A 57,671-nucleotide genomic window follows, 5' to 3' on the forward strand; every position below is an offset into this window, starting at 1 on the left:
TAGCTTAAAATAAGAACCTAAGATGTACGGTGTGTCGTACGGGCGGTTGCCATTGTCTTAGGTTTGCGGTGGGGCTTCACCGTCTTGCAGAAGGAATCCCCGAACGATAGGGAGGGGAGGAAGTCAAAATAGCAATTTTATTTTATCTAGCCTCTGTGTTGGCTTTAATCGTGGCGCGTTTGGCATTGGGCCGACAGCGGCCAGGCAGTCCAATCGGCAGGGGCAAATCAAGGAAACCGCTATGCGCGCAGATATCCATCCAGATTACCACGACGTTTTGTTTCATGACACCAACGCGGATGTCTACTTTTTGACTCGCTCAACCGTTAAGCCAAAAGCAACTCGCGAATACGAAGGCAAAGAATACCCTTACGTCGCGCTTGACGTATCCAGTGCGTCACACCCATTCTACACAGGCGAACAACGCAAAACCCAAAACGAAGGCCGTGTGGCAAGCTTCAACAAACGCTTTGGCGCGTTTGCAAATCGCGGTAAAAAGTAAGCCCATCACTCATCGTTTACAAAAAAAGCCTTTCGCTATGACAAGGCTTTTTTTTGATGAATTTTTGGCTAAATTTTTGTGGATAAAGTAAAAAAGCCCTTTGTTTAAAAGGACTTTTTTAATCCTAAGCACAGCAGGGCTATCAACGCCGCTCGGGCAAGTTGATGTTCATCTCAAGTACTTCCATGTTGGCTTCGGTGTGGTGATTGATATTGACATCATCCACCTGTACGCCTGTGACATAGGTATTGACCACCGCCAAAATCTCGCGCTTCATTTTTTCGATGCGCTCGGGCGTGAGGCGGTTGTGCAGACGGTTTTCGCTGGCAACAATGACCTTAAGCCGTTCTGCCGCCATGTTGGCACTGGTTGATTTTTGCTCACCGCCAAATAGACTGCTCCAAAATCCCTTTTTCATCGTCTAGCCTCCAAACCAGCGCTGCAGGAAGCTTTTTTTCTTGACATCGATATGCCGATACGGGCGTTCTTCACCCAAAAATCGCGCCACCATGTCATCATAACATTGCCCAGCCACAGAGTTTTTGTCCAAAATCACAGGCTCGCCTTGGTTGGATGCTTCAAGGACGCTGTTGCTTTCAGGAATCACCGCAATCAATGGCACTTTTAGAATGTCGTTAGAAATGCTGTTGATGTCCATCATTTCACCGCGTTCAGCGCGTTCGGCATTGTAGCGGTTGATGACAAGATGCTCACGCACTGAGCTGCCTTGCTCAACTTTTTTGGTGCGGCTTTGTAAGATACCAATAATGCGGTCAGAGTCACGTACCGAGGAAATCTCAGGGTTGGTGACAATCAAGGCTTCATCGGCGTGATACATAGCAAGCTGAGCGCCGCGCTCAATGCCTGCTGGTGAGTCGCAGATGATAAAGTCAAATTGCTTGGCCAGCTCTGCCATGACTTCTGCCACGCCTTCATCGGTCAGCGCGTCTTTATCACGCGTTTGGCTGGCAGGCAAAATAAACAGATTGGGCAGGGCTTTGTCTTTGACCAAGGCTTGCGATAGGCGCGCGTTGCCTGAGATGACATCAACAAAATCATACACAATGCGGTTTTCGCAGCCCATAATCAAATCAAGGTTACGCAAGCCCACATCAAAATCAATCACCACGGTTTTATAACCGCGTAACGCCAACCCCGTGGCAAATGACGCGCTGGTTGTGGTTTTGCCCACACCCCCTTTACCAGACGTTACCACAACAATTTTTGCCACTTGGCACACTCCTAACGCTGTATTACTCACTACCGCCAACAAGGCAAGCCATGTCGCCCCGTCTCGGTAAATGGTTGGATGAAAAAAACGGTTAAATTAAATTAGTTTAGCACAAATTTTATGACAAAAATAAGTCTATCTGCCAAAAAGATGTTGTCAATTTGGCTTTACGGATTCATCAAGCTAAACACCAACCCGACAGGTTCTTGGTAGCTGACAATCACCGCTTGGTTGAGGTATTCAGCAGGGATATTTTCTTTTAAGCAGTACGTCCCTGCCACGGACACCAATGACGGGTTAAAGCGCAAGCAAAAAATTTTGGCGTTCATGTCGCCCGTCGCGCCTGCCACCAGTCGCCCTTCACCTTTGCCATAGACATGTAAATTGCAATCGGTGATGGCTTCTGCGCCTGCATTGACGCTTTCGGTTAAGATCAAATCGCCGCCCAAATGCGACAGGCTTTGCCCTGAGCGCAGAATTTGCCGATGCAGCCGCGGTTTGAATGCCGCTTGTGGGGGCAAAACAGGCTCTGTGTCGCCACCTTCGGGCACGGTCGGTTGGCTCATAGATTGGCTGGCCGTCGGGGCGGTGGTGGGCGCGGTAGCCGCTGTGGGTGGTTCGGCAAGCGGCTCGGGCGCGGTGTTGGCAGCAGGGGCAGCGGTCTTGGTCACCGCTTGCCCATCAATGCGTTTGCCATCGGCAGGAAAAATCGCCAAATTTAGCCCACGTGCTTGTTCATCTAACACACCCGTGACGATGCCGATGGGCTGCAAACCCAATTCCCACAAGCCTTGTTGCAACGCCACCAAATTCAGCCTATCTTGGCACGCCAGCACCACGGGCATACCATCTTTGGGCAAACGGGCAAACTTATCGGCAACTTGGGCCAAAATCGCAGGCACGTCATTGCCGCCAATCGATAGGCGCATAAAGTTTAGCATACGCCCCGTTAGGCGCACGCTGGTGGTGGGTGTGTGGGCGGTAGATTCGGGTAGGGGTAAGTCAGCTGACATGGTTGCTCTGGGTATTGCTTCAATATCGGTTAGGTTGGGAATATAAATTATATCTGGTCAAAGACTGTATGACAGGCTATGCAAAAAAGCGATAGCAAAAACGGTAAAAAATCAGTCAATTTATCGCATGGCGGTAGCAAGGTTTATGTTAGCAAGGTTTATGCCAAACGACAACACAGCGCCGCGCTTGGCACACAAAAACTTAGCAGGGTGTGCTATACGGTGTATGACCACCCAACCGTGTATTACCAAACATTATGGGGCAAAATCCGCCAACATCTGCCCAATGCGCGCGTCTTTTTGTTGCCAAACCGTGTCCAACCAAGCAAACATCGCTTGCTTGGTTGCCGCATCGTCATGAAATTTACCTGCAATCAAATGATGCATTAGGTCTGGCGGTAAATCAACAAAGCGCATGTCCACGCCCAAACGCCGAATATTGCCTTGCCACAGATCACGATACAGCGGCACTCCATCGGGATAGACGATGGTGACATCCAAAATTCCGTCTAGCTGCTCACCGAGTGCCGCCAATGCCAACGCCAGACCGCCTGCTTTGGGTTTGAGCAAATGTGCATATGGCGACTGCTGCGCGTCACGTTTTTGTTGGGTAAAGCGCGTCCCTTCAACGAAATTGAGTAAAGTAAACGGCTTGTCGGCAAGCTGCTGGCAGGCGCGTTTGGCTTCTTCGATATCGCGGTTTTTGAGGGCAGGATTTTTGGCAATCGCCTCTTTAGAATAACGCTTCATCATGGGAAAATCCAAAAAATAAAACGCTTGGCCAACAATCGGAATATACAACAGTTCATGCTTGGCAAAAAAGCGCGTCAGCGGCAAGCGGTCTTGCCCGATGTACTGAATCACTGACGTATCTACCCACGATTGGTGGTTGCACAGCAAAATATAGCGTCCGTTTGGCGATAAATTGGCAGGCAAATTGACGCGTAAATCAATACTTGGCAACCAATGGTCAATCAAATAATTGTTGGTGGTAATCCAATGCTCAGCGATATCGAGCACAGTTTTATCCGCGCGTGGGTTGCCCGTTAAGGTTTTAAGCGCGCCAGCTGCCCACAACGGCGCACCAAACAGCAGCGAATTGCCCAAAATCGTGCCTGCGGTCGCGCCAAAAGTTGCTGCCTGCCCAAGTGTGGGCGATTTATCGCGTAACTTGGCTAACTGGCGATACACGGGGTTGGTTTGTGGATGGGTCGGCGTTTTTTGTAAGGCAGATTGGCGGCGTTGTGATGATGGCATGGTTTTTTCCAAGCGTAACCTATCAAAGCTAGCAAAAAATGGTTTTCTAAAAAAATGGTCTTTTAAATAGCATTGCACCTATCATAGCGCAAATGCCCCACAAAACGCATGAAAATTTGGTTAAATCTGACCATCTTGGGTCAGCGTGCAAAATCCGCCCACATTTTGCCGAGCATCTATTTGCCAAACACCTATAATTGCCAAACACCTATAAAAAACTTAAACAACGCACTACAGCTGTTCTACACCAATCTGACAATTTATTACAAACAGGGGAGTAAATTACGGCATAATACATTTAACTTTCGTGTTGTAGGCTTTGGCTAAGCAGACCTAGTTTTATTCACCAAACATGATTTTGCTGAGCCAATTTTGCTAAAAACACCCACTATTACAAGCAGGCAGCTGATACGCCTGCGTTTTAACCGCTATTTTTGGAAAATTGGAGAACACAATGTACAAGCAATTACTAACCGCAGGCCTAGCCTCAGCAATGTTGATGACAGGATGTACCACCGACCCTGCAACAGGGCAACAAACCATGAACAAAACCGCAACGGGTGGTTTGTTGGGTGCAGCAGCTGGCGCGACAATCTCAAAAGCCACAGGCGGCGATAAAACAGGGCGTGATGCGGCGATTGGCGCGGCATTGGGCACAGGTATTGGCTACTACATGGAGCAGCAAGAAGCCAAATTGCGCCAGCAAACCGCAGGTACAGGTATCACCGTAACCCGTGACCCCAATACCAACAACATCAACATGGTGATGCCAGAAGCCATCACCTTCAATAAAGCGCAATCGAACATCATGCCACAGTTTTATAATACACTTGATAAAGTGGCAAGCACGTTGGCAGAATACAACCGCACCACAGTGACCGTAAAAGGTCATGCCTCATCAGAAGGCAACCCAAGCTTTAACCAACAACTGTCGCAAAACCGCGCCAACGCAGTGGCACAATACCTTGCCCAACGCGGTGTTGCCAGCAACCGTATTCAAGCCATCGGTTATGGCATCAGCCAACCCATCGCGGATAACTCAACCGAAGCAGGCCGTATGCAAAACCGCCGCGTAGAAATCACCATCAACGCGCCGCAAAACTAACCGCATCCCCTTGACGGTTCATAAACAGACAAAAACAACGTTATAAAATGCCTCAACCTAGCGTTGGGGTTTTTTCTAGCGTAGAGATTTTTTGTTGCGGTGTGTGGGCGTTGGCGTTCGACCATGCAGGCGTGGCTGCCAGCCCAAACGTTGCAATGCTTGCCTATCGAGTGCCACTTGGCGCAGTTCACCAACGGCCAAACCATCAAGATAAAACCCACTGGACGCGACGCGCACCAAGCGCAGACATGGCAAGCCGACGTGGGCGGTCATACGGCGCACTTGACGGTTTTTGCCCTCAACAATCGTGATAGCCAGCCAACTGGTGACGCGCCGATAAGCGATTTGCGGCGGTGCTTGCCACAGCGTGGTGGCAACATGGGTTGGGTCAAGGCGTTCAACACGCGCAGGCAAGGTCATACCGTCTTTAAGTAGCACACCCCTGCGCAATGCCGCAATTTGGGCATCAGTTGCTTTGCCATCAAGCTGCACCCAGTAGGTTTTGCCGTGCTGTTTGACCCTGCCTTTGGCTTGTAACACAGCAGGCGGCGCGGTCAGCAGCTCATTAAGCTGCCCGTCATCGGTCAGTAGTAGCAAACCCTCAGACGTTGCGTCCAAACGCCCTGCCACACGCAGGCTTTTGTCGTGGATATAATCGGCAAGCGTGGCAAAGTTATTGTTGCTATCCGCGCGAAACTGGCTTAGCACACCGTACGGTTTATTAAAGGCCAGCAGTTTGGGCAAAGGCGGTGACAGCGTGGGTGGTTTAGGCATAATAGCAAGATAACGAAAATTTAGCCCCGTGATTATGCCATTTATTTGCTAAATACTTTATAAGTTTTTATTTTTTAGAAAAATTGTCGCACCAAATCGGCTTGTGTAGAATATTGCCAATTTATTTGCCCGAATTTAGCAGTTTTATTGCATTTTAAGCGTTTTAAACGTTGTCATAATTTTATATCACATTTTTTAGTTCAATCAAGGAGTTAATCCACATGGCATACGATAAGGTCATCGTCCCACGTGACGGCGAAAAAATTACCGTCAATGCTGATTTGTCATTAAACGTACCTGACCGTCCGATTATTCCATTTATCGAAGGCGACGGCATTGGGGTGGATATCACACCTGTAATGATTAAAGTGGTCAATGCAGCGGTAGAAAAAGCCTACAATGGCAAGCGCTCAATCGAGTGGATGGAAACCTACTGCGGTGAAAAAGCTGCCAAAATTTATGATGGCGACTACTTTCCTGCCGAAACCCTAGAAGTGCTCAAAGACTATGTCATCAGCATCAAAGGCCCTTTGACCACGCCTGTGGGCGGCGGTTTTCGCTCATTAAACGTTGCGCTACGCCAAGAGCTTGATTTGTACGTGTGTGTGCGTCCTGTACGTTGGTTTAAAGGTGTGCCAAGCCCTGTGCAGCACCCAGAATTGACCAACATGGTGATCTTCCGCGAAAACTCAGAAGATATTTATGCAGGGATCGAGTGGAAAGCCAACAGCCCAGAGGCCATCAAGGTTATTAAATTCTTGCAAGAAGAAATGGGTGTCAGCAAAATCCGCTTCCCCGACAACTGCGGTATCGGTGTCAAACCTGTCTCAAAAGAGGGTACACAACGCCTTGTGCGCAAAGCAATTCAGTACGCCATTGATAACGATTTGCCCAACGTGACTTTGGTGCACAAAGGCAACATCATGAAATTCACCGAAGGCGCGTTCAAAGAGTGGGGTTATGAGTTGGCAGCAGAGCGTTTTGGCGCAGAGCTGCTAGACGGCGGCCCTTGGATGACGTTGAAGAACCCAAAAACTGGCAAAGACATCGTGATCAAAGACGTGATTGCCGATGCGTTCTTGCAACAAATCTTGATGCGTCCAGCAGACTATTCAGTCATCGCAACGTTGAACTTGAACGGTGATTACATTTCTGACGCGCTGGCAGCAGAAGTGGGTGGTATCGGTATCGCACCAGGTGCTAACATCGGTGGTTCGGTGGCGGTGTATGAAGCGACTCACGGTACCGCACCAAAATATGCTGGTCAAGACAAGGTAAACCCCGGCTCTATCATCTTGTCGGCTGAAATGATGCTGCGTGATATGGGATGGACAGAAGCAGCAGACTTGATCATCAAAGGTATCTCTGGCGCGATTGAAAACAAAACGGTCACCTATGACTTTGAACGCTTGATGCCAGATGCAGTTTTGCTAAGCTGTTCACAATTTGGTCAAGCGATTATCAAGCACATGAATGACTAATAATCGCTGATTTGAATTGATTTTTAAACAAAGCCCTCAATCATAGATTGGGGGTTTTTGCTATTTAAATACAGGCAAAAATAAGCAGTAAAAAATACGGGCAAGATGAACGACCATGTGGAATGTTGAATTTTATACCGATTTTAGTTGGCAGTATAAAGCCGTGTGGCAAACGCCTGACACGCCATTTATGCAGTTAGCGTTTTGGCAAGCCATGACCGATAGCGGCGCGATTGGCGAGCAGGCGGGTTGGTTGCCGCTGTATGCGGCGGCATCGCGGGCAGGGCAGTTGGTTGCGGTGTTGCCTATATTTATCAAAGACCATCACCAAGGCGAGTATGTGTTTGACCATGCGTGGGCAGACGCCTATCTGCGCTATGGGGCGGATTATTATCCGCGATTGGTGAGCAGTGTGCCCTATACGCCTGTGACGGGGCAGCGCGTTTGGTTGGCAGAGGGTGCGGTGTTGGATGAGGCGTTGTGGCAGGTATTGAGCCAAGCGGTTGCGCATTTGGCAGCACAGGTGGCGGCATCAAGTTGGCATGGTTTGTTTGTGCCTGCATCGACGCTTCAGGTGGCGCAAGCTGCCGAGAGCGACAGTATCGCGCGGTTGGGCTGTCAGTTTATGTGGCACAATACCGACGCTGATGGGCAGCCGTTTGCTGATTTTGCAGGGTTTTTGGCGACGCTGACGGCCAAACGCCGCAAGACGATTCGCGTTGAGCGCGACAAGGTTGCCAAACAAGGCTTGTCCTGTCGGCGTAAGTTGGGCGCGGATATCAGCGCGGCAGACTGGCAAGCGTTTTATCAATGCTATGCCATGACGTATTTGGTACGCGGTCGCCAGCCGTATTTGACGTTGGATTTTTTTCAGCAAATTGCCGAGAGCCAAGCTGCGCATTTAATGCTAGCACAAGCTTTAGATGCTTCGGGCGATATCGCGGCAAGCAGTCTGTTTTGGTATGATGCACACACGCTGTATGGGCGTTATTGGGGCAGCCTTGCTGACTATGACAGTCTGCATTTTGAGCTGTGTTATTATCAAGGTATTGAATTTGCCATCGCGCAGGGTTTGACGCGCTTTGACCCCGGTACGCAAGGTGAGCACAAGCTGATACGCGGCTTTGCGCCAACGCTGACGCACTCGTTGCACCATGTTTACGACGCGCGTTTTGCCACGCCGATTCGGCAGTTTTGTGTACAAGAGGCGCAAGCGGTGCAGGCGTATTATGCTGACGCGCTGACTGCCTTGCCATTTAACGCTGATTATCTGGCAAAACGAGGATTGGGCTAAATGTGGCAAGCAGACCCACAAGATCGGTATTGTCGGCAGCAAGCAGGTGTATTGGCAGATTGGTTGGCGGCGGATGGTTCTTTGACCGCGCGGTTAGAGGCGTTGTCGGGCAATCGGCTGTTGGTCATGCCAACGTTTGAGGGGCGGATAACGCTGGATTTGGCGGATAAACGTGCGCTGAATTTGCCATCACGGCCGCAATCGGCGTGGCTACGTGAAGCAACGTTGCTTGGGCAAGTGGGTGATGATGGCACGGCGCAAGCGTGGGTGGCGGCGCGTTCGGTGTTTCCGTTTGCCAGTTTAACCAAAGACGCGCGTAAGCTTACGCGGCTTGGTGGTACGCCCATTGGCTATGTCATGTTTGGGCGCGGCGGCGCGGTGTTGGCAGCGCGTTGGCTGACGCGGACGGCGCAAGGCTGGCAGCGCAGCAGTGTGTATGATTGGCAAGGGCGGCGTGTGCTGATTAGCGAAACATTTTTGCCAGCATTTGTTGATTTTTTGCAGCACCCATCGGGTCTGTCAAATGAGCACCCACCAAGCCCAACCCCCGTATAAAATCCGTCCAATTCGCTGATTTGCGCTAGGCGTGAATCCATGATTCATGCTACACTGTGACGCAAATTTTTTACCGCGCCTATTGTGCCGACTACCGACACAGGTGCTGCTAGCGATTGTTTTGGTTATTGTAAAAAGGGTGCTACCATGTTTAAGGCTATCACGATTCACGAGTTTGACCCCGAGCTTGCTGCGGCAATGGACGCAGAAGCCAAGCGTCAAGAAGACCACATTGAGCTGATTGCGTCAGAAAACTACTGCTCACCTGCGGTGATGGAAGCACAGGGCAGTGCGCTGACCAACAAATACGCCGAAGGCTACCCTGGTAAACGCTACTACGGCGGCTGTGAACACGTTGATGTTGTTGAGCAGTTGGCGATTGACCGGGCCAAAGCATTGTTTGGCGCAGACTATGCCAACGTGCAGCCACACGCAGGCAGCCAAGCCAACAGCGCGGTGTTTTTGGCACTGCTACAAGCAGGTGACACCGTCATGGGCATGAGTCTTGCCGATGGCGGCCACTTGACCCACGGCGCGCATGTGAATTTTTCGGGCATCAACTATCACGCGGTACAATACGGCATTGATAAAACCACAGGCCAAATTGACTACGACGAAGTGGCGCGTTTGGCACAAGAACATAAGCCCAAAATGATTATCGCAGGGTTTTCGGCATACAGCCAAGTGGTTGATTGGCAAAAATTCCGTGACATCGCCGACAGTGTGGGCGCGTATTTGATGGTTGATATGGCGCACGTGGCAGGCTTGGTGGCAGCAGGCGTCTACCCAAGCCCCGTACAAATCGCCGATGTCACCACCACCACCACCCACAAAACCTTGCGCGGCCCACGCTCTGGCTTGATTTTAGCCAAAGCCAACCCCGAGATTGAGAAAAAACTTAACTCAGCGGTGTTCCCCGGTAACCAAGGCGGCCCTTTGATGCACGCCATTGCCGCCAAGGCGGTTTGCTTTAAAGAAGCCATGTCAGATGACTTCAAAGCCTATCAACGCCAAGTGCTGGCCAATGCCAAAGCGATGGCAGAGGTCATCGCACAGCGCGGTTATGACATCGTATCTGGCGGTACTGAAAACCACCTGATGCTCATTAGCCTTATCAAGCAAGACATCACGGGTAAAGACGCGGACAAATGGCTGGGCGATGCCTACATCACCGTCAATAAAAATGCCGTGCCCAATGACCCCAAATCACCGTTTGTGACCTCAGGGATTCGGATTGGTACGCCTGCGGTGACCACGCGTGGCTTTGGTGAAGCCGAGGTGCGCGATTTGGCAAACTGGATTTGTGACGTACTTGACAGCCGCGGCGATGAAGCCACCATCAAGGCTGTGCGCGAAAAAGTCCAAGCCGTGTGTGCCAAATTCCCTGTCTATGAATATGCCAGCGGCTTAAACTAATCTGTTTTGGGTGATATTTGATAAAAAACCACTGTCAATGGACCGTGGTTTTTTTTGTGCCTGCCTAGCCATGCGCCTATCTACAAGGCTTGTGCGCAAACAACCGCCCAATCTGGCAGTTTGGTGCATGGCGGTTTTTGGTTTAAGCTTTGGTGTTGTACTGTTCGTCAAGCTCGCCCAGTAGTTTGACGGTTTTGTTAAGACCATGCATGAGCTGCCCAAGCAGCACCTGTTGTTTGGTGAGCAAAATCACAATCATGGGCTGATGGGCGTTGGGTACAGCGCTGATCATGATTTTGCCGTTTTCGGCATCCAAAATCACCGAGCGACAGCCGATTAGGTGTGCTTCGGTGACCAAGGCTTGCACCAGTGCCAAAATTGAGCTACCGACAGCAGATAATTTACCACCGTCATAGTTTTGTTGGAACAGTGAAATTACCTCAAAGCCGTCGGTAGATGCCAACAACACGCCGTCTAAACCATTGGTGCTGACCAACAAATCTTGTAACGCATCTTTGGCCAAAGACAAAAAACGCTCGTTGGGTTTGACGCGGTTTTCCATATTAAAAATATTATCGCTCATACGCTAGTTTCCATCAATTTTTAAAATTCAAATAACACGATTGCGACTTGGCAAGTCTATGCCATTTCAGATAACTCAAGCGATGCAATGATGGTGTCAACCAACAACAAGACATCTTCACGCTTACGCATATCGACAGGGAAAATAGGTAGATTTTTTTGGTGCTCTGCCAACCAGTCCCGATAAATGGCAAAATCGCGCTCGGGGGCTTTATCAACTTGGCTGACACCCACCACAATGCGTCCGTTATAGATTTTGCTAAATGTGTCAAGGTAGTTTGCCAAATCCGCGATTGGGTCAGCAGCAGAATGATCAATCAATAAAATCACACCCAACGCGCCTTGCGAGAGGATTGGCCAAATGAAGTTAAACCGCTCTTGCCCTGGTGTGCCGTACAGCCCAATGCTTGCGCCGCCATCTAGCATCAGCTCACCGTAATCCATGCCGACAGTGGTCAAGGCTTTGGTATTGGTTTGTAGGTCGGTGTTTTTGGCCTCAGTTGAGACCACAGGGATATCTGATAGGCTGGCGATGGCTTGGGTTTTGCCCGCGCCCATCGGTCCGCTAAATACGATTTTAAGGCGTTGCATGGGAGTTCCTAACAGGTAGATGACGCAGCAAGTGTATGCGCGTTGTGAACGATGTTTGCGCTATGATACCTTAATTCCCAATAAACTGATAAGGATTTGTTGCTAAACGGTGGCAAAATTAACATTGGGCGGCAAATTTTGCCCCCACCGGCGGCTATAGCCCAAGCTTGCGCCGCAAGCGCGACAAAAAGCCGCCCATATTGCCTTTGGGCAAATCCGCCTCAATGCTGCTGGTAGATGGGACAGGCGGTGCGCTTGGCGTTGGGGCAGGCTGGCTTGGCGTTGGGATGGGTGTTGATGCGGCAGGTTTTGTGATAGGGGCGACAGGTGCTAGGGGTGCGGCTAGGTTGGCACTTGGTGCGGTAGGCTCAGCATGGGCAAGGGCGTGACCTGCCAAAGCTTGGTACACGTGGTCTTGCAGCACACCTGCTGCCAACAAAGCTGCCCATGTGTGGCGTGCCGTATCGCTGTCGATATTCGCCCGTTGGGCGGCTTGGACAGGGCTTAGGGCTTGCCGCTCCCAAATCGCTTGTAACAACAGACGGTTGTGGCGGTGTGCATCCGCTTGCGGCTTGACCCAGCTGGTCAGTGTGCTGGCAGGCAAGCTATCTACCACAGGTGCTAATACATCAAAGTGCGTTAATGCCTGTTGCCAAAGCCACTGCACCATATCTTGCGCGTGGGGCTTGACGGCACTGGGCAGTGAGCCGACTGTCGTCAGCTGCCAATCGCTGTTGGCAGCAAACGCCGTATCAGTGGACGGTGTGTAGATTTTTTGGTGTTTGGGTGCTAGATAGACCAGCGTTTGCCCATCAAGGTTTTGGATGGCCCAAATTTTGTCTTGGATTTTGCTGCGGTCATGGACTTGGCAAATCAGCTGGATAAAGGCGCGGCGTTGGCTGGTATTGTGTACCGCTGTAGGCTGTGCGGTGGCTTGGGCGGCAGGGTCAGGGGCAGCAGGTGTGGTGGTTGGTGTGCTGTCAGTAGTTAGCGCACTAGATGCAGCACGATGCTTTAAAATATCATCCAGCGTGCGCGGTTGGGCAGGTTGGCTGGTAGGTGGCTGGCTTGGCTGTGTGCTGGGCGGATTGGTTGCCGCTGACATTAAGCCGCCAGCGGTTAGGTCGCTGACCGATGCAGATTGGGGGGGTGTGGGTCGGGGTATGGCTTGTGGATTGCCGCCAAGGCTTGCCATGTGTGCGTACAGCCAACCGCTGAGCTCATTGACTTCTTTGAGCGGTAACACCAAGGTATCACCGACAATACCGCCTTGCTCATTTGCTGCACGGTCGATATACAACGCGGCGGTGTCAGCTTTGCTATTGAGCAGCTTCACCACGCTATCAGCATGGCGAAATTCTTGATTGATCATAAACAAATCAATATTGGGATGATTGGCAGATACCCATTCCAAATCTGCCTCAAGGCGCAAAATCACACGCAAATAGCCTTTGAGCATGACTTGATCTGCCGAGCGAATGCCGACCAGTGCAATGCGCAATACCTTTTTGATTGATAAATCATCCGCGGCATTTATGGGCATGGTCAGGTCTCCAGTGGCAACGTTTTGGTTTAGTAAATTCTAGCAGTTTGTTTAGATATTATATGCAATCAGCAAGCCGCGGTGTCGGTACAGCGGCAAAATAGGTTAAAAAATTCGCCAAATGTCAGGCAGATTGTAGCAATTTTCTAACCAATCATCCAACCATTGCACCTGCTAAACACCGCCGTTTGTCGCTGATTTTTGTTTAAGTTTTGTCAAATCTTTGCCGCCTAGGGCGCTGATAGTTAGCCGCGGGTGCGATAGCTAGCCGTGCCTTGGCACAAAGACCAAAACACCACAAACCCCCGAGTACCAGCAAAAAACCCCAATGCTAACGGGCGCACGCTTTGGGCGGTACGGTATTGACAACAACGTTTAAATCCGCCAAGGCGAACAACGATTGCACCTGTTTTTGGGCGTTGTCTGTCGCCAGTTTCAAGATATCCGCGCGGCACGCCGATGACAACACTTGACGTTTGCCGACGGTTTGCGCCTGTGCAAACAGCTGCGGATCGGCGCTGAACATATTAAACAGCCCCGTGTTGATGTCGTACACCTCGATGTTGTCAAGATACGCCTCAAGCACCTGCGCAGGCGGTAAGGTGATGGTGACATTGCGTGTTTCAGGTTCAACGTGCACATTGGCAGGTGTCAGCTGGCTTAAGTCAATACCGGCTTGCACACGCCCATGCGCGACAAACAGGGCTTTTTGGTGGTCTTGCCACAGCGCGTACCAGTTGCCTTCTTTTTGACTGGTGATGACGGTATCAACGTTGTAGACCACGGTTTGTAAGCGGTTGAGCGTTTGGATTTTGCTAATGACACCCTCGCGGCTGATGGTCTCCACTGGAGCAGGTTGTGAATTACGCCAATACAAGGCCAAGCCACCCAGCAAAGACAAAGCGATCAGCGTCAAGAGCAATAAAGATAACCATCGCCCAAACGTTGAGGTAGGCTTTGCGGTGGGGCGTGGATCAGTGGGCGGTGTTGAAGTGGGTTGCATACAGTCTCCGTATGGCGTAAATTTTTGAAAGATACAGGCAAAATAAAATCAAGGCAAAACCCATAAAACAACAAAAAGATTAAGCAAAATTATAAATGTTAGTAAGTATCAGATACAGTAACGACAAGGCGTGTAAAGCAAAATTTAGCGATATTTTACACAACCGCAACCGATCGCCCGACTTACTCACACACAAGGCAGTAAAAACTGCTACAATACGCGGCAAATCATTGCATAGTGGCATATCGCTAGGTTTGATAATTTTTTAAGCGTCCAAGCTTGAGCCACTGCCTGCAGTTTTTGATGATCAACAATCAATTTTTACTTGTTATTTGTTAAATATTCAAGGTGACCCATGCGCGCCAGCCAATTTACCTTTGCTACCCTCAAAGAAATCCCTAGCGATGCCGATATCGTATCAAGCCAGCTGATGATTCGTGCAGGCTTGATTCGCAAATTGGCATCGGGGCTGTACACATGGCTGCCGATGGGCTTGCGCACGCTCAAAAAAGTGCAAACCATCATCCGTGAAGAGATGGACGCAGCAGGCGCGCAAGAGCTATTGATGCCTGTCACCCAGCCTGCCGAGCTGTGGCAAGAATCGGGACGGTTTGGTGCGTATGGCCCAGAATTGCTGCGTTTTCAAGACCGCCACCAGCGCGATTTTGTTTTAGGCCCCACCCATGAGGAGGTCATCACGGATATCGCGCGCGCCTTGCTCAAAAGCTACAAACAGCTACCTGTGAATTATTACCAAATCCAAACCAAATTCCGCGATGAAATCCGCCCACGTTTTGGCGTGATGCGCTCGCGTGAATTTATCATGAAAGATGCGTATTCGTTTCATGTCAATCCCGATTCGTTGCAACAAACCTATGGTGTGATGTATCGCGCATATAGCAATATTTTTACGCGCTTGGGGCTGGATTTTCGCGCTGTACAAGCCGATACTGGCGCGATTGGCGGCTCTGCGTCCCACGAGTTTCAAGTGCTGGCAAGTAGCGGTGAAGATGATATCGTCTTTTCAGACACGTCGGATTTTGCCGCCAATATTGAGCTTGCCGAAGCCGTAACCGTGGATGCTTATCAACGCGCTTTGGATCGTATCGAGTTTGGCCAAGGCACGCAAAGCAAGCAAGACGTTGCCACCCCCGATATGCCGACCTGTGAGCAAGTGGCCGCCCACCTTGATATTCCGCTAAGCCAAACCGTCAAAACCTTGATTGTAGAAGGTGAGCCTACTGAGGACGGCGTGCCAACATTGGTTGCGTTGGTGCTACGCGGTGACCACACGCTAAATGAAGTTAAAGCCGAAAAATTGCCACAAGTCAAAGTACCTTTGACCATGGCAAGCGAGGCGGCAATGGCAGCAGCAGGACTACACAAAGGCTATATCGGCGTGTTTGATTTGCCCATGCCTGTCATCGTAGATCGCAGCGCGGCGGTGCTATCGGACTTTGTCAGCGGTGCCAATCGGGCAGGATTTCATGCCACAGGCGTAAACTGGCAACGCGATGCCGAGGTCAGTGCAGTGGCAGATATCCGTAACGTCGTTGAGGGCGACCCGTCACCCGATGGGCAAGGCACGTTGCGCATCCGCCGCGGTATCGAGGTTGGGCATATTTTCCAACTTGGTGACAAATACAGCCGCGCGCTGAATGTCACTGTCACTGGCGAAGACGGCAAGCCTGTTACGCCGTTGATGGGCTGTTATGGCATTGGCGTGACGCGCATTGTGGCAGCAGCGATTGAACAAAACCACGATGAGCGCGGTATTATTTGGAATATCAGCACAACAGGTGAGAGCATTGCGCCATTTGATGTGGTGATTGTGCCGATGATCAAAGGTAAATTCAAAGACGCAGTACAAGACCCTGCCATGCAGCTGAGCGAACAGCTATACGCAACCTTACAAGCGCGTGGTATGGATGTGCTACTTGATGATCGCGATGAGCGCGCAGGCGTGAAGTTTGCTGATTTGGAGTTGATTGGTATTCCGCACCGTGTGGTAATTGCTGATAAAAACATTCACGATGACCCTGCGCAGACTCTTTATGAATACGTCAATCGCCGCGACGGCGCAAAACACTTGCTCACCTTAGCGCAGCTGCTAGAAAAATTGGCTTAATTTTATTTTAAGTAAAATAATTCATGGAACATTAGCAACAATTCGCGGATTTGTTTACAGCTCTGTTATAGTCAATCGGTCAGCAACATGGCAAAATGTAATGCTAGACCGATTGACGGTTGGGCGCATCGCCCAATCGTTTTTATCCTTAAAATAAAATTTCAAACCATTTTAACCTAAATTTGGCCATAAATTGGGTGACGGATTTTTCATGCATTACAAACAACTGACCGCAAGCCTGCTGACACTGATTTTGGGCGGCAGTGTCTTGTTGCAAAGCTACCACCGCGCGATCGCCGCGCAAGACCCCCAAAGCGTCAGCGCAGGCAGCCAAGCGCCCACCAACGCGCAGCGCCAAGTCACGCGCGATATCGCCGCACGCCTAGACCGCAGCCATTATTTGGACAAGCACCTCACCACCGCCACAGGCAAAGAGATTTTGACCAATTATTATGAGGCGCTAGACCCCAATCACAGCTTGTTTTTGCAAAGCGATATTGATGAATTCAACCGCAAATACGCCAATCAATTTGCCGATATGCTCAAGCGTGGCGACTTAAACGCCGCCTTTGACATCTACAACCGCTATCTAGAACGCGCCAATCAGTACTATGACTATGCGCAAAAATTTTTGCAAACGCCCGTCAATCTCAAGCGCAATGACAGCGTGATCATTGACCGCGAAAAATTGCCGTACTTTGCCAATACCGACGCGCAGCGCACGTTTTGGCAACAGCAGCTGACCTATCAGCTGATTGGCATGACCATCAACCAAGAAGAAGAAAAAGCCAAAGACCAATTTTTTACCGCCAACGCTGGGCAATACGATGCCGCCGATTTGGTAAAAAACGAAACCCGCACGCCCAGCCAAATTCTTGCCAATCGCATCAAACGCCAACAAGGGCAGATGGCACGGCGCAACACCGACCAACGCGTCGAGACGTTGCTCAATGCCGCGATGGCAGCGTATGACCCCCACAGTAGCTATTTTGCGCCCACCCAAGCCACCGAAATACAAATTCAAAACAGCCTTGAGCTGGTCGGGATTGGCGTGTCCATTCAGCCTGACCGCAAAAACCCTGACTACACGCGTATCATGAGCTTAGTCGATGGCGGGCCTGCCGCGCGTTCGGGGCAGATTAAGCCCAATGACCTCATCATCGGCGTTGCCTCAGAAGGCAGCAATATGGTTGATACCGTGGGATGGTCGACCCGTGAAGTCGTCAATTTGATTCGCGGTAAAAAAGGTTCGACGGTGACCATCCGCGTCAAATCGCAAAACGCGCCTGATAGCGCGGCGCGTAACGTGAGCTTGGTGCGTGATGTCATCAAACAAGACGACACAGGCGTGACCCAGCGTGTGGTTAGTGTGACTGACAACCACGGCACACCTAAGCGCATTGGCGTGCTTGAAATTCCAAGTTTTTATCTAAACTACAAAGCCCGCCGCGCAGGCGAAAGCTATCGCAGCGTCAGCATTGATACCGAAAACGCCCTCAATGCCTTGAATGCACAAAACATCGACGGATTGGTGGTGGATTTGCGCGACAATCCCGGTGGATCGCTTGATGAAGTCTCCAAAATGATTGGTATGTTTGTCAAATCAGGGCCGACCGTGCAGATTCGCGACAATCGCGGCAATGTGCAGGTGTATGAAGACCAAGACGGCGGCAGCCAAGTGTATGCCGGCCCCATGGTGGTGCTGATTAATGGCGGATCAGCATCGGCAAGCGAGATTTTTGCCGCAGCGATGCAGGACTACGGGCGCGCGTTGGTGGTTGGTAGCACCACCACAGGCAAAGGCTCAGCGCAAATTCAGCTGGACAACTTGCCGCTTGGCTCAGCAACCTTGACCCAGCGCAAGTTTTACCGTATCACAGGCGGTAGCACGCAAAACAAAGGCGTAGTGCCTGATGTGTCACTGGTCAATATCTATGACGGGTTGGATTTTGGCGAGCGTTATATGAAAAATCCGCTACAGTGGGATACCATCCGCGCTGTGCCGTTCATGCCTGCAGGCAACTACAGCACCGATACCGTACAATCACTGGTGCAAGCGTCCAAACAGCGGCAAGCGCGTGACCCGCAGTTTGTTTATTTAGAAAAACTCAACGCCATTCGTAACGAAGAAGACGACAAAAAACCCGTCAAGCTTGATATTGACGATCGCCGCGCCTATCGCTTGCGCCTTGAACAAGAAACATTGGCCGCAGAAAACCAACGCCGCCTAGCCACGGGGCAAACGCCATACCGTGATTGGGCTGCCTACCAAGCCGCGCAAGATGCCGAGCTAGAAGCGCGTAGCCGTATGAAACAAGCCGAGCGTCCCAAACTGCCCGAAAGTGAAGCGTTTATCCAAGAAGCGGCACGCGTCATGCTAGATGGCTTGCAGCCGCCCAAAGCCAGCCGCTAGCCACGTGTAAGCCATAGCGTACAAACATTGACGCTGTGGCGGCTACCATCTGACCGTGCATTTTGTCATAATGGGCTCAACGGCAGCAGTCACCAGAACCAAACGGCTCAAGTGGCTGGACTCAAGGATTGAGATAGGGACAACATGCCGCCAAGGGAATGATTGTCAGGATGACAACACCAAGATGTGATGGGCAGGATGCCCAAATAGCTGGTAACCACCGTTCAGCACACAACAAAAACCCATCGATACCGATGGGTTTTTGTTGTCGTGGCTTGTTGGCAAGCGATTAGTGGTGATGACCACCCACCCCGTGCGCGTGACCATGTGCCAATTCTTCTTCACTGGCATCACGGATATCCACCACTTCAACATCAAAATGCAAGTTTTTGCCTGCCAAGGGATGGTTGGCATCAACAATCACCACATCGGGCTGTACATCACGCACTGTCACCAAGATGATATCGCCATCTTCAGTTTCTGATTGAAATTGCATGCCCGGTTCGATGGTGTCCACACCCTCAAAATTGGCGCGTGGCACTTCTTGTACCGCAGCGTCGTCGTATTCGCCATACGCGTCCGCAGGTGCGACTGACGCGGTGAACTTATCGCCAACGTTTTTGCCCAAAAGTTGGTTTTCTAGGCCTGGAATGATATTTTGGTGACCGTGTAAGTAGGTCAAAGGTTGGTCAGAGGTTGATTGATCAATGATGTTACCGTCATCGTCTTTTAGCGTGTAATGAAATTGTACCACGCTGTTATTACCGATTTGTGCCATGAGATTTTTCCTTAAACAGTTAATTAAAAAAGTAAGTTAATTAAAATTTACTATTAAAATCCGCGCATAGCTTGCGTTATTTTAATCCAATTGCTCAAACAAATCCCCAACAAGGCTGGACTGTCGCACTATACGCACCTGTGGGGTCTGATTGGGCATATTTCACCACAAAGCTGTGTAACAATATAGCATAACAGTATAGCGCGATTGTGTTATTCTGGCCGAGCAAACCCTAGCCAGTACAAACGGCACAACCAATCACAACCAACCGCGATGCAGCAGCACGCGCTTGATTTGGGCGTAGATGACAGGCGCGGCAACCAGCCCTGCAATGCCAAATGTCGCCTCAAACAACAGCATCATCACCAACAACTCCCACGCGGCGGCATGGATGCGTTGCCCGATAATTTGCGCGTTTAAAAAGTACTCAAGCTTGTGAATGCTGACCAGCCAAGCCAGCGACGCGAGGCTAACCCCCAAGCCGTGCGTTAGGCTAAGCAGCACGATGATGATGTTGGATACCAAATTGCCGACCACAGGAATCAGCCCACAGGCAAAGGTAATTAGCACCACCGTCCATGCCAGCGGCAATGGATGCCCAACCATTGGCAAAATACCCAGCAAATAAATGGCCGTCAGTAGCGTGTTAATGATCGAGATTTTGACCTGTGCAAAAAACACTTCGCCAAACACACGGGTAAGCTCATCAAACTGTTCACGCACGTAACGGGCAACGGGCGACAATGGCGCGCGTGGGCGCGGTGGGATTTGTACCGCCATCATCGAGCCAATCACCGTACCAATCAGCACATAGCCAAAACCGCGCAAGGTGTGTATCCCGGCAATTTGCAGTTGTGGCGCGTAAGTTTTGACCATGGCCAGCAGCTGTGTTTGCAGCATATTGACTGAGCTTGGCACATGGCGCGCAACGTCATTGGGCAACATGCGGTGCAACTGGTCAAGCACCAAGGTGATTTGCTCAACCAATTTGCCAAACACATCGATGCTCATTTTTTCTGCCACCCAATCACTCGTTAGCACAACCAGTAGCGATGTAATTAGTAGCCAACTGACCAACGCCAGCCATTCGGCAAGCTGACTGGTTTGAAATCCAAACCAATTAGGGCGCAGATACGCCATTTGTTTGCGTAGCCAGTTGGCGATGCTGCGCGTCAAAGCGTACGCAATCAGCGCAGAAAACATCACCAACGTCAAATGCAGCAGCAACACAGGCAACCACATGACCACCACCCCACCGATGGCAAGCAAAAAGGTTTTGACAGTGGGCAGGCGCGCGTTGGCAGGCACGGCAAGCGGTTGTGGGTGGGTGGTGGTGTGATTGGTGGTTGGTGTGGGCTTGGACATGCGGATTAAAAAGCAAAAAAACAGGTGTTGCGTGTGGATTTGGTTGTCATCAACATTGTACGGTAAGCCATTGGTACAATGCCACGCCAAATTGGTGGAATTTTGTCACGCAATCTTGTCAGGTTTTTACTTGCCGCCAAGCTGTGAGTTTGGCTTGCGCCGCTGGCTAACACCTTACCAAATCACTGAGCAAAATCGCCAAATGGGGCAAAATCGGCTACAATAGCGGTTTTTTATTGCTGCGTTTTAAACAACTTATTTTTTGTCACAACCGAGTAGCCACCCATGAGTTTAGCCAGCGAAGTCGCCAAACGGCGCACGTTTGCCATCATCAGCCACCCCGATGCGGGTAAGACCACCATGACCGAAAAGCTGTTGCTGTGGGGGCGCGCGATTCAGACCGCAGGTGAGGTCAAAAGCCGCAAAACCGACAAGCACGCCACATCCGACTGGATGAGCATGGAGCAAGAGCGCGGTATTTCTATCACCACCTCAGTGATGCAGTTTCCGTACGCAAAGCACATGATTAACCTGCTTGACACCCCAGGGCACGCGGATTTTAGTGAGGATACCTACCGCACCTTGACGGCCGTTGATAGTGCGTTGATGGTCATTGACGGTGCAAAGGGTGTGGAGGAGCGCACCATCAAGCTAATGGAAGTCTGCCGTATGCGCGACACGCCGATTATCTCATTTGTCAATAAACTAGACCGTGAAATCCGTGACCCGTTGGCACTGCTTGATGAAATCGAGGACGTGCTGAAAATTCGCTGTGTACCGCTAACGTGGCCGATTGGCATGGGGCAGGACTTTGTCGGTGTGTATCATTTGGGCGAGAACAAAACCTATATTTACCAAAAAGGCTTTGGCACACAGCTGATTGAGATTGAGCAACGCGACGGCTATGACTACCCCGACATTCGCCAAAAAATTGGTGATATCGCGTTTCGTGAGTTTGAAGAGAGCCTTGAGCTTGCCCAAATGGCGCATGAGGACTGGGACAGCGCGGCATTTTTGCGCGGTGAGCAAACGCCCGTGTTATTTGGCACAGCGTTGGGCAATTTTGGCGTGAATATGGTGCTTGATACCTTGGTTGCGCACGCGCCTGCGCCCAAAGACCATGCCACCACCCAGCGCATGGTCCAGGCCGATGAAGCAAAATTCTCAGGCTTTGTGTTCAAAATCCAAGCCAATATGGATCCCAAACACCGCGACCGTATCGCCTTTATGCGCGTGTGCTCAGGCAAATATGAAAAAGGCATGAAAATGAACCACGTGCGCATTGGCAAAGAGGTGCGTATCGCCGATGCTTTGACGTTTTTGGCAGGCGACCGTGAGGCACTAGAAGAAGCCTATGCAGGCGATATCATCGGGCTACACAACCACGGCACGATTCAAATTGGCGATAGCTTCACCGAAGGCGAGGTATTAAACTTCACTGGCATTCCGCACTTTGCGCCCGAGCTGTTTCGCCGCGTGATTTTAAAAGACCCACTTAAATCCAAACAGCTACAAAAAGGCCTACAACAGCTGTCAGAAGAAGGCGCGACGCAAGTGTTTATGCCGCAAATCAACAACGATTTGATTTTGGGCGCGGTGGGGGTGCTACAATTTGAAGTCGTTGCCCATCGCCTTGCCGAGGAATACAAAGTGCAATGCACGTTTGAGCCCGTCTCCATCGCCACTGTGCGCTGGGTACACTGTGATGACGCCAACGAGTTTAACAAGTTTAAGAAAAAAGCCCACGACCAGCTATCTGTCGATGGCGGCGGCTACTTGACCTACCTTGCGCCAAGCCGCGTCAATCTGCAACTCATGCAAGAGCGTTATCCCGATATCACCTTTTCGGCAACGCGCGAGCATTGATAGCGCGGCATACAAAAACGGCTTTGGCAGTTTGACCAAAGCCGTTTTTTATGGCGAAAACATTTTTTACTAAGCGATTCACTGAGCCGTTTTAAATCTGGATGCCGTACTGCGCGCACATCGCTGCCAAGCCGCCTGCATAGCCTTGACCGACCGCGCGGAATTTCCACTCACCATTGTGGCGGTACACCTCACCAAAGACCATCGCGGTTTCGACTGAATAATCTTCTGCCAAGTCAAAGCGCACCACCTCTGCACCTGTGTCTTCATTGACCACGCGGATAAAGGCGTTTTGCACCTGGCCAAAGTTTTGGTTGCGTGCTTGTGCGTCATGAATGGTCACGGTGATGACGATTTTATCGACATCGGCAGGCACTTGGGTGAGGTTTACCTTGATAACCTCATCGTCGCCATCGCCCACACCGCTGCGGTTGTCGCCTGTGTGTTCGACCGCGCCTTCAGGTGAGCGCAACTGGTTATAAAAAATAAAATCGTGGTCACCGCGCACCTTGCCGTTTGCGCCCAGCAAAAACGCGCTGGCATCAAGGTCAAATTCTGCGCCTGAAGTCACGCGCTCATCCCAGCCTAGACCAATCAGCAAACGGCTCAAGGATGGGTCAGTTTTTGATAGTGATAAGTTGCCGCCTTTATTCAATGAAATTGCCATGTTTCAATCCTTATTGAAGTTTGATACGATAAATGGATACCGTTTTTGAAATTTGCCCTAAAAACAGCCCGTGGCTAGGCTGTATAAATTCACTTTAGCACAGTCTTTGCGATATGAAAGCAGGTTTTTGTAACTTGTTATTTTTACGCTTTATTTGCGCCCCCGTGTCCAGCTAAAGTTCCAGCCAAATTGTCTGTCCATGGATTTATGCCCGTCAAAATACTGATTGACGCGCTCGACTTGGATGCTGCCGTTTTGGTTAATCAGCCGCGCAATCGCACACATGCCAAGGTGACTGCTGCCTTCGGTCAAGGGGGTTTCAATCAGCGGTTGGTCGGGAATGTGCAAGGTCGCCACGCCATCGGTCTGCGCCCAGTTGGGCACGCCTTCGTAGATAAAGGCATAAATCAGCACCTCGCGGATATGTTGCCAGTAGCGGCCATTGATATCCAGCCATTCACCGCTGGCAGATGCGCCTGTGCGGTCATCGGCGCGCAAACGCACAAATGGCGCAGCATTGAGGTCGCCAAACGTGCCGCCCAAGGCTTGAATGACGTACTTGTCACCGTGTTGCAGGGCGACAAACGCGCCCAAATCCAAATCAATGCCGCCCGACGCTTTGCCAAACAGTTGGCTAAGCGTGCCGCGGCTGGGCGTGGTTGCGCGTTGATTCCAATTGAGGTTGATGGCAATGTCGCCAAAATTGTCGCGCTTGCTTAGATTGATGCTAGATTGCTGCTTGGTCAAAGTCACTTTGCTAAGATTGAGCGTGCTTTTGGGCGTAGGCGGTGGGGTTTTGGTGGGTGTAGGCGTGGGTGGTGGCGCGTCATCGGCGATTTGTACGCCGTAATATTCTGACAAAGGCTTAAGTCCACCATCAAAACCTTGCGCGACAAAACGCAGCTTCCACGCGCCTTGCCGACGGTACAACTCTGCCAAAATCAGTGCTTTTTCGTTGCGCCCTGCGGTGGTGACGCGGCATTGTGCCAGTGCTGTGCTGCCCTCAAACACGGTCAGCTCAATATCGCCCAATGCCGACAACGCGCGATCACTGGAGAATGCCAACGCGATTTTGTCAATCGCGGGTGGCTGCTGGGGCAAATCCACGTCAAACGCGCAATCGGTTTCATGCCCTGTGTAGCGCACGCGCCCATCATCGCTTTGGGTTTGCCCATAAAAAACCATGTCGCCATCGCCACGCACCTTGCCATCTGCCGCTAGCCGATACGCTGCGCAATCAATCGGCAATTGGCTAACCACCCGTAGGCGTAAATTGGTTGTTGGCACAGCGGTGTTTGCACCTGCCACCAAAACTTGACTCATAGCATATTCCTTTTATCATTCGTTGCCGTAAACCTGCGACTTCAGGCGGTGGATATAAGGCAATTGTTAAATGCGATAAGTTTTGCTATACTCATCTTACTATATTCAATGTCTTACATTCCACAATTAAGTTAAGACTAAATTGCGAGTACGCAGTAACTTAACTGGTAAGACGTTTCCAAACACACACTTAAGCTAATTCGTGTCTATGACAATCCTAACGGTAGGATTAGCTTAAAATAAGAATCTAAGATGTACGGTGTGTCGTACGGGCGGTTGCTATTGTCTTAGGTTTGCGGTGGGGCTTCACCGTCTTGCAGAAGGAATCCCCGAACGATAGGGAGGGGAGGAAGTCAATGTTACAGAGGTTTTAGCAATTTTGTTGCGATTTGTCTATGGTGAATTGGTAGCGTGCGCTGATATCACTGCGGCAGCTGTGTTAGCGTCGTGTTTGCGCTGTCAATGTTTGGTCTAACGCCACCAATGTATCAACCGCTTGCTGGGTGCTTAAAAATACCTGCCCCGACAAATTTTGTATCACAGGCGTGTGGGCAATCACGTCCATGACAGGCCCTTTGACCTCAGAAAAATTCAACGAAATATCACGCGCAAGCAAGGTTTGACCCAGCTCAACCAACATCTCTTGCGCGGTCAAATCAATGTGATTGACCGCTGACAACATCAGCACAACATGCCGACAAGCAGGGTGCGCACGCGCCATCGCGGTGATAAACTGGCGCACCGACTCGGCATTGCCATAAAACAGGCTTTCATCAACGCGAATCACCAACACATCGGCATGTTGGGCGACGTGATGACGCGCAATGTTGCGAAAATGCCCCGTATCACCGACTTGCCCGACCACCGCCATGTGCGGATGACTAGATTGCCAAATCAGCCCAGCAAACGACACCATAATGCCGACCACCAAGCCGATATTGAGCCCAAACAACAACACCCCAACCAACGCCACCGCAAACGCCAACGCGTCCAAACGGTCACGCGCGCGCGCTTGCCAAAACGTTGCCAAATCCACCATGCTGATAATCGACACCATAATCGTCGCGCCAAGCACGGCATACGGCAGCGGCGCAAGATAAGGTGCAAGCCACACCAACGCCAGCACCATCACCCCCACCGACAGCACGCTGGCAAGCGGTGACTGCGCCCCAGCATCGACATTCACCGCCGTGCGCGAAAACCCCCCAACCACCGTAAAGCTTTGCGTCACACCCCCTGCAATATTGGCCAGTCCCAGCCCCAACAGCTCACGGTTAGCGTCATACCGCTCATGACGCACGCGCGCAAAATTGCCTGCCACCGCGTCACTGGATACAAAACCAATCAACGCCATCAATGCCGCAGCAGGCAACAGCGCAATCAACTGCCCAAGCGGCAGCCCCGTCAGCGGTAGCACCACATGCGGCAAGCCTTGCGGAATATGCGCCACCGTTGCCACCCCATGCGCCGCAAAATGCCCGAGCGCACTGGCCACAATCGCCAGCACCATCACCCCCAGCGGCAGCACGCGCGTCACAACCGCCAGCGTTTTATCCGCCACTTGTCCGCCCAACCACCGCGCCAAATAATAGCGATTGACAAATAGCACACCAAACGTCACCGCTCCAACCAACAGCGTCGGCAAGTGCAACGCACCAAGGTGGGCAAAAAAACTCTCACCCATCGCAAGCAGTGTGTTGCCCGTGGTGTGAATACCCGTGACAAACTTAATTTGTCCCAAAAAAATCAACAACGCTGCACCACTGATGAACCCTGCCGTCACCCCACGACTGATAAACTGGGTAATCCAACCCAGCCGAAACACATGCGCAAGCGTCAATAGCCCACCCGTCAGCAGCGCAAGCCAACTGGCCAACCGCGCGTACTCAGCAGGCGGCAGGTGGGCGTACGGCTGCAACGCCTGCGCCGTCATAATCGCCGTAATCGCCACAGGGCCGACCGCATTGACCGCACTTGCCCCCACCCACGCATACACCAGCACAGGCACTACCGCGCTATACAGCCCGTACACAGGCGGCAGCCCAGCCAGCATGGCATAGCCCAAGCTTTGCGGAATCACCACCACACCGACCACCAGCCCTGCCAACACGTCTTGCGCCAACATCGGTTTGCGGTAGTCACGCACCCACGCAGGCACACCCAGCGCGCCAAACCGCGTGTTTTTTGATGGCCGAAAAAATCCGCCGTGCATCTAGACCCTCGCCAATCGCTGGTTACCTTACCACCCAAATAACCCACGAAAATTGTTTACAAAATTCGACTGGTAAAAATTTACCTCTATCTTAAAATTTAGCCCTATTTATAGCAACATTGATAAGCCGATGGCGCTTGTTAAACAACCATATGACAGTTATCCCAAGAATTTTAAACAAAAAGGAAGCCGCCATGAGCCAAACATCACAACATTTTGACGCGGTCAGTGCCATCATGCAAGACGTTAAATTTGCTATGCTGACCACCGTCACCGCCGAAGGGCACTTGCACGCTTGCCCGATGACCACCAACCACGTTGATTTGCCCGCGCGTGAGATTTGGTTTATTGGCGACAAAACCACCGAAACCGTCAAAGACATCCAACACAACGCACAGGTGAACCTCAGCTATACCAGCACAGACCACAAAAACTACCTATCCATCAACGGCCGCGCCGAATTGGTTGATGACGCGGACAAGCTTGACGAATTGTGGTCACCGATGTACAGCGCGTTTTTTGAACATGGTAAAGAGGATGTCAAGATTCAGCTGATTAAAGTCGTGCCCAACGGCGCAGAGTACTGGCTAAGCGGCAACAATGTGGTGAATTTTTTCAAAATGACCGCCGCGGCGGTGACAGGCGGTAAAATCGCTGACAGCTTAGGCGAAAACAGCGCGTTTAGTTTTTAACCGACGCTATCAAAGAACGCTAACCCCACCCATGTGGCAACCGCTGGCCAATCGCTGGCGGTTGTCTGACAAAACTGCCACCCCATCAAACCGCTTGCCCTGCCACAAAACCCGATGACCATGCCCATTGAAAATTGTAACCGCCCAGCCAACCTGTCACATCCAGCACTTCACCGATAAAATACAAATTTGGCTGCAGTTGGCTTTGCAGGGTTTTAGACGCGATATGGTCAGTTGCCACACCGCCGCGTGTGACCTCTGCCGTGCGGTAGCCTTCTGTCCCCGATGGCAAAACCTGCCAGTCATTGAGCGTATCACCCAGTGCGCTCAAGCGTTGGTCTTTGATATCACCCAAACGCGTGTTGGCGATGTCCGCCCACAGCAAGGCCTGCAAGGTTGCCAGCAGTTTTTTGGGCAGGGCAGGGCGGATGGCATCGGGCAGGACGTTGCGCAGCAAGGCGGTGGGTTGGCGGTGTTTGCGCGTCAATAGCCAATCGGTGGCATCAAGCTGCGGCAACAAATTAAGCGTAATCGGCTCACCCAGTTGCCAGTAGTTGGACAGCTGCAACATGGCAGGCCCTGACAAACCGCGATGGGTGAACAGCATCGCCAACTCAAACGCCGCGTGGGCATTGCTGGCTGTCACATTGACGCTTGTGCCTGCCAAACTGGCAAATGCTGCGCCCAATTGGTCGGTAAAGGTAAACGGTACTAAGCCTGCCGATGTCGGCACGCTATCATGCCCAAATTGCGCCGCCACTTGATAGCCAAAGCCTGTTGCGCCCATTGTTGGTATCGACAAACCGCCCGTGGCAATCACCAACGACTGGCCATACACGGTTTGCGGTGTTGGGTTGGGTGGGTTGGCAGCGGTTTTGGCGCGTTTATCGGCAACGGGGGCAACGTCTATGGCAAAGCTGTCATCGGTGCTCGCGCGGATGTCGGTTACCGCACGGCGCAGCGCGATGTGTACGCCGCTGGCATGGCATTCATCCAGCAATAGCTGCACAATATCCTTTGCGCTGTTCACACAAAACAGCTGCCCGTGGTCACGCTCATGATACGCCACGCCATGCGCTTCAACCAGCGCGATAAAATCCCATTGGGTGTATTGTGCCAAGGCAGATTTGCAAAAGTGCGGATTTTGGCTCAAATAATTGGTTGCATCAATCGACAGATTGGTGAAATTGCAGCGTCCGCCACCACTCATCAGGATTTTTTTGCCTGCCTTGTTGGCATGATCAAGTACCAACACGCGCCGTCCACGTTGGGCAGCGGTGAAGGCACACATCAGCCCCGACGCGCCTGCGCCGATGATAATCACGTCATAATCTGTCGTCATGGCGGTGGGTCTCCTGTGGGGCAGTGCTGCTGCCTATGCCTGTCTGTACTTACGTTAAGCGGCTAAACGCTAAGCGGCGAAAAAACAACAGCGTCAATGGCTGCATTGACGCTGTCAGAACTGGCATGGCCAACCCAATTGGCCAATCACGGCACACTGCTAGCGCGTGGTTTATTTTTTACGCGTAGGTCCAAGTAGCATACCGATTTGGCGACCCTCTAGCTTTGGTGGCTGCTCCACGTTTGCCACGCCTTCGGTGTCGGTGATGATACGCTCAAGCTGTTGTAGCCCGATTTGTTGGTGCGCCATCTCACGGCCACGGAAGCGAATGGTGACTTTGACCTTGTCTTGGTCTTCCAAAAACTCAACGATTTTGCGTAGCTTGACTTGGTAGTCGGCCTCTTCAGTGCCAGGGCGCAGCTTGATTTCTTTAAGCTGGGTTTGCTTTTGGTTTTTCTTTGCTTCCTTGGCTTTTTGTTTTTGGTCGTACAGATGCTTTTTGTAGTCCATGATTTTGACCACAGGGGGCTTGGCATCAGGGACAATCTCGACCAAATCCAATTCCGCCTCGCGCGCCGCTTGTAGGGCGGTGCGGATATCGACCACGCCCATTTGCTCGCCATCGGCTTTGACCAGTCGCACCTCTTTGGCGCGAATCTCTTCGTTAATCTCTAAACGATTTGAACTCTTAATGACACTTACTCCTGTGTGGGTTGGGTAGGTAGCCGCCCTTTTTGGGCGACGGCTTGTTGTACTAACGCAATAAACGCCTCGACGCTCATCGTGCCAAGGTTTGTGCCCTCACGCGTGCGCACATTGACTTGATTGCTCTCAATTTCTTTATCGCCCAGCACCAGCATGTACGGGATACGCTCAAGGGTACGCTCACGGATTTTAAAGCCGATTTTCTCATTGCGCAAATCGGTGATGACGCGTAAGCCTGCTTGCTTGAGCTGCTCGGCAATCGCTTGGCAGGCCTCGGCTTGTTTGTCGGTGATGTTCATCACCACCACTTGATGCGGTGACAACCATGCTGGCATCCAGCCTGCATAATGCTCAATCAACATGCCGATAAAACGCTCAAACGAGCCCAAAATCGCGCGGTGTAGCATGACAGGCACGTCACGCTCGCCTTGTTCGTTGATATACTCGGCATCTAGGCGTGAGGGTAGGTTAAAATCTAACTGTAGCGTGCCACACTGCCACACGCGCCCCAAGCAGTCTTTGAGGCTAAATTCAATTTTAGGGCCATAAAACGCGCCTTCACCAGGTTGTAGCTCCCAGTCAAGTCCCGCACTGTCCAGTGCGTCGGCAAGGTCTTTTTCTGCCAAATCCCACAGCGCATCGTCTCCCACGCGCTTTTCAGGGCGTGTTGAGAGCTTCATTTGGACATCAGTAAAACCAAAGTCTTCATACACTTTTAAAGTCAAAGCGATAAAATCCGCCGCTTCTTGTTTGATTTGGGCATGGGTACAAAAGATATGCGCATCATCTTGCACAAAGCCGCGCACGCGCATGATGCCATGTAGCGAACCTGACGGCTCGTTGCGATGGCACGAACCAAACTCCGCTAACCGCAGCGGCAAATCGCGGTAGGATTTTAAACCTTGGTTGAACACCTGCACGTGGCAGGGGCAGTTCATCGGCTTGATGGCATAGTCGCGGCTTTCACTGGCCGTGGTGAACATATTGTCGGCGTAATTCGCCCAATGCCCTGATTTTTCCCACAAAACTCTATCAACGATTTGCGGTGTTTTGATTTCTAAATAGCCGTTGTCGCGTTGGACTTGGCGCATGTACTGCTCAAGCACTTGGTAAATCGTCCAGCCTTTGGGATGCCAAAACACCATGCCCGGTGCTTGTTCTTGTAAGTGGAACAAATCCAACGCCTTGCCGATTTTGCGGTGGTCGCGTTTTTCGGCTTCCTCGATGCGCTGAATATAAGCCGCCAATTGTTTTTTGTCCGCCCAAGCCGTGCCATAAATACGCTGTAGCTGCTCGTTTTTGGCATCGCCACGCCAGTATGCACCGCTCATTTTGGTCAGTTTAAATGCCTTTAAAAAGCGTGTGTTTGGCACGTGAGGGCCGCGGCACATGTCGATGTATTCTTGGTGATAATACAGCCCCATGGCTTGTTCATCGGGCATGTCATCAATGAGGCGCAATTTGTAGGTTTCGCCACGGTCTTGAAATACTTTGATGACCTCATCACGGGGGGTCATTTTTTTGATGACATCATAATCTTGGTTGATAAGCTCAACCATGCGCTGCTCAATTGCCGCCATGTCCTCGGGAGTAAACGGACGCTCACTGTAGATGTCATAATAAAAACCGTCCTCAATGACAGGACCGATAACCATTTTGACATCAGGATACAACTGCTTGACCGCATGTCCAAGCAAATGCGCGGTTGAGTGGCGGATAATCTCCACACCCTCAGGGTCTTTGGGCGTGATGATTTGCACATCGGCATCTTCGGTGATTGGGTCGCTGGCATCCATGAGTTTGCCATTCACACGCCCTGCGACGGTGGCCTTGGCAAGCCCTGCGCCAATGCTCTCGGCAACCTGCATGACGGTGGTTGCGCCGTCAAATTGTTTGATATCGCCACTGGGTAAGCGAATTGCGACCATAGCCCTTCCTTATTCGTTGCGCGTCTTGCATCATCATATCGTGCGCGCTTAAATGGGGTAGTATAGCAGATTTTGATAGGTTTTCACAATTGGGCATGGGCGTTAAGGCGGCAAGTTTTGCGGTATTGGCCGTGAAAAATGCGCTCACAGTGGTACGGTGGCTGGCTAAAATCTGTCACGATGGCATAACAAAAGCGGACTTAATTTTGTTGTGGCATTGTTTATATAATGGTCAATTTATCCCAAGATACGCAAAACATTGTCAAAGGTTTATTATGCCTGTTGATTTATCCCATACGTTAATTGTTGCGGTTTCAGCAACCGCGCTGTTTGATTTGACTGAATCTGAGGCGTTTTTTGAGCAGGCGCGCGCCGCTGACCCGACAACGGCGGCAGAAAAATTTCGCCAATACATGATAGCGCGTGAGCACATGCCGCTCAAAACAGGATCAGGCTATCCGCTGATCCGTGCACTCCTCAACCTCAACCGTTATCAGCCGCAAACCGAAACGCTCGATGCGGTCATACGGCCGCTGGTTGAGGTGGTGATTATGTCAAAAAACAGCCCCGACACGGGCATTCAAGTGCTCAATGCCTTGCGCGCGCACGGACTGCCGATTAGCCGCTCGGCATTCACCTCGGGGATGGGTGTGGCCGACTATGTGGCGGATTTTAATGTCGATTTGTTTTTGACGACCAACCATGCCGATGCACAGCAAGTCACCGATGCAGGCGTGTGCGCGTGTGCGATTTTGGACGCACCGCCCATTGACATGGCGGCGTTGGACACCGACCAGCTGCGCATCGCGTTCGATGGCGACGCGGTGCTGTTTGATGAGGCAGGCGAGCTGTTGTCACGCACCGAAGGGCTGCAGGCGTTTCATGATTTTGAAGACCGCATGAGCGATGTCCCAATGAACAAAGGCCCGTATGCCGATTTTTTGATCAAGCTGTCGCAGTTGCAACGTCGTCTGCCGATGTCATTGGTCATCCCACCGATTCAAATTGCGCTGGTGACCGCGCGTAACGCGCCTGCCGATGTACGCGCCATCAAGACTTTGCGCGAGTGGGGCGTGAATGTGGATTTGGCGTTTTTTTTGGGTGGGTTAGAAAAAACCGCGGTGCTCAAAACCTTTGCGCCGCATATTTTCTTTGATGATTCGATTCACAATTACGACGCTGCCAAAACTGTCGTGCCATCGGGGCTTGTGCCATATCGCAGTGAGTCGCAGCTGTTTGCCGCCATCAATCACGACGACGACCGCGCCTTTGCTCCGCCGCATATTACCCTGCCTGTGCGCAAGCCCAAGGCGCACAAGTCCAGCGCGGCTAAGCCGACTGTTAAATAATCAGCGGTTAAAACCGCGCTAAGCTATAGCTTGGCCGATGATAAAACCAGCTAGCAAATCGTTAATTAGCGATGTGGTGACTTAAATTTTTAAGAATCTAATTTTAAGGGTTTTAATGGATAACAACACATCGAGCGTAACAGCTTGGCAAAATAGAACCAAAACCATGCAACAGCTAGTGCAAGAGCTGCAAAGTTTTGCTGACCAAAACTTAACAGTTGTTGTGACCGACGATGCGGGCGCGACGTTTAAAACGGTCAAACTTGTCAGCAAAGGCTTTGTCAGCGATGCTCAAGACCCAAACGCGGCTGAAACCGTGTATGGCGCGTTACACATTTAGCCAGACTAAAAAAATCCGCCTAAGCCGCCGATTTTGCTATAATAACGGTTTTTTTAAGTCGTCAGCGTGTTGAATATCACCCCATCCAACGCGCCGACTGAGCCGACAAAATCCACGGAGACGCGCCCATGCCAACCCGCCAACCATCCCCCAGCACGCGCCATGATGCGCCCGATGACGCGGTAAATTTTGCCCATTATCCCATCAAAACCATCGGGATTTTGGGCGGTGGGCAGCTTGGGCTGATGCTGGCGCAAGCTGCGTTGCCGCTTGGGCTGCGCTGCGTGTTCTTGGAAGACGCGCCATTTGCGCCTGCGCGTCTGCTTGGTCAAGTGTACCGCACTGAGCAATTTGAGGAATTTGCCCGTGCGGCAGATGTCTATACGCTGGAGTTTGAAAATACGCCCGTCTCCTCAGCGCAGCTGTTGGCGCAAACCTCGGCCCTGTACCCACCGCCCGACGCGCTGGCGGTGGCACAAGACCGCCTCAAAGAAAAAGCCTTATTTAATCAATTGGATATCCCAACCGTACCTTATCAAGCTGTCAATAACAAAGCCGAATTGCAAGCTGCGTGTGAGGGGTTGGGCGTGCCGTTGGTACTTAAAACCAGTCACGGCGGCTATGACGGCAAGGGACAATTTGTTATCCAGACGCTTGCTGATATCGACACGGCATGGGATGAGCTTGGCAACGCGGTAAACGACGCGCCGCTGATTGCTGAGGGCTTTATCCACTTTATGCGTGAGGTGTCTATCATTGCCGCGCGCGACCCACACGGCAACGTGGTGTATTATCCCTTGGTGGAAAATCACCACCACCAAGGCATGTTGGCAAAAACCATAGCACCTGCGCCCGATAGCGACACACTAACTGCCGACGCACAAGCCGCTATCAAAAAATTGCTTGAACACCTTGACTATGTTGGCGTGTTGGCGTTGGAATTGTTTGTTACCCAAGACGGGCTGCTTGCCAATGAAATCGCGCCACGGGTGCACAATTCGGGGCATTGGTCGATTGAAGGCGCGGTCACCAGTCAGTTTGAAAACCATATCCGCGCGGTGGCAGGCCTACCGCTGGGCGATACGCGCACCGTCGCGCCGTCTGTCATGCTCAATATCATTGGTGAATACCCTGATTTGGCAGCGGTGACGGCAGTGGCAGGCGCGCATGTGCATTTGTATGATAAAGAAGAACGCGATGAGCGTAAAATCGGGCATATCACCGTCATGCCTGCCAACCCAAGCGAATTGGACGCACGGGTGGCGGACGTGGTGGCGTGTCTGCCCAATACCATGGGGTTGTGATTTGGGCGCATAGGACGCCAGTCGGGTGAGCGATGGCAGCATGCAACCGTTTAACCACTCATACGTCTCACACATCACCGAACGGTTTTTGCGATTGAAAGTTAAATTCGTCCAACCGCCTCCATCCTACGAATAGCCCTCAGCGGTTTGCTTGGTGTCTTATGGGGCTTTAAATAAATGGCGCATTTTGTAAACTCGGGGCTGGCAAAATATAATGTCAATTTGCCGCCCTCGTAATATTCGGTTTTTTCAACCTTGCTAAGTGGATAGCCAAATGCCGTCGCGCCTTTAAGCTGATAAGTAGTGATGGCTTTGCGCGTATCCTCATACCCTGTTTTTACTGTCTTTTTGCGGACAATCGAGCTTTTATCATTCGTTGCCGTAAAACCACCGCCTTTAGGAGGTGGATATAAGGCAATTGTTAAATGCGATAAGTTTTGCTAGACTCATCTCACTATATTCAATGTCTTACATTCCACAGTTAAGTTAAGACTAAATTGCGAGTACGCAGTAACTTAACTGGTAAGACGTTTCCAAACACACACTTAAGCTAATTCGTGTCTATGACAATCCTAACGGTAGGATTAGCTTAAAATAAGAACCTAAGATGTACGGTGTGTCGTACGGGCGGTTGCCATTGTCTTAGGTTTGCGGCAGGTCTAACCGTCTTGCAGAAGGAATCCCCGAACGATAGGGAGGGGAGGAAGTCAAAGCTGCCTTTGACTTTGTCTAAAACAATAATCGTCAAAACTGCACGTATCAAGCAACGGCACAAAAACGGGTGTCCACTCGACGGCGGCGTGACTGACCGCGCTACCGCTCAATAATCAAGCGGCTGCCAATGTGGCTCATGCTTTCTTCTTAATATTTAAAACAAACAGGCTCACAGACGCGACTGCAAAAACACGGATTGAGCAATAGCGTCTGCGTACCCAGTCGCTAAGTTTGGGCTAGCCAAGCTTGCACGGTTTTGCATATCGGGCAAAAGCAGCGTCGGGCGCGCGGCTGGCATGCGCCCTGCACTTAAAAAATTGGCAAACCTGCTGAGCCAAAGGGCTGAGCCAAACGCGTTTTGGCTAGGTCTAGGTTAGATTTTGACCTCGCCCAAGGTGGATTGATCCGTAATGCGCAAGGTGTCTGACACCTCGTTGATGGTGGCTTGACGGTTGGCTCTATCCAAGTAGTTTTGCGCTTTATCCACCTCTTGTGTCAAGACATTGACGGTTTGTTGCATGTTGTCCAATGCTTGCACTTTAAACTGGTCAATTGCGTCCATCGTTTCATAAATATTATTGAACGCTTTTTGCAGTTTTTCGACCTCAATGCCGCTGGTGCTGGCTTGCTCATGGACTTGCGCGGTTTGTTGTTTGAGCAACATGGATGTTGATTCAATCAAGTTGCTGGTGGTGGTATTAAGCGCATTGATCTGGTCAAGCACCAGTTTTTGGTTGCTTAAGGCCTGTGATACCATCACGGCCGTGCGCAATGCCGAAATCGTCGTGGTGGTCGCGCGATCCACGCCTTTTATCAGCTCAAGGTTGTTTTTGCGAATCATATCAAGTGCCAAATACCCTTGGATATTGACCGCTAACTGGGTCAAAAAGTCCATGTTCTTTTGACGCACATAAAACAGCATTTCTTCTTTGACGATGCGCGCTTTTTCAGGGTCAGTGGCCTCAATCTCGGCGACTTTTTGCTCAAGCTGTTCATCAATTTTTTTGCCCACATAGATGTACTGACGTAGCGACTGCATCAGTGCCCACATGGTGACTTTTTCTTGTTCGATGATGGCATTGTCTTTAATCAGCTCATCTTTGCCGTTGTATAGGCTTTCGATGATGGCGTTGATGTGGGTTTGTGAGGATTCATAACGGCGAAAATAGTCCTGCACGCCTGTACCCATCGGGATGATGCCCAAAAACTTACGCGGGCTTGATAACGCGCCTTGCTTGCTTGGGTCAAGGTCTTCAACCACGCCGCGCAGCTCAGTCAAGGATTTGGCGATAGGTGAGTTGTCAAACAGCGCCTTATCCATGCTTTTGACAGGGCGGTCAAGCATACGATTTGACACTTGCGCCGATGCCCGAATCTCCGCACTGCCCAGCTGGTGAATGGCATTGACCTTTTCATCAAACGTCGGTGTATTGACGGGGGTCGATAGCACGGCGGCGACAAAGTCATTGACCTTTTGGTCAAGCTCGGGCACTTTGGTTTGGTCAAGTTTGACCATTTGATCGGCTTCGTCTTGAGGCACAGGCGTGACGGGCTTGGGTGGTTCTAGGGTGATGACAGGGTGGGTGGTGTCGGCAGGTGGGGTTAGCTGTTGCATGGTGTTTCCTTGGCGAAAGTTTTTGTTTTATCGTGCCAAATTCTTTATTGACAATCTTGGATTGGTGCGCAGATGGCAGCTATAAGCAGCATTATACATATTAGCATGATAATTAAGGCTGTCATCAAAATCTAAACACAATACCTAACAGGCATTTACATCTTGTAATTATTTGCCTTGTGATTATTCGCCTTGTGACTATCCGCGGCTCAGGCGGATGAGCAAATGATTATGCTTGGCGCTATCTGGCTTTTGCTATTGTGGGTTATTTTAAGGATGGACGATGGCAAGTGGGCATAAAAAAAGCGCAATTTGGCTCGATTGCGCTTTGATAGATGATTGATTTTAAAAAAATTATTGCACGCGTGCCAAGTATTCGCCCGTACGGGTATCAACGCGGATTTTTTCGCCTTGCTGGACGAATAATGGCACACGCACCACCGCGCCTGTCTCAAGCGTCGCAGGCTTACCGCCACCGCCTGAGGTGTCGCCTTTAAGGCCAGGGTCGGTTTCGGTGATGGTCAATTCAACAAAATTGGGTGGCGTGACGCTTAGCGGTACACCATTAAACAAGGTGATGGTGCATAGCTCGTTGCTGTTGTCTTTAAGCCATTTGGGCGCGTCGCCCATGGCGTTGGCATCGGCTTGTAGCTGCTCAAAGCTTTCAGGGTGCATAAAGTGCCAAAACTCGCCATCGCTGTACAGATAGTTCATTTCGGTATCCACAACGTCCGCGCCCTCAAGGGTGTCGCCAGATTTAAATGTGTTTTCAAGCACTTTGCCTGTTCTGAGGTTGCGCATTTTGACACGGTTGAACGCTTGCCCCTTGCCGGGTTTGACGTATTCGTTTTCCAAAATTGAATACGGATTGCCGTCCAGCATGACCTTTAAGCCTGCTTTAAATTCATTGGTAGAGTAACTTGCCATAAGATGTCCTAAATTCGTTGCTAAGCTGAGTGTTGGCTATTTTTTATCAGGCTGATTTTTGCAAGCAGCCCATGCAAAAAGGTCGGTGATCTCAGCCAAAAATAAGTTGCCGCGCTGTCAGCCGCCGCCAAACGCGCGTATAATAGCATGTTTATGCCATCGCCTACAGGGGATGGACTGGTTTCATTCATAGCCAATTAGATTGTCATGATACCGCATTTAGACCAACAAAAAAACTGGCAAGCCGCATTTTCTGAGGTCATTGACAGCCCCGAGGCATTGGCACAAGCACTTGACTTGCCTGCCGATGCGTTTGATGAGGTGTTTGCCCATGCCGACAGCGGCTTTGTGCTCAAAGTACCGCGCCGCTTTGTGCAAAAAATGCGCCGCGGCGACATCCACGATCCACTGCTGCGCCAAGTGCTGCCAACCTTTGCCGAAAACGTTGCCGTGTCGGGCTTTGTCACCGACCCGCTCGGTGAGATGGCGGCAAATCCGCGCAAAGGTATCATTCACAAATACGCCTCACGTGTGCTGATTCCCGTGACGGGCGCGTGCATGGTGCATTGTCGGTATTGTTTTCGCCAACATTTTGCCTACAGTGACAACCTACCAACGGGCAATGACTGGCAAGCGATTGGCGACTATATCCGCGCACACCCTGCCATCCACGAGGTGATTTTAAGCGGTGGCGATCCGCTGTCATTGAGCGAGCGGCGGCTCAATCAGATTTTGGACACGCTTGAGGCACTGCCACAAATTCACACCATTCGGCTGCATAGCCGCGTGCCTGTGGTCATTCCCGAACGTTTGGACGACGCGCTTTTGACCCGTCTACAGGCCAGCCGCTGCCACATTGTGTTGGTGATTCACGCCAATCATCCCAATGAGCTTGATGCTGCCACGCTGCGTCATTTGGCGCGTGCGCGTGCGGCAGGCGTGACGGTGCTTAATCAATCAGTCTTGCTCAAAGGTATCAACGACGATGCCGACATATTGGCTAGCCTGAGCGAACGGTTATGGCAAGCGCAGGTGCTGCCGTATTATTTGCATGTGTTGGACAAAGTTGCTGGCGCGGCGCATTTTTATGTTCCTGATGAGCAGGCGGTGGCTATTTATTGGCAACTGCTGGCGCAATGTGCTGGTTATTTGGTGCCCAAATTGGTGCGTGAACTGCCTGACCAGCCCAACAAAACACCGCTCAATCTATATCTGGCTGATATTTAACCCGTTTATTGAATTTGTTTACGTGAAAAACAAGCAAAGTAACAAGACAGCAGCGCATTTTGTGGTATGATTTTTTGTATACTTAAAATGGTGTTATCAATCGTGTGGTTTTAGTATAAAGTTACAGATACAGTGACTGTTTAGCGCAGCGTGTACTTGGCGGTAAATTTTTTTTAACACTATCTTTTAAACATATCATGCAATAAGTGTTGTAAACACGATGTGCCGATTTGATGATTCATTGATAACTTAGGTAACTTAAAACTTAACCTGATTGCTGCGTTTGGTTGCTTAGCTTGCTTACATTCACTTGACACTCAATGAACGGACAACCGCCCATGCCCAATCTCTCACGTCTAAATTTACTGGTCGTTGATGACAACCAACTGTTTGCCGAGCAGTTGGTCGCTAAGCTATCGGAGTATTATGCCAGCGTGAACTTGGGTTTTTTAGATGCCAAAGATGAGCTGATTAAACTCTTGCGCCAATCATGGGACGTGCTGGTCATGGGCAAAGCGTATGATATGACGTTTGTTCAGCTGATGGATATTATCAGACAACACGATATTGATTTGCCCGTGATTGCCATCATACCCACAAGCGGCGTGTATGGTGACTTATCACCCAACGATAAGTCGTGGCTTGAGCTGGTGGGCGCGGATGATGCCACCGAGCCAAGTTTGCCGCTGTATCTGCATTGGGGGGCGGTTGATGCCATGGCAAAAAATCGCCTTGTTGAGATGGCGGCGCAGATTTATCAACAGCACCGCCAAAAGCTGGTGCGCGACGAGCTTGCCAAGCTGCGCCGTGTGCTCAAAGATGCCGAGCAACGCGCCAATTTGCTGATAAAAAATTCCAAAAGCGCGGTGGCGTATATCGAAGACGGCATTCATATCTATGCCAACGAGCCGTATTTGCAGCTATTTGGTTTTAAAAATATGGATGAGCTGCGTGGCGTGCCTGTGGTGGATTTGATTGCCAGTAATAATATCAAAGATTTTAAACAGTTTTTAAAAGATTTTGAAAAAGGCAACCGCGATAACGTCGAGTTTAAATTTGAAAGTGTGCGCACCGATGGTTCGACATTTGCCGCCAAATTGCAGCTGGCTGCCGCCACGTATGACGGCAATCCCTGTCAGCAGGTCATCATTCAGCAAGAGGCAGGCAACAGTGCAGAATACGCCAAAAAACTGGCCGCCATAGAGCGCAAAGACGCGCTAACAGGGCTCTACAATCGCCGTGGATTTGAGGAGACTTTGGCAAGTATCCGCGCGGCGACGGTTGCGCAAAGTGGTACGGCAGGCTTGGTTGATGTGCGCCTTGACAACGTCGGACAGCTACAAGCCGACCTTGGGTTTCAAAGTATTGATGAAATTATCACCACCTTAGGTCAGATACTACAAAATCAGATGGCACAGTTGTTTGGTGATCCTGTGCAAGATGGCTTAATCAGCCGTTTTAACGATGTGAATTTTATGCTGATTTTGCCAAATATTGATGAAGCGCGCTTGTTGGCGTTTTGTCAGCAGCTGCAGCAGGCGGTGGCAGGCGATCGCTTTACGGTGGGCTCACGCAGTGTTAAGGTCACTGTGACGTTGGGCGCGACGATGATTGACACCAGCTCGCCTGATACCACAACGCTGATTGAGCGCGTCACCCATGCGGTTGTGACGGCGTTTGAACAAACCGACAAACAAGGCAACGGGCTGCATCTGTACGACCCTTCACAATTTGCCAGCAGTGATGAAGGTGCGTTGTATGAGGCGCTAAAATCGGCATTGCAGCAAAACAAATTTGGTGTGTTGTATCAGCCGATTTATGATATCGAAGCCGATACCAGCAATTTATTTGAAACCTATTTGCGCCTACCGCTAGCAGATGGCACCAACATGAAGCCCAACGCGTTTGCCACCGTCGCCGCGCAGCATGGCTTGATGCAAAGAATTGACCGTTGGCTGTTGATTCGCGCGTGTAGAGACTTAAAAGCCTATCGTGCCAATATTGATGCAAGCGCGCGGCTGTTGGTGCATCTGAGCGCGCAGTCGCTCAGCGACGACAGCCTGCCTGAATTTGTTCAAAAACTGCTACAAGCGATCGGTGGCACAACAGCAGGGTTATTGACGCTGCAATTTGCCGAGCACACGCTCAATGATTATTTGGCAGCGGCCGCCAAACAACGCGCCAATTTGCAGCGCATTGGCTGTCAGATGGGGATTTATGACTATGGCAGCACACCAAATGCCGATGAGGTCATCACCACCGTGCAGCCCGATATCGTGCGTTTAGCGGCCAATCAAGTCAAAGATTTGTCCAATCCCGACAACGTGCAAGCCTTGACGGCAACGGTGCAGCAAATCAATGCAACGGGTGCGGCATGCTTGATGCCGTTTGTTGAAGACCCTGCCACGATGTCCACCGCATGGACAGTGGGCGCGCGTTATTTGCAGGGAGATTATTTGCAAGCGCCCAGCCCTGATATGCACATTGAAACCGAAGCCTAGCGAGCCACGAGTCGCTTGGGCTAGCAGCATGATAGATGGGGCGTAATTAACATGATGGTCACTATGGGTTTAATAACAAGGTTGCAAACACGCGGGCTGGCGGTCAGTCTACTGGCAAGTGCGCTGCTTGCTATGGGCGGATGTCATCGTGAGCCGCCATCGGAGCGCGGCGCGGTAACGCTGCCTGTGTACCACACCGAATGGGCCGAACAGGGGCGAGCCGCTTACCAAAACGACTGTGAGCAGTGCCACACCTTGCGCCCTGGTAGCAACCACAAAGCGCCACAGCTGATGCGTGTCTACGGTGCGCCTGCGGCAGCATTAAAGGACTATCAATACACCGACGCCATGCAAACCAAAGCACAGCAAGGCTGGCATTGGACAGCAGAAAACCTTGACCGCTATATCGCCGATCCGCATGCCGCAATCCCCGGCACGCGTATGGAGTCTGACAAAATCACCGACCCTGCTGAGCGGCAAGCGATTGTTGCGTATTTATCGACATTGCGTTGATGGTCTGGTGTTGTTGGCCTGGTGTTGATGACCCAGTGACGGTCTAATCCGCTAGCGCATATCAAGCCATTTTAGTTACCCTGATTTATACCACCATAAATTTAAGCTTAATTAAAATCTGATAACTCTGATAACTCTGATAACTCTGATAACTCTGATAACTCTGATAACTCTGATAACAATGATGCAGACCAACTTTGCCAACCCTACCCCAATGATTGCTGATTACCCACCCGCCCAGCTACAAGCACGACTGCAAGCCATGCTTGCCAGTATCAACCAAATTGTGTTGGATAAAGCCGACGTGGTCAAACTATCCGTTGCGTGTTTGTTGGCAGGTGGCCATTTATTGTTGCAAGACCTACCGGGTATGGGCAAAACCACCTTGGCGCATGCCATCGCGCTGCATTTGGGACTGGATTTTAACCGTGTGCAGTTCACCAGTGACATGCTGCCTGCAGATATTTTGGGCTTGTCGATTTATCGCAATGACAGCGGCACGTTTGAGTTTAAACCAGGGCCTGTATTTTGCCAGCTGCTGCTTGCCGATGAAATCAACCGCGCAAGCCCCAAAACCCAATCCGCGCTGCTTGAGGCGATGGAAGAACGTCAAGTGTCGCAAGATGGCGTGACGCGCGCGCTGCCATCCCCGTTTTTTGTTATTGCCACCCAAAACCCGACCCAACAAGCCGGCGTGTTTGTGCTGCCTGAGTCGCAGCTTGACCGTTTTTTGATGTGTTTATCCTTGGGCTATCCGTCGTCAAACGCCGAGCGTGAGCTATTGCTGGGCACGGACCGTCGGCAGCTGTTGGCACAGGTCACTCCCATGCTGACGGTGGCAGAGCTACAAGCGGCGCAGCAACAGGCGGCAGCGGTGTATCTTGCACCGACGGTGGTGGATTATTTGCAGCGTTTGGTGGCAAAAACCCGTGAGAGCCGCGATTATCATGGTTTATCAACGCGTGGTGTGTTGGCACTTAAACATGCGGTGCAAGCGTTTGCGTATTTGGGCGGTTATCAAGAGGTCACGCCAGAGGATGTGCAAGCGGTGTTTGCGCCTGTGGCAGACCACCGCCTAGGGCAGGCGTTTGTACCATTTAACCAATGGGGCGGCAGTGCACCTGATAGCCTAGCACGGCAAATCATGCGCCAAGTGCCTGTTTTAACGACAATTTGACAGTAGGCGCGCATGATGGCGCAAGCTCAATCAACTTCAACACTGCCTAAAACAACGCCCAAACCCAATCAACCGCCAAGCCGCTTTCGGCGTTATTTTTTGGCATGGGCGCAGCGGCGTGTGGCAAAAACCACCCAAACCACGCTCAATGTGCACAACATTTACATTTTTTTGAGCCGTGAGGGCGTGCTGTACGCGGTGGTGATTGCCATCACGTTTGTGGCAGGGATTAATTACGCCAATAACTTGGTGCTAGGCTTGTGTTTTTTGATGGCAAGTTTGCTTGTCATTACGATTCATTATACCTTTGCGCATTTGGCAAATTTGCAAGTCAAGTTGATTGACGTGCAGCCTGCGCAAGTCGGTGACTATGTTGAAGTGCGCATTGCGCTGGCCAGTGCGGCGCGCCGACCCCATCGGCAGATTCGGGTGAGCTTTGGCGATGATGACAGCGATTTGACCGCGCCACTGCGGCCAGCGGCATCAACCACGCCAAATGACGCCAGCCAAACGCCCCCTGCTGCCCAAACACTGCCGCAGGTGCAAGCCGCGCAAGTGGTCAGCCTGTGGCTACCTGCGGACAAGCGCGGGCGGTTAAAGCTACCGCGTTTGACGCTAAGCACCGTGTATCCATTGGGTATCTTGCGTGCGTGGTCGTATGTGTTTTTGGATGCCGAAGGCTGGGTCTATCCGCGTGCGTTGGCGTATGACACGGCGGCGCAGGCGTTTACAGTGGATGCCGACGCAGAACACGCCAACCAAACACAGACAGGTCTGAGCGATTTTGACCAGCTGGATAATTATCAGCTAGGTGAGCCGTTGTCGCGGATTTCGTGGGCGCATGTGGCGCGTGGGCAGGGCTTATTGGCCAAACGCTTTGCCGAGCCTGTTGGGCAGCAGCAGGTACTTGATTATTACCAAATGCCCGCCCCAACCCATGAGGAGCGTCTGGCGCAGTTGCGCTATGGGCTAGATACGCTGCAGCAAGCGCAAGTGGCGTATCGTTTGCGCCTGCCCGACGGTGAGGGCGAGGTGGGTCAGGGCGCGGCGTTTTATCAAGAAAATCTACTGCGTTTGGCACAAACACCATGAGGTTGAACCGCTAAGCAAAATGTCTAAGGTCTGCCTATTTGTGCCATCCACATAAGCCATCATTATCATTGTTACCACCACCGAGCCATGCTAACACCTTCATCCGCCACGCACCAACCTTTGCACCCACCAAAACGTGGCTTTGGGCTGCGCGTGGCACAGTTATCGGGCTATAGTTGGATTTTGTTGGCGCAGTGCGCGGTATTGGCGGTGTACGCGTCTGTTATGCCGCTGTGGCTGATTGGCTATGGTGCGGTGGTGATTGCGCTACAGTTGCCGCTGCTGCGCCCGTGGTTGCCCAAGTTTGCGCTGCGGCCGCGCGCGTTGCAGTTCTTGCAATACGTCGGGTTTATTGCAGGTTTGCTGGGGTTGTATGCCACGTACCGCACGGCGATTGGGCTTGAGGTTGGGTTGGCGTTTTTGTTGTTGTGTGCGCTGAGTAAATTGCTTGAGCTCAACACGCGACGCGATGGTTATGTGGTGCTGTGTTTGGCGTTGTTTGTGCTGCCAGGGCGGTTTTTGCTTGACCAAGGGCTTTCGACAACGCTTGCGGTTGCGGCGGCGGCATTGCTTAACCTATTTGCCATGATTGCACAAAATGATGATGGCACGGGGCGGTATCGCACGCTTTGGCTGCTGCTTGGACAGGCGTTGCCGCTGCTGGTTGTGTTGTTTTTGTTTTTTCCACGCTTGCCGCCGTTGTGGTCGGTGCAGTTGGGTGGGCAAAACCAAGCCACCACGGGCATGTCCGATAGCATGTCCCCAGGGGATTTTGCCAGTTTAAGCCAGTCCACCGAGCTGGCGTTTCGCGCTGAGTTCACAGGCACGCTGCCACCGCAAGCGCAGCTTTACTGGCGTGGATTGGTGTTTGATGCGTTTGATGGCAAAACATGGCGACCAAGCCGCCAACCGCTAAAAACGTGGGTACCAACCAGTTCTGCTGCACCTGTCAATGCAGGCACGCGCAATGGTGAACCCTACGACACCGCCACGATGCCCAGTTGGCTGATTCCGACCGTGGTGCAAAGTCAAGTTGCCAACCAGCCGCAAGCCAATCGCTATCGTGTGATTTTGGAGCGCACGGGGCAACCTTGGCTATTTGCGCTTGATTATCCACTAACTGCGCAGCGCGGCATTGTGTTGACATCAAATTTCACCCTGCGCTATTGGGATAATGTCAATCAGCGGTTGGTGTATCAGGTGCAATGGCTCAATGATGCTGCCATAGGGCAGGCGTTGGCTCCATATGAGCGGCGGCAAGATTTGCAACTTCCTGCTGATGGTAACCTGCAAAGCCGCCAGTTTGCCCGTGATTTATTCGCCCAAAGTGGCAATGATCCCATCGCATTTAGTCAAAATTTGGCGCGTTGGATTCGTACCCAGTCGTTTCGCTACACGTTGTCGCCGCCTGCTTTGGGCGCGAACCGCATTGACGAGTTTTTATTTGGCACGCGTGCAGGGTTTTGTGAGCATTATTCGTCAAGTTTTGTGTTTTTAATGCGGTCAGTGGGCGTGCCTGCCCGTGTGGTAGCAGGCTACCAAGGCGGACAGCTGGGGCGCGATGGCAAAAGCTGGGAGGTGCGCCAGATGGATGCCCATGCGTGGGCAGAGATTTGGGTTGAAGGACAAGGCTGGCTGCGCATCGATCCAACGGCGTTTGTCGCGCCTGAACGCGTCGAGCAGGGCATGGACAGGCTAACGCAGGATGCAGGCGCGCGGCTGTTTGGTGATGGCACAGCGGCGCAAATCAGTTATCGGCAGTTTCAGATGCTGCAGCAAGCGCGGCGGTTGTTTGACCAAGCAGGTTATTATTGGCAACGCAATGTCGTTGGCTATGACCAAGACCGCCAAAAATCATCGTTGCTCAAATGGTTTAGCATTCAATCGGTCTATCAACAAGTGATGTGGATGGCGGCATTGTTGGTGCTGCTATTGGCGGTGTTTGGGCTGTGGCTGTGGTGGCGACGGCGCAAACATTGGGACAAAGCCGATAAAATCGTGGTGGATTTATCCGCACGTTTGGCAAAACACGACAGCAGCCTTGCACGGCAACCCGATGAAGGCGCGTTGGCATACTTGACGCGTTTAGAAAGTGTGGTGCAGCAGCCTAAGCAGGTGCGTGAGGCGGCGGCGGTGTATCGCAAATTGCGCTATGCTGCGCCAGATAGTGAGGCGAAAACTCAGTCCCATAGCCAGCTAAAAAATTTGCTTAAAACCATCAAGTCTATTAACTAATCATTAATGTTTGGGCTTGGCTAGAGGCAGACTAAGCATAAGCAGGTGTAAAAAAAAGTGGGTATAAAAAATTGCCCCAGTATCATACTGAGGCAATCTATTTTGACTATCCCTTAATACGGACTGATTATTCAGCCTTGAATGTCAAATAACCAACCGCCGCTGCGTAGTTGTCTTTGTAGTTTTGTTTCAAAAGTGGGACAACTTTTTCTTTTACTGCATCGACAAACTTCATATCACCAGCGTGCTGGAAGTTTGACATGATGTAAGTAAAGCCGTTGATTTCATCAACCGCGTGCAGACCTGTAGACTCCGCACCTGCTGGGGTAGACAAGATACGCGTTAACGCGTGCGTATCAACGTTGTATGCCCACAAATAGTTGTTGATGTGATAGCCAGAGTCTTCGCCGATAAACAAAGTGCGCAGTTTTTCAGAGAATTTTAGGTTATCGGGGCAAGAGATTTTGTCAATCGCTGAGGTGTTGCCCAGTTCGTCTTTTTTGATGTCCTCACCCACCAAGTTTTGGGGGACGTACATGCGTGTTGAAACCCAGTCAGAATCGATATTTTGACCGTTGTGGTCTTTTTGACCGCCTTGTAGCTCATGGGCAAACACAGCGCCTGATTTCACTTGGGCAACTTTAACACCATAATCGCCGTATTTGTTTGGATCAACCATTGATGATTCGACGCGTGACATGGCTGAGTAGGCGATTTTGTCTTTGGTATTGACCGTAGTGCCTTCCATTTTGGTGAATGCCATTGAACCACCCATCAAAGCTGCATAGCGGTGTGTTTCTAAGAATGCCGCTGCTTGCTTTAATTTGTCGGCTGGCAATTTGCTATTTGTGGCAAGGCGTACCCATTGGGTTGAGCCGCTGAAGCCAATTTTGGTAAAAGTCTTGTCGTTTGGATCTTCGGTGCGTACATCCATGATGTCGGTAGGACTGACCATGTTTGCCAAGGCTTCGATTTCGGCGCTGGTGGCATGGCCAAGGTGAATCCAATGAACTTTAAAGTTACTGTCGCCAACAAAACCACCTTGCGGTGAGGTTTGCTCTACTTTTGCCACATACAAGTTACCAGCCGATAGGTCTTTTGCTTTATCAGCCACGAACATAAACAAGCCGCCGTTGGTCGCATCATCGCCCATCAATGCGGTGCGGTTGTCAGGCATGACTTGAATCAATTCGTGTGAGATACGTCCTAAGCAGAAGTGTTTTTTAATCAGACCTGTGCCATCAGCATTGACGATGACTTCAGGCAAATGACCATAATGGTAAGGATTGGCTCGGTTGGCATCACCGTATAGGTTTTTGCTATAGGCTTGGAACTGTTCGTTGTTTTTGGCGCTAAAGGCATCTGGCTCATATTCTTCTGAAGACAAATGCGTGCCCCATGGTGACAACGACGCACCACATGTGATCCACAGGCCATGCACTTTTGATGTATCAACGTTGTGATAACGCACCAGTTTTAGCGCACCCGTTGTTGGGTCTTGGTCAAGGGTCAAAACAGCGATTGGTGATGGCAGACGGCCATACGTATCGTTACCTGCCAAATCTTGGGTATTGTACTCAAATTGCACCACAGCAAAAACAGGGTTGCCTGTAACACCTGCAGGCTTAGCACCTGCTACTGTCAATAAAGACGACCCATCAGGACAATCTGAGAAAAATTGGCGTTCTTTACCAGCCACAGAGCGGTCAATAATTGGCTTATTGTTGATGTCAAAATAACCGCCCGCTAGGATAGTACCGCCGCCTGTTGCAGGTACGCTGTCACCTGTGATAAAAAAAGGCTGGTAGTCTAGTTTATAAACTTTGCTGGTGTTGTCTGTGAAGTTGGCTTTTAATCCAGAGTCCACATACATGGTCGCCATGTGCTCAGGATTGGCCAGTGTCGGAGCTTTCATGCCCAAAAATTCAACGGATTTGACAGTTTTTCCGCTATTTAGGACAGAGTTAGAAGAGGCAACAGGGTTGGTGGGGTTGTCTACAGCAATGACTTTTACATCATCATCGTCATCATCACAACCAGTCAATAACAGGGTGCTAGAACCTGCGGCAAGTGGCAGCACAGGCACGCCTGCCAAAAAGCGCAACACTTGGCGACGGCTTAATTCTTTGGTGGCTAAACTCTTGTCTACGGGCTGGGTCATACGTACCTCTGGCAAGTGAGCTAATAGATAAACAATAATAAAATGGCAGCTTGGGATGCTTTTTTTTTGCAACGATTAGGCCGCCCAAAATCTGCTGGCAGTAGTGTACGGTAAAAATATGACAATTCTTTGACGAAAACTTGCGATTTTATAACAAAAATTGATTTAGCCAAATTTTTTGCAACAATTCGACACATCTTCGTTTTTGTCTTGTCTGGTGGCGCGCGGCGATAGACTTTTTTCTTTGGTCAGAAAATGCTATGATTTACCCATTTTATTGACCTGATTGACGCAATTAAAGTTGAATTAACGTTATCCAACAAGGATGAATCCATGAGCCAACCGCCGTCCGCCCAAGCCGCCGAGCCATCACCCATGTATGCGCCGCGCGTGCTGATGATGGCTGCTGGGACGGGTGGGCATGTGTTTCCTGCGCTGGCAGTGGCACAAGCTTTGGAGCAACAAGGCGCGACTGTGCATTGGCTCGGCACTTTGATTGGTATGGAAAATGATCTGTTGGCGGATATGGGTTTTGTCTATCATGCCATCAATATGCAGGGCCTACGCCGCAATGGCATGTCGCGTTTGCTCAAAGCCCCAGGCACGCTCCTAAAAGCCACGTTGGCATGTGTCAAAATCATTCGTAGCAACCGTATTGATGTTGTGGTTGGGTTTGGTGGCTATGTCACAGCCCCTGGTGGCTTGGCGGCAAAAATCTGCAAAGTTCCGCTGATTATTCATGAGCAAAACGCCATTGCTGGGATGAGCAACCGCTATCTTGCCAAAATGGCAAACCGCGTGTTACAAGCCTTTCCCAATACGTTTCGGGAAAATAAGCCTGACGGGCTAGTCACTGTTGGTAACCCCGTGCGCGAGGCAATCGTGAAATTGCCGTCGCCTGAGGCGCGGATTGACCCCAATGACCAACGTCCGCTGCGCCTGCTTGTGGTCGGTGGGTCATTGGGGGCGCAAGTGCTCAATCAAACCATCGCGCCCACGCTTAAGCGATTAGAAAATCGTCTAGCCACCACGCCCAATGCACCGCGTTGGCAAGTGCGCCACCAATGCGGCCGCAACAATCTCACCGACACGCAAGCGGTATATGACCAAGCTGATTTGCAGCATACCGATTATGAGGTTACGCCGTTTATCGGCGATATGGCAGAGGCGTACGCGTGGGCAGATGTGATTGTGTGCCGCGCAGGTGCGCTGACCGTGACCGAGGTGGCGACGGCAGGCTTGCTGGCGGTGTTTGTGCCGTTGCCCCATGCGGTTGATGACCACCAAACCGCCAACGCGCGCTGGCTTGCCAATCAAGACGCGGCAATTTTGCTGCCACAGCCGCAGCTGACGGCCGAGTATTTGGCACAAACGCTGGGCGCGTTAGACCGCAGAGCGATTTTGACCAAGGCAAAAAAAGCGCGCGCGCTGGCTCAGCCCGATGCCACCGCCAAAGTTGCAGCCATCGTGCTGTCGGCCTGTCAAGCCAAGCCGCAGCTGACCGCGCCCGATTTATCCAAACCTTAAACCCAATTTAAACCGTCAAACATTGGTAAACCATAGCGTTTGCCACGTGTTTTTGTAAGACCATCCAACCGAGCCTGCTATGCCAACCACCGCCCACGCCAATCCCGATTTAACCGACCCAACCAATCAACCAACCCAATATTCAACGCCAAATCTGATAGGCGGTGGCAGACGCTTTAGTAAACGCGTGATTGAAATCCCCGAAATGCGCCGCATCGAGCGCGTGCATTTTGTCGGTATCGGTGGCGCAGGCATGTGTGGCATTGCCGAGGTTGTCCACAATCACGGCTATGCGGTCAGCGGCTCAGACATCAAGGCCAGCCCTGTCACCGAGCGTTTGACCCAACTGGGCGTGCAAGTATTCATCGGGCATGATTCCAAAAACATCAGCGCGGCCGATGTCGTGGTGGTGTCGTCGGCGATTGACCGCCAAAACCCTGAAATCCAAGCCGCTTTGACCGCGCGTATCCCCGTGATTCGTCGCGCTGACATGCTGGGCGAGCTGATGCGCTACCGTCACGGCATTGCGGTTGCTGGCGCACATGGCAAAACCACCACAACCAGTCTTTTGACCACCATTTTGACCGAAGCAGGGCTTGACCCGACCTACGTCATTGGCGGTAAGCTCAACGCCTCAGGCAAAAACGCCTCTTTGGGCAAAAGTCGCTATTTGGTGGCCGAGGCCGATGAATCCGACGCGTCGTTTTTGTCGCTGCGTCCGATGGCAGCGATTGTGACCAACATCGACCAAGACCACATGGACACGTACGAAAACAGCTTTGACAAACTCAAAGCAGCGTATATCAAGTTTTTGCAAAACATGCCCTTTTATGGCTTAGCGGTGCTGTGTGGCGATGACAAAGAATTGTACAGCATGATTGATGACATCGCGCGCCCCGTGCTGACCTTTGGGCTAGAGAAACACAACGACGTGCAAGCCGTGGATGTGCAAACCGACGGGCTAACCACACGGTTTACGGTGCTGCGTAAAGACCGCGAGCCATTGCCAATCACGTTAAATATCCCCGGTATTCACAACGTTTACAACGCGTTGGCAGCGATTGCGATGGCAACGGATGAAGGCGTGTCTGACGATGCAATTGCGCGCGCGGTTGAGAAATTCTCAGGGGTTGGACGACGTTTTGAGCATCACGGGCGTTATACCGTACCTGATACCGCAGGCCGCACGGCAGCTGACACGCCCAATGATGTCATCATGGTTGATGACTATGGCCACCATCCGACTGAAGTCGCCATGACCATCAAAGCGGCGCGCCAAAGCTACCCCGACCGCCGTTTGGTCATGCTATTTCAGCCGCACCGCTACTCACGCACGCGCGATTGTTTTGATGATTTTGTTGAAGTCTTGTCGCAAGTCGATGTGCTGTTGCTGCTGGATGTTTATAGCGCAGGTGAAACGCCGATTGAGGGCGCGGACAGCCGCAGTCTTGCGCGTAACATCCGTTTGCGTGGGCAGGTTGAGCCGATTTTGCTTAATATCGGAGATATGGCACAAATCCGCCAAATTCTGCCCAATGTGCTCAAAGCCAATGATTTGCTTTTGACCCAAGGGGCAGGCAATGTCGGGCAGTTGTGCTTGGATTTGGCGCGTAGCGGCTTGTTTTTTAGTCAAGATTAAATAGTAGTATCAAAATACTGAGATAGCGGCAATGACGACATTTAGCAATCATATAGACAGTAACCACTTAGACATCAACCAATTTGGCAAAGTTGCCGTGGTTTGCGGCGGCTGGAGTAGTGAGCGTAAAGTATCGTTACACAGCGGTGAAGCGGTGCTAAACGCACTACAATCTAAAGGCGTAGACGCGCACCACTTTGACCCACAAACGCGCGATATTGGCGAGCTGCGCCAATTTGACCGCGTGTTTAATGTGCTACATGGTACGTTTGGTGAGGATGGCGGCTTGCAAGGCGTGCTTGAGGGGTTTAACATTCCTTACACAGGCTGTGGCGTGTTGGCATCGGCGATTGCGATGGACAAATTTCGCACACGTCTGGTGTGGCAGGGGCTGGGCTTGCCGAATGTGCCGTATGTTGTGTTGCATGATGACAGCGATTTTGCAGCGGTTGAGGCGCAATTGGGCTTGCCGCTCTTTGTCAAACCTGCGGCAGAGGGCAGCAGCGTCGGTGTGATGAAAATCAAACGCGCAGGCGAGCTTGCCGAGGTCTACCCCACGCTCAAGCAATACCACGGTGAAATCTTGGCGGAACGCGCCATCACGGGTGGAGAATACGCTTGCGCGATTTTGGGTGATAGCGCGTTGCCAAGTATTCGCATCGTGCCAAAAACCGAGTTTTATGACTACGAAGCCAAATACCTGCGCGATGACACCGAATACCAATGCCCATCGGATTTGACCGACGCACAAGAGCGCGATATGCACGCCTTGGCAAAACGCGCCTTGGCAGCATTGGGCGGTAAAGGTTGGTCACGGGTGGATTTTTTAAAGGATGATGACGGTAAGTTGTATTTGTTGGAGATTAACACCGTGCCAGGCATGACCGATCACAGCCTTGTGCCGATGGCAGCCAAACATTGCGGTATGGATTTTGCCACCCTGTGCGTGACGATTTTGGCGCAAACGCTACCCGAGGCGGTAGTCTAGGGAGTGGCGGCCTAGAGGCGGACAACGCATACAAAAATCTGGCGAATGGCATGGTCAAGTGACGGTTGATGTGGTATGCTATAGAGGCTTATAGTTACCGACTGAGCGCGTCTTGATAAGTGCTTGATTTGGTAAGTATTATTGCTGTGTTTGTGTGATTTGTTGGCCGCTTGTTTGGCTGTGTTCATCCGCGTTTGTGGTGTTTGCCTGTCTGTTTTAGCCGATCTGGTGTTGTGGTTATGTCATCGTCTGCTTCTTCTTCTGCCTCTGCTGTCAAGTCTGCGGCGATGCCTGCACCTGCCAGCGAGCAACATGGCGTGAACGACGACTCACCATTGCCCATGCTTGCCGAGCAGACCACCGTCACCACCAGCCGAAGACGCCGTTTGACCGCTGTCATGCCGTCCAATACCCTGCGCCAAGCATTGTCGCTGATGGTTGCTTTGCTCATCGTTGGCTTGGTGGCAGTGGCGGTGTATCGTGTGCGCCAATTGCCCAACGCGCCGATTGTGGTCGCGCCAACGGGTTTGAGTGCCATGCAATACCACCAACTTGCCGATGCCTTGGGCAGTCAAGCCGATAGCAACGTGTTACAGGCCGATTTGCCCAAATATTTGGCGCAAGCACAAGCATTGGACTGGGTGGCACAAGCCGATATCCGCCGCGATTGGCAGCAAGGGCTACAAGTGTCTGCTGTGCCACGGCAAGCGGTTGCCAAGTTTGGCAGTGAGCACTTGGTTGATGCCACAGGTGCGGTGTTTGCACCTGCCGATAGCAGTACGCTTAACCAACCGCATTGGGTACGTCTGCAAGGTGAGCGCGAATACGCGGCTGCCATGCTGCAACAAGCCAAGCAAGTCACCGATTGGTACGCGCCGCTTGGGCTCAAGCTACAAGAAATCATCGTCACCCCGCGCTTGTCGTGGCTACTGCGTTTTGACAATGGCTTGCGCGTGTTGGTTGATAATGAGCGCACAACCGAAAAACTGTACCAATTAAGCATTTTGTTACAAAATCAAATGCAGCCGCAGCTTGCCAAACTTCAGACTGTCGATTTACGCTATAAAAATGGCATGGCGGTGACATGGCGGCAACCCGAGCATGCGCCCGATGACAGCCTGACCACCCAATCGGCTGCCAACGCAAGCCATACCCACGCACCGTCAAATGCCCATCAATCCGTTAAGCCATGATGCAATCGGCTGCAATCGGCTTAACAACGTTATCAGTAGCGGTGATAGTGTGCCAATTTAACCAGATTTGTTGCAAGATTTGCGCGACGGGTCGGGCTAATCAGCCTGTTTAATTAACCCCAACCAGCCATGAAAAAACCAGATACTCTCGTTGTTATTCACCTAACCGCTACCGCCATCCATACCGTCATTGGGCAAGTGTATTCTGCCACCGATATTCGCATCATCGGCATTGGCAGCGTCAAAAGCTACGACTTTTATCAAGGCACAATTCGCCACCGCGAGCGCCTCAAAGCCGCCATCAAGCAATCCATGCAAGAAGCAGAAGACATGTCAAACTGCCGTATCAACAGCGTATGGCTAAGCTTTGCCACGCCCGACTTGCAAAGCCTTAACAGCGTGGGCGAGGTGACGATTCATCACGAGGCTATCCAAGCCAAAGACGTGGTTGCCGCATTGACCCAAGTCAAGCAGCAGCACGTGCGCGATGATATGTATCTGATGCACTATGCCCAGCAGGGAATTGCACTGGATGATGACGACCAGATGATCAATGATGCCATCGGTATGCAGGCCAATCGCATGACGGTGCTGTATCACCTCATGATGATGCCCGTGCGTGGGCGGCAAAATCTGCAACAGCTGTTGCAAGAATGCGATGTCAAAATCGACCAAATGCTATTTGACGCGGTGTCCTCAGCCGAATACTGCCTACTGCCCGATGAAAAATACCACGGCGTGTGCCTCATTGACATCGGCTACGCCACAACCAGTGTGTGCGTGTACCGTGAGGACAAACTGGTCTATACGCATTGCTTTGCCGAAGGTGGCCACCATGCCACGCTAGATATTTCAATGCTGCTTGATGTGACCATTGCCGAAGCTGAGCTTATCAAAAAAAACCAAGCCAGCGTGGATCATCACGGTGTTGACGCCAGCGCATTTTTTACCGTCAAACGCTCACAGTTTAATGATGAAAAAACCATCAACATGCAGCAGTTGCACGACATCACCCAAGCGCGCTATGTCAAATTGCTCAATGACATCAAGCAAGCATTGGACGCTGCAGGTTTAAGTGACTTTTTGCAACAAGGTTACGTTTTGACAGGTGGCGGCAGTGACATGCGTGGGCTGTTACCACTTGCCAAACAAGTGTTTGCCAATAAAGTCCACAAAGCCAATACCAACTCGGCAATCAGCCCCTACACGCCATTTGATGACACCGACGACAAGCTGCGCGACATGGTCACCCTGATTGAACAGCGCAAATTTCAAACCGCGTTTGGCACGCTACTGTATAGCCAAAGCGAAGACTTTTTACACAGTGAAAAATCCTCACCCGATGCCCTCAAACAGCCCCTATTGCAGCAGCGTATGCAGCAAGTCGGCGATTTTTTGCGGCGGTTTTTTTAGGCAAAACGGGCGCGGTTTTGAAGGCGATTGACAGGCGTGAGCGTTTGATGATATTTGACGCTGCTTGTAGTCATGATATGATACGATCAATTTGGTAAAATTTTTTGATTGAAGCGACGGGGTGCTGATACAGCGACGTGTGGCAACAGCAGATGGCGGCGCATCACCGCGCATGATACCTGTGCACGCAACAAGCAATCAGCAAACAGCCAATAATAGCAAGATAGGAAACCAGCAATGACTTTAAAATTCACCGGCGTAAGCGAGCAACCCGTCGATGATGGCATGGCGCGTCTCACCGTGATTGGTGTAGGCGGCGGCGGTGGCAATGCCGTCGAGCACATGGTGCAATCGGGCATTAAAAACATCAATTTTGTTTGTATCAATACCGATAGACAGGCACTTGACCGTATGACTGCGCCCAACCGCTTGCAGTTGGTTGCCGATACCAATCGCGGGCTTGGCGCAGGCGGTAATCCTGAAGTGGGGCGCGAGGCGGCTGACAGTGAAGAAGAACACATCCGCCAACTGCTTGCCACCACCGATATGGTATTTATTACCGCAGGGATGGGCGGCGGTACAGGCACAGGCGCAGCACCCGTGATTGCGCGGATTGCCAAAGAAGAAGGCATTTTGACCGTTGCGGTTGTCACCACGCCGTTTAGCTTTGAAGGTGGGCGGCGCATGAAAGTCGCCAATGAAGGCATCGAGCAGCTAACCACCTATGTCGATTCTATCATTACTATTCCTAATGATAAGCTGATGAGCGTGTATGGCAAAATCTCCATGCGCGATGCGTTCAAAAAAGCCGATGAAGTCTTATTGCAAGCCGTGCAAGGCATTGCAGATATGATTACCTTTGATGGTCATATGAATATCGACTTTAATGACATCAAATCTGCCATGGCAACGCGTGGGCACGCGATGATGGGTACGGGACGCGCATCGGGCGAAGACCGCGCCGAAGCTGCCACCGAAAAAGCCATCAAAAGCCCACTGTTGGATAATCTATTGCTTAAAAATGCCAAAGGCTTGGTGGTCAATGTCATCAGTGGCGGTGACTTTAGCTTGGATGAACAAGCACGGATTACCGAAAAAGTCCGAAGCCTCGTTGATATTGACGATGCCAATATTTTCTATGGCTTTGTGTTCAACGATGAGCTAGGTGAAGAGCTCCAAGTTACCGTTGTGGCAACGGGCTTGACGATTGACAGCACGCCAAAAAATGAGCGCCGTTTTGTACCTGATGCCAACAGCAACAGCAAGGTAGAAGCAGGCACCCATGAGGCGGCTTATCGCGACGCGCCAAGCTACCCACAATCGCCAAGTCAGCCTAATCCACACACGAGCCAAGCGGCTTACGCGCCACAACCTGCTACACCTGCGCCGCAGCCAAGTCCTGCACCTGCAGAGCCAGAACCTGCCCCACGCACAGGCAACGGTATGCGCATTCAAGACTATTTGCGCCGCCAACAAGGCAAATAAGCGTTTAGTATAGTCAAATCATGCCCAGCCCAATACCCTGAAGGTGTTGGGTTTTTTGCGCAATTGTTAAGCCGATGTTGGGCAACGATTGTCTCAACGGTGCTCACACTGCACAATCCTGCCAATTTTGCTACAATCGCCAATCAGAACACGCTGACGCAACAGTTTGCGCCTAGCACCTGATGACAGGAAAACGCCCGATGACCATTTCAGCCATGCCGCTAACAGCGACCACCTTACGCCAACGCACGCTGGGCGCACCGCTCGCGCTATCAGGTATTGGTTTACACAGTGGCAAAACCGTGCACATGGCCCTACAGCCTGCACCAATCGACAGCGGCATTACGTTTGTGCGCACCGACCTTGCCGAGGCCATGCCCATTGCCGCGCATTTTACTGGCGTGCGCGGTGCGCAGATGGCATCAAATTTGGTTAATCATCAAAATCAACGCGTCAGCACGGTTGAGCACCTGATGAGCACGCTTGCCGCCTTGGGCATTGATAA

Annotated in this window: 47 protein-coding genes (1 of these 47 running past the window's edge); 27 read left to right on the forward strand and 20 right to left on the reverse strand. The window is 51.3% G+C overall.

All coding sequences use genetic code 11. From position 1 onward, the window contains the following. The first annotated feature begins 241 nt into the window (after nt 1-241). On the forward strand, nt 242-502 hold the full coding sequence (locus tag AC5L4R_RS05720) for a type B 50S ribosomal protein L31 (RefSeq protein ID WP_494472477.1): 261 nt from the start codon (nt 242-244) through the stop codon (nt 500-502). Nucleotides 503-644: 142 nt separating this feature from the next. On the opposite strand, the gene minE is transcribed toward AC5L4R_RS05720, so the two are convergent. The 4 genes from minE to yihG all read right to left on the reverse strand — a co-directional run bounded on the left by minE (nt 645) and on the right by yihG (nt 4,003). Then, nucleotides 645-920, reverse strand: coding sequence for a cell division topological specificity factor MinE (minE, locus tag AC5L4R_RS05725; RefSeq protein WP_494472478.1), 276 nt, complete (start codon nt 918-920; stop codon nt 645-647). 3 nt (nt 921-923) lie between these two features. After that, nucleotides 924-1,733 (reverse strand): septum site-determining protein MinD, encoded by an 810-nt coding sequence (gene minD, locus AC5L4R_RS05730; RefSeq protein WP_494472479.1) that lies wholly within the window; start codon nt 1,731-1,733, stop codon nt 924-926. Between the two features lie 167 nt (nt 1,734-1,900). Then, nucleotides 1,901-2,746, reverse strand: a complete 846-nt coding sequence (minC, locus tag AC5L4R_RS05735; RefSeq protein ID WP_494472480.1) for a septum site-determining protein MinC — start codon at nt 2,744-2,746, stop codon at nt 1,901-1,903. A 255-nt stretch (nt 2,747-3,001) separates the two neighbouring features. Then, the gene (yihG, locus tag AC5L4R_RS05740) at nt 3,002-4,003 is read right to left on the reverse strand and encodes a 1-acylglycerol-3-phosphate O-acyltransferase, YihG family (protein ID WP_494472481.1); all 1,002 of its coding nucleotides are present in this window, start codon (nt 4,001-4,003) and stop codon (nt 3,002-3,004) included. Nucleotides 4,004-4,457: 454 nt separating this feature from the next. Between yihG and AC5L4R_RS05745 the strand changes: the two genes are divergently transcribed. Further along, nucleotides 4,458-5,108, forward strand: coding sequence for a YiaD family glycine zipper/OmpA-like lipoprotein (locus AC5L4R_RS05745; protein ID WP_494472482.1), 651 nt, complete (start codon nt 4,458-4,460; stop codon nt 5,106-5,108). Nucleotides 5,109-5,183: 75 nt separating this feature from the next. On the opposite strand, the gene AC5L4R_RS05750 is transcribed toward AC5L4R_RS05745, so the two are convergent. Further along, entirely contained in the window at nt 5,184-5,882 is a 699-nt protein-coding gene (locus tag AC5L4R_RS05750) for a pseudouridine synthase (RefSeq protein ID WP_494472483.1), read from the reverse strand. Between the two features lie 221 nt (nt 5,883-6,103). On the opposite strand from AC5L4R_RS05750, the gene icd reads away from it, so the two are divergent. The 4 genes from icd (at nt 6,104) to glyA (ending at nt 10,628) form a co-directional block, all read left to right on the forward strand. Continuing rightward, a complete protein-coding gene (icd, locus tag AC5L4R_RS05755) occupies nt 6,104-7,363 on the forward strand; it encodes an NADP-dependent isocitrate dehydrogenase (protein WP_494472484.1) in 1,260 nt (419 codons plus the stop codon). 115 nt (nt 7,364-7,478) lie between these two features. After that, the gene (locus AC5L4R_RS05760) at nt 7,479-8,657 is read left to right on the forward strand and encodes a GNAT family N-acetyltransferase (RefSeq protein WP_494472485.1); all 1,179 of its coding nucleotides are present in this window, start codon (nt 7,479-7,481) and stop codon (nt 8,655-8,657) included. Next, nucleotides 8,658-9,212 carry a chorismate--pyruvate lyase family protein gene (locus tag AC5L4R_RS05765; RefSeq protein WP_494472486.1) on the forward strand — a complete coding sequence of 185 codons (555 nt, stop codon included), beginning with the start codon at nt 8,658-8,660 and terminating at the stop codon, nt 9,210-9,212. A gap of 147 nt (nt 9,213-9,359) precedes the next feature. After that, nucleotides 9,360-10,628, forward strand: coding sequence for a serine hydroxymethyltransferase (gene glyA, locus AC5L4R_RS05770; RefSeq protein WP_494472487.1), 1,269 nt, complete (start codon nt 9,360-9,362; stop codon nt 10,626-10,628). 142 nt (nt 10,629-10,770) lie between these two features. On the opposite strand, the gene AC5L4R_RS05775 is transcribed toward glyA, so the two are convergent. The 4 genes from AC5L4R_RS05775 to AC5L4R_RS05790 all read right to left on the reverse strand — a co-directional run bounded on the left by AC5L4R_RS05775 (nt 10,771) and on the right by AC5L4R_RS05790 (nt 14,347). Next, the gene (locus tag AC5L4R_RS05775; protein ID WP_494472488.1) at nt 10,771-11,211 is read right to left on the reverse strand and encodes a roadblock/LC7 domain-containing protein; all 441 of its coding nucleotides are present in this window, start codon (nt 11,209-11,211) and stop codon (nt 10,771-10,773) included. A gap of 56 nt (nt 11,212-11,267) precedes the next feature. Further along, nucleotides 11,268-11,801: a GTP-binding protein gene (locus AC5L4R_RS05780; RefSeq protein WP_494472489.1), complete on the reverse strand. Its 534-nt coding sequence runs from the start codon at nt 11,799-11,801 to the stop codon at nt 11,268-11,270. 154 nt (nt 11,802-11,955) lie between these two features. Further along, nucleotides 11,956-13,344, reverse strand: a complete 1,389-nt coding sequence (locus AC5L4R_RS05785; RefSeq protein WP_494472490.1) for a hypothetical protein — start codon at nt 13,342-13,344, stop codon at nt 11,956-11,958. Nucleotides 13,345-13,675: 331 nt separating this feature from the next. After that, complete coding sequence (locus AC5L4R_RS05790; RefSeq protein ID WP_494472491.1) at nt 13,676-14,347, reverse strand: DUF4230 domain-containing protein; 672 nt, start codon at nt 14,345-14,347, stop codon at nt 13,676-13,678. A 355-nt stretch (nt 14,348-14,702) separates the two neighbouring features. Between AC5L4R_RS05790 and AC5L4R_RS05795 the strand changes: the two genes are divergently transcribed. Beyond that, nucleotides 14,703-16,475, forward strand: a complete 1,773-nt coding sequence (locus AC5L4R_RS05795; protein ID WP_494472492.1) for a proline--tRNA ligase — start codon at nt 14,703-14,705, stop codon at nt 16,473-16,475. A 211-nt stretch (nt 16,476-16,686) separates the two neighbouring features. Beyond that, complete coding sequence (locus AC5L4R_RS05800) at nt 16,687-18,888, forward strand: carboxy terminal-processing peptidase (RefSeq protein ID WP_494472493.1); 2,202 nt, start codon at nt 16,687-16,689, stop codon at nt 18,886-18,888. Between the two features lie 289 nt (nt 18,889-19,177). Here AC5L4R_RS05800 and AC5L4R_RS05805 read toward each other — a convergent pair whose 3' ends face one another. Continuing rightward, nucleotides 19,178-19,666: an FKBP-type peptidyl-prolyl cis-trans isomerase gene (locus AC5L4R_RS05805; RefSeq protein WP_494472494.1), complete on the reverse strand. Its 489-nt coding sequence runs from the start codon at nt 19,664-19,666 to the stop codon at nt 19,178-19,180. Between the two features lie 258 nt (nt 19,667-19,924). Next, entirely contained in the window at nt 19,925-21,031 is a 1,107-nt protein-coding gene (locus AC5L4R_RS05810; protein ID WP_494472495.1) for an AI-2E family transporter, read from the reverse strand. Between the two features lie 43 nt (nt 21,032-21,074). Here AC5L4R_RS05810 and AC5L4R_RS05815 point away from each other — a divergent pair, with 43 nt between their 5' ends. Both AC5L4R_RS05815 and AC5L4R_RS05820 read left to right on the forward strand, forming a co-directional pair. Next, nucleotides 21,075-21,257 carry a hypothetical protein gene (locus AC5L4R_RS05815; RefSeq protein ID WP_494472496.1) on the forward strand — a complete coding sequence of 61 codons (183 nt, stop codon included), beginning with the start codon at nt 21,075-21,077 and terminating at the stop codon, nt 21,255-21,257. A 59-nt stretch (nt 21,258-21,316) separates the two neighbouring features. Then, the gene (locus tag AC5L4R_RS05820; protein WP_494472497.1) at nt 21,317-22,897 is read left to right on the forward strand and encodes a peptide chain release factor 3; all 1,581 of its coding nucleotides are present in this window, start codon (nt 21,317-21,319) and stop codon (nt 22,895-22,897) included. A 91-nt stretch (nt 22,898-22,988) separates the two neighbouring features. Here the strand turns inward: AC5L4R_RS05820 and AC5L4R_RS05825 are convergent, their stop codons facing one another. The 3 genes from AC5L4R_RS05825 to AC5L4R_RS05835 all read right to left on the reverse strand — a co-directional run bounded on the left by AC5L4R_RS05825 (nt 22,989) and on the right by AC5L4R_RS05835 (nt 27,099). Then, entirely contained in the window at nt 22,989-23,564 is a 576-nt protein-coding gene (locus AC5L4R_RS05825) for a TerD family protein (protein WP_494472498.1), read from the reverse strand. 150 nt (nt 23,565-23,714) lie between these two features. Then, nucleotides 23,715-24,887 (reverse strand): TerD family protein, encoded by a 1,173-nt coding sequence (locus AC5L4R_RS05830; protein WP_494472499.1) that lies wholly within the window; start codon nt 24,885-24,887, stop codon nt 23,715-23,717. A gap of 439 nt (nt 24,888-25,326) precedes the next feature. Further along, nucleotides 25,327-27,099: a SulP family inorganic anion transporter gene (locus AC5L4R_RS05835; protein WP_494472500.1), complete on the reverse strand. Its 1,773-nt coding sequence runs from the start codon at nt 27,097-27,099 to the stop codon at nt 25,327-25,329. Nucleotides 27,100-27,293: 194 nt separating this feature from the next. On the opposite strand from AC5L4R_RS05835, the gene AC5L4R_RS05840 reads away from it, so the two are divergent. Then, entirely contained in the window at nt 27,294-27,791 is a 498-nt protein-coding gene (locus AC5L4R_RS05840) for a pyridoxamine 5'-phosphate oxidase family protein (RefSeq protein WP_494472501.1), read from the forward strand. A gap of 85 nt (nt 27,792-27,876) precedes the next feature. Here AC5L4R_RS05840 and AC5L4R_RS05845 read toward each other — a convergent pair whose 3' ends face one another. The 3 genes from AC5L4R_RS05845 to thrS form a co-directional block, all read right to left on the reverse strand. Next, nucleotides 27,877-29,133, reverse strand: coding sequence for a BaiN/RdsA family NAD(P)/FAD-dependent oxidoreductase (locus AC5L4R_RS05845; protein WP_494472502.1), 1,257 nt, complete (start codon nt 29,131-29,133; stop codon nt 27,877-27,879). Nucleotides 29,134-29,304: 171 nt separating this feature from the next. After that, on the reverse strand, nt 29,305-29,802 hold the full coding sequence (gene infC, locus AC5L4R_RS05850) for a translation initiation factor IF-3 (RefSeq protein WP_494472546.1): 498 nt from the start codon (nt 29,800-29,802) through the stop codon (nt 29,305-29,307). Nucleotides 29,803-29,831: 29 nt separating this feature from the next. Continuing rightward, nucleotides 29,832-31,766, reverse strand: a complete 1,935-nt coding sequence (thrS, locus tag AC5L4R_RS05855) for a threonine--tRNA ligase (protein WP_494472503.1) — start codon at nt 31,764-31,766, stop codon at nt 29,832-29,834. 275 nt (nt 31,767-32,041) lie between these two features. On the opposite strand from thrS, the gene AC5L4R_RS05860 reads away from it, so the two are divergent. The 3 genes from AC5L4R_RS05860 to AC5L4R_RS05870 all read left to right on the forward strand — a co-directional run bounded on the left by AC5L4R_RS05860 (nt 32,042) and on the right by AC5L4R_RS05870 (nt 34,759). Continuing rightward, nucleotides 32,042-33,115 (forward strand): 5'-nucleotidase, encoded by a 1,074-nt coding sequence (locus tag AC5L4R_RS05860; protein WP_494472504.1) that lies wholly within the window; start codon nt 32,042-32,044, stop codon nt 33,113-33,115. A 166-nt stretch (nt 33,116-33,281) separates the two neighbouring features. Continuing rightward, nucleotides 33,282-33,455, forward strand: a complete 174-nt coding sequence (locus AC5L4R_RS05865) for a hypothetical protein (protein ID WP_494472505.1) — start codon at nt 33,282-33,284, stop codon at nt 33,453-33,455. Nucleotides 33,456-33,583: 128 nt separating this feature from the next. Continuing rightward, nucleotides 33,584-34,759, forward strand: a complete 1,176-nt coding sequence (locus AC5L4R_RS05870) for a 5-(carboxyamino)imidazole ribonucleotide synthase (RefSeq protein ID WP_494472506.1) — start codon at nt 33,584-33,586, stop codon at nt 34,757-34,759. 1,087 nt (nt 34,760-35,846) lie between these two features. Here AC5L4R_RS05870 and AC5L4R_RS05875 read toward each other — a convergent pair. Both AC5L4R_RS05875 and efp read right to left on the reverse strand, forming a co-directional pair. Next, complete coding sequence (locus AC5L4R_RS05875; RefSeq protein WP_494472507.1) at nt 35,847-37,088, reverse strand: toxic anion resistance protein; 1,242 nt, start codon at nt 37,086-37,088, stop codon at nt 35,847-35,849. A 354-nt stretch (nt 37,089-37,442) separates the two neighbouring features. Next, nucleotides 37,443-38,015, reverse strand: a complete 573-nt coding sequence (gene efp, locus AC5L4R_RS05880) for an elongation factor P (RefSeq protein ID WP_494472508.1) — start codon at nt 38,013-38,015, stop codon at nt 37,443-37,445. A 207-nt stretch (nt 38,016-38,222) separates the two neighbouring features. Here efp and epmB point away from each other — a divergent pair, with 207 nt between their 5' ends. From epmB to AC5L4R_RS05910, 6 genes are all read left to right on the forward strand, one after another. Next, nucleotides 38,223-39,242, forward strand: a complete 1,020-nt coding sequence (epmB, locus tag AC5L4R_RS05885; protein WP_494472509.1) for an EF-P beta-lysylation protein EpmB — start codon at nt 38,223-38,225, stop codon at nt 39,240-39,242. A 338-nt stretch (nt 39,243-39,580) separates the two neighbouring features. Next, the gene (locus tag AC5L4R_RS05890) at nt 39,581-41,743 is read left to right on the forward strand and encodes an EAL domain-containing protein (protein ID WP_494472510.1); all 2,163 of its coding nucleotides are present in this window, start codon (nt 39,581-39,583) and stop codon (nt 41,741-41,743) included. 51 nt (nt 41,744-41,794) lie between these two features. Continuing rightward, on the forward strand, nt 41,795-42,256 hold the full coding sequence (locus AC5L4R_RS05895; RefSeq protein WP_494472511.1) for a c-type cytochrome: 462 nt from the start codon (nt 41,795-41,797) through the stop codon (nt 42,254-42,256). 181 nt (nt 42,257-42,437) lie between these two features. Next, on the forward strand, nt 42,438-43,433 hold the full coding sequence (locus AC5L4R_RS05900) for an AAA family ATPase (RefSeq protein ID WP_494472512.1): 996 nt from the start codon (nt 42,438-42,440) through the stop codon (nt 43,431-43,433). Nucleotides 43,434-43,448: 15 nt separating this feature from the next. Next, nucleotides 43,449-44,525 carry a DUF58 domain-containing protein gene (locus tag AC5L4R_RS05905; protein ID WP_494472513.1) on the forward strand — a complete coding sequence of 359 codons (1,077 nt, stop codon included), beginning with the start codon at nt 43,449-43,451 and terminating at the stop codon, nt 44,523-44,525. Nucleotides 44,526-44,612: 87 nt separating this feature from the next. Beyond that, the gene (locus AC5L4R_RS05910) at nt 44,613-46,760 is read left to right on the forward strand and encodes a transglutaminase TgpA family protein (RefSeq protein ID WP_494472514.1); all 2,148 of its coding nucleotides are present in this window, start codon (nt 44,613-44,615) and stop codon (nt 46,758-46,760) included. Nucleotides 46,761-46,887: 127 nt separating this feature from the next. Here AC5L4R_RS05910 and AC5L4R_RS05915 read toward each other — a convergent pair whose 3' ends face one another. Beyond that, nucleotides 46,888-48,921 (reverse strand): PhoX family protein, encoded by a 2,034-nt coding sequence (locus AC5L4R_RS05915; RefSeq protein ID WP_494472515.1) that lies wholly within the window; start codon nt 48,919-48,921, stop codon nt 46,888-46,890. Between the two features lie 375 nt (nt 48,922-49,296). On the opposite strand from AC5L4R_RS05915, the gene murG reads away from it, so the two are divergent. From murG to lpxC, 7 genes are all read left to right on the forward strand, one after another. Then, on the forward strand, nt 49,297-50,448 hold the full coding sequence (murG, locus tag AC5L4R_RS05920) for an undecaprenyldiphospho-muramoylpentapeptide beta-N-acetylglucosaminyltransferase (RefSeq protein ID WP_494472547.1): 1,152 nt from the start codon (nt 49,297-49,299) through the stop codon (nt 50,446-50,448). Nucleotides 50,449-50,653: 205 nt separating this feature from the next. Next, on the forward strand, nt 50,654-52,087 hold the full coding sequence (gene murC, locus AC5L4R_RS05925; protein WP_494472548.1) for a UDP-N-acetylmuramate--L-alanine ligase: 1,434 nt from the start codon (nt 50,654-50,656) through the stop codon (nt 52,085-52,087). A gap of 31 nt (nt 52,088-52,118) precedes the next feature. After that, the gene (locus tag AC5L4R_RS05930; protein ID WP_494472516.1) at nt 52,119-53,075 is read left to right on the forward strand and encodes a D-alanine--D-alanine ligase; all 957 of its coding nucleotides are present in this window, start codon (nt 52,119-52,121) and stop codon (nt 53,073-53,075) included. Nucleotides 53,076-53,314: 239 nt separating this feature from the next. Continuing rightward, nucleotides 53,315-54,268: a cell division protein FtsQ/DivIB gene (locus AC5L4R_RS05935; RefSeq protein WP_494472517.1), complete on the forward strand. Its 954-nt coding sequence runs from the start codon at nt 53,315-53,317 to the stop codon at nt 54,266-54,268. 129 nt (nt 54,269-54,397) lie between these two features. Continuing rightward, nucleotides 54,398-55,681 (forward strand): cell division protein FtsA, encoded by a 1,284-nt coding sequence (gene ftsA, locus AC5L4R_RS05940; RefSeq protein WP_494472518.1) that lies wholly within the window; start codon nt 54,398-54,400, stop codon nt 55,679-55,681. A gap of 237 nt (nt 55,682-55,918) precedes the next feature. Then, nucleotides 55,919-57,166, forward strand: coding sequence for a cell division protein FtsZ (gene ftsZ / locus AC5L4R_RS05945; protein ID WP_494472519.1), 1,248 nt, complete (start codon nt 55,919-55,921; stop codon nt 57,164-57,166). Between the two features lie 200 nt (nt 57,167-57,366). Then, nucleotides 57,367-57,671, forward strand: the start of a protein-coding gene (gene lpxC, locus AC5L4R_RS05950; RefSeq protein WP_494472520.1) for a UDP-3-O-acyl-N-acetylglucosamine deacetylase. 598 nt of this gene lie beyond the right edge of the window; the window shows 305 of its 903 coding nt (coding positions 1-305); it begins with the start codon at nt 57,367-57,369; its stop codon lies beyond the right edge, outside the window.

This window comes from Faucicola sp. SE7633, assembly GCF_059264685.1.

Excerpts from the sequence above, each read along its gene's own strand:
- AC5L4R_RS05830 (WP_494472499.1), bottom strand. The coding sequence starts at position 24,887 with ATGAGTCAAGTTTTGGTGGCAGGTGCAAACACCGCTGTGCCAACAACC.
- AC5L4R_RS05820 (WP_494472497.1), top strand. The coding sequence starts at position 21,317 with ATGAGTTTAGCCAGCGAAGTCGCCAAACGGCGCACGTTTGCCATCATC.
- efp (WP_494472508.1), bottom strand. The coding sequence starts at position 38,015 with ATGGCAAGTTACTCTACCAATGAATTTAAAGCAGGCTTAAAGGTCATG.
- AC5L4R_RS05845 (WP_494472502.1), bottom strand. The coding sequence starts at position 29,133 with ATGACGACAGATTATGACGTGATTATCATCGGCGCAGGCGCGTCGGGG.
- AC5L4R_RS05835 (WP_494472500.1), bottom strand. The coding sequence starts at position 27,099 with ATGCACGGCGGATTTTTTCGGCCATCAAAAAACACGCGGTTTGGCGCG.
- yihG (WP_494472481.1), bottom strand. The coding sequence starts at position 4,003 with ATGCCATCATCACAACGCCGCCAATCTGCCTTACAAAAAACGCCGACC.
- AC5L4R_RS05765 (WP_494472486.1), top strand. The coding sequence starts at position 8,658 with ATGTGGCAAGCAGACCCACAAGATCGGTATTGTCGGCAGCAAGCAGGT.
- ftsA (WP_494472518.1), top strand. The coding sequence starts at position 54,398 with ATGAAAAAACCAGATACTCTCGTTGTTATTCACCTAACCGCTACCGCC.
- murC (WP_494472548.1), top strand. The coding sequence starts at position 50,654 with ATGCGCCGCATCGAGCGCGTGCATTTTGTCGGTATCGGTGGCGCAGGC.
- AC5L4R_RS05775 (WP_494472488.1), bottom strand. The coding sequence starts at position 11,211 with ATGAGCGATAATATTTTTAATATGGAAAACCGCGTCAAACCCAACGAG.
- AC5L4R_RS05930 (WP_494472516.1), top strand. The coding sequence starts at position 52,119 with ATGACGACATTTAGCAATCATATAGACAGTAACCACTTAGACATCAAC.
- AC5L4R_RS05810 (WP_494472495.1), bottom strand. The coding sequence starts at position 21,031 with ATGTCCAAGCCCACACCAACCACCAATCACACCACCACCCACCCACAA.
- AC5L4R_RS05910 (WP_494472514.1), top strand. The coding sequence starts at position 44,613 with ATGCTAACACCTTCATCCGCCACGCACCAACCTTTGCACCCACCAAAA.
- thrS (WP_494472503.1), bottom strand. The coding sequence starts at position 31,766 with ATGGTCGCAATTCGCTTACCCAGTGGCGATATCAAACAATTTGACGGC.
- AC5L4R_RS05785 (WP_494472490.1), bottom strand. The coding sequence starts at position 13,344 with ATGCCCATAAATGCCGCGGATGATTTATCAATCAAAAAGGTATTGCGC.
- AC5L4R_RS05745 (WP_494472482.1), top strand. The coding sequence starts at position 4,458 with ATGTACAAGCAATTACTAACCGCAGGCCTAGCCTCAGCAATGTTGATG.
- AC5L4R_RS05870 (WP_494472506.1), top strand. The coding sequence starts at position 33,584 with ATGCCAACCCGCCAACCATCCCCCAGCACGCGCCATGATGCGCCCGAT.
- minE (WP_494472478.1), bottom strand. The coding sequence starts at position 920 with ATGAAAAAGGGATTTTGGAGCAGTCTATTTGGCGGTGAGCAAAAATCA.
- AC5L4R_RS05905 (WP_494472513.1), top strand. The coding sequence starts at position 43,449 with ATGGCGCAAGCTCAATCAACTTCAACACTGCCTAAAACAACGCCCAAA.
- AC5L4R_RS05890 (WP_494472510.1), top strand. The coding sequence starts at position 39,581 with ATGCCCAATCTCTCACGTCTAAATTTACTGGTCGTTGATGACAACCAA.
- AC5L4R_RS05800 (WP_494472493.1), top strand. The coding sequence starts at position 16,687 with ATGCATTACAAACAACTGACCGCAAGCCTGCTGACACTGATTTTGGGC.
- AC5L4R_RS05750 (WP_494472483.1), bottom strand. The coding sequence starts at position 5,882 with ATGCCTAAACCACCCACGCTGTCACCGCCTTTGCCCAAACTGCTGGCC.
- AC5L4R_RS05760 (WP_494472485.1), top strand. The coding sequence starts at position 7,479 with ATGTGGAATGTTGAATTTTATACCGATTTTAGTTGGCAGTATAAAGCC.
- AC5L4R_RS05895 (WP_494472511.1), top strand. The coding sequence starts at position 41,795 with ATGATGGTCACTATGGGTTTAATAACAAGGTTGCAAACACGCGGGCTG.
- icd (WP_494472484.1), top strand. The coding sequence starts at position 6,104 with ATGGCATACGATAAGGTCATCGTCCCACGTGACGGCGAAAAAATTACC.
- murG (WP_494472547.1), top strand. The coding sequence starts at position 49,297 with ATGTATGCGCCGCGCGTGCTGATGATGGCTGCTGGGACGGGTGGGCAT.
- AC5L4R_RS05875 (WP_494472507.1), bottom strand. The coding sequence starts at position 37,088 with ATGCAACAGCTAACCCCACCTGCCGACACCACCCACCCTGTCATCACC.
- ftsZ (WP_494472519.1), top strand. The coding sequence starts at position 55,919 with ATGACTTTAAAATTCACCGGCGTAAGCGAGCAACCCGTCGATGATGGC.
- AC5L4R_RS05805 (WP_494472494.1), bottom strand. The coding sequence starts at position 19,666 with ATGGCACAAATCGGTAATAACAGCGTGGTACAATTTCATTACACGCTA.
- AC5L4R_RS05865 (WP_494472505.1), top strand. The coding sequence starts at position 33,282 with ATGCAACAGCTAGTGCAAGAGCTGCAAAGTTTTGCTGACCAAAACTTA.
- AC5L4R_RS05720 (WP_494472477.1), top strand. The coding sequence starts at position 242 with ATGCGCGCAGATATCCATCCAGATTACCACGACGTTTTGTTTCATGAC.
- AC5L4R_RS05860 (WP_494472504.1), top strand. The coding sequence starts at position 32,042 with ATGCCTGTTGATTTATCCCATACGTTAATTGTTGCGGTTTCAGCAACC.
- glyA (WP_494472487.1), top strand. The coding sequence starts at position 9,360 with ATGTTTAAGGCTATCACGATTCACGAGTTTGACCCCGAGCTTGCTGCG.
- AC5L4R_RS05825 (WP_494472498.1), bottom strand. The coding sequence starts at position 23,564 with ATGGCAATTTCATTGAATAAAGGCGGCAACTTATCACTATCAAAAACT.
- epmB (WP_494472509.1), top strand. The coding sequence starts at position 38,223 with ATGATACCGCATTTAGACCAACAAAAAAACTGGCAAGCCGCATTTTCT.
- AC5L4R_RS05790 (WP_494472491.1), bottom strand. The coding sequence starts at position 14,347 with ATGCAACCCACTTCAACACCGCCCACTGATCCACGCCCCACCGCAAAG.
- AC5L4R_RS05840 (WP_494472501.1), top strand. The coding sequence starts at position 27,294 with ATGAGCCAAACATCACAACATTTTGACGCGGTCAGTGCCATCATGCAA.
- AC5L4R_RS05795 (WP_494472492.1), top strand. The coding sequence starts at position 14,703 with ATGCGCGCCAGCCAATTTACCTTTGCTACCCTCAAAGAAATCCCTAGC.
- minC (WP_494472480.1), bottom strand. The coding sequence starts at position 2,746 with ATGTCAGCTGACTTACCCCTACCCGAATCTACCGCCCACACACCCACC.
- AC5L4R_RS05780 (WP_494472489.1), bottom strand. The coding sequence starts at position 11,801 with ATGCAACGCCTTAAAATCGTATTTAGCGGACCGATGGGCGCGGGCAAA.
- AC5L4R_RS05915 (WP_494472515.1), bottom strand. The coding sequence starts at position 48,921 with ATGACCCAGCCCGTAGACAAGAGTTTAGCCACCAAAGAATTAAGCCGT.
- AC5L4R_RS05900 (WP_494472512.1), top strand. The coding sequence starts at position 42,438 with ATGATGCAGACCAACTTTGCCAACCCTACCCCAATGATTGCTGATTAC.
- AC5L4R_RS05935 (WP_494472517.1), top strand. The coding sequence starts at position 53,315 with ATGTCATCGTCTGCTTCTTCTTCTGCCTCTGCTGTCAAGTCTGCGGCG.